The sequence below is a fragment of the Sphingomonas sp. 3P27F8 genome (assembly GCF_005502745.1).
Taxonomy (GTDB): domain Bacteria; phylum Pseudomonadota; class Alphaproteobacteria; order Sphingomonadales; family Sphingomonadaceae; genus Sphingomonas.
The window spans coordinates 113696-170852 of record NZ_SCNL01000006.1; the positions used below are offsets into that span (position 1 = coordinate 113696).

The 57157-nt window shown below is 66.4% G+C and carries 51 protein-coding genes (2 of these 51 cut by a window edge); 20 read left to right on the top strand and 31 right to left on the bottom strand.

Features of this window, described 5'->3' with window-relative positions:
* The 6 genes from rpsG to FFS35_RS09100 form a co-directional block, all read right to left on the bottom strand.
* On the bottom strand, positions 1-113 hold the 5' end (the start) of the coding sequence (gene rpsG, locus FFS35_RS09075; protein ID WP_137786769.1) for a 30S ribosomal protein S7. Its footprint begins 358 nt before the window's first position; the window shows 113 of its 471 coding nt (coding positions 1-113); its start codon is at positions 111-113; its stop codon lies off the left edge, out of view.
* Positions 114-218: 105 nt separating this feature from the next.
* On the bottom strand, positions 219-590 hold the full coding sequence (rpsL, locus tag FFS35_RS09080; protein ID WP_022691828.1) for a 30S ribosomal protein S12: 372 nt from the start codon (positions 588-590) through the stop codon (positions 219-221).
* Positions 591-819: 229 nt separating this feature from the next.
* On the bottom strand, positions 820-2229 hold the full coding sequence (locus tag FFS35_RS09085; protein ID WP_137786770.1) for a hypothetical protein: 1410 nt from the start codon (positions 2227-2229) through the stop codon (positions 820-822).
* Position 2230: 1 nt separating this feature from the next.
* Entirely contained in the window at positions 2231-3631 is a 1401-nt protein-coding gene (gene lpdA / locus FFS35_RS09090; RefSeq protein WP_137786771.1) for a dihydrolipoyl dehydrogenase, read from the bottom strand.
* The gene (locus FFS35_RS09095; protein ID WP_137786772.1) at positions 3632-3829 is read right to left on the bottom strand and encodes a hypothetical protein; all 198 of its coding nucleotides are present in this window, start codon (positions 3827-3829) and stop codon (positions 3632-3634) included.
* Between the two features lie 13 nt (positions 3830-3842).
* On the bottom strand, positions 3843-5120 hold the full coding sequence (locus FFS35_RS09100; RefSeq protein WP_137786773.1) for a pyruvate dehydrogenase complex dihydrolipoamide acetyltransferase: 1278 nt from the start codon (positions 5118-5120) through the stop codon (positions 3843-3845).
* A gap of 105 nt (positions 5121-5225) precedes the next feature.
* Between FFS35_RS09100 and FFS35_RS09105 the strand changes: the two genes are divergently transcribed.
* Positions 5226-5678, top strand: coding sequence for a universal stress protein (locus FFS35_RS09105; protein WP_137786774.1), 453 nt, complete (start codon positions 5226-5228; stop codon positions 5676-5678).
* Between the two features lie 23 nt (positions 5679-5701).
* On the opposite strand, the gene FFS35_RS09110 is transcribed toward FFS35_RS09105, so the two are convergent.
* Positions 5702-6496 (bottom strand): hypothetical protein, encoded by a 795-nt coding sequence (locus FFS35_RS09110; RefSeq protein ID WP_137786775.1) that lies wholly within the window; start codon positions 6494-6496, stop codon positions 5702-5704.
* 145 nt (positions 6497-6641) lie between these two features.
* On the opposite strand from FFS35_RS09110, the gene FFS35_RS09115 reads away from it, so the two are divergent.
* A complete protein-coding gene (locus tag FFS35_RS09115; protein WP_137786776.1) occupies positions 6642-7943 on the top strand; it encodes a M20/M25/M40 family metallo-hydrolase in 1302 nt (433 codons plus the stop codon).
* A gap of 118 nt (positions 7944-8061) precedes the next feature.
* Positions 8062-8394: a hypothetical protein gene (locus FFS35_RS09120; RefSeq protein ID WP_137786777.1), complete on the top strand. Its 333-nt coding sequence runs from the start codon at positions 8062-8064 to the stop codon at positions 8392-8394.
* A 36-nt stretch (positions 8395-8430) separates the two neighbouring features.
* Here FFS35_RS09120 and FFS35_RS09125 read toward each other — a convergent pair whose 3' ends face one another.
* The 4 genes from FFS35_RS09125 to FFS35_RS09140 all read right to left on the bottom strand — a co-directional run bounded on the left by FFS35_RS09125 (position 8431) and on the right by FFS35_RS09140 (position 10802).
* Positions 8431-9144, bottom strand: coding sequence for an RcnB family protein (locus FFS35_RS09125; protein WP_137786778.1), 714 nt, complete (start codon positions 9142-9144; stop codon positions 8431-8433).
* A gap of 104 nt (positions 9145-9248) precedes the next feature.
* On the bottom strand, positions 9249-9734 hold the full coding sequence (locus FFS35_RS09130; protein ID WP_137786779.1) for a GAF domain-containing protein: 486 nt from the start codon (positions 9732-9734) through the stop codon (positions 9249-9251).
* Positions 9735-9760: 26 nt separating this feature from the next.
* Positions 9761-10159 carry an alternative ribosome rescue aminoacyl-tRNA hydrolase ArfB gene (gene arfB, locus FFS35_RS09135; RefSeq protein WP_137786780.1) on the bottom strand — a complete coding sequence of 133 codons (399 nt, stop codon included), beginning with the start codon at positions 10157-10159 and terminating at the stop codon, positions 9761-9763.
* The gene (locus tag FFS35_RS09140; RefSeq protein WP_137786781.1) at positions 10143-10802 is read right to left on the bottom strand and encodes an RNA pseudouridine synthase; all 660 of its coding nucleotides are present in this window, start codon (positions 10800-10802) and stop codon (positions 10143-10145) included. The genes arfB and FFS35_RS09140 overlap by 17 nt, the downstream gene beginning before the upstream one ends.
* A gap of 47 nt (positions 10803-10849) precedes the next feature.
* Here FFS35_RS09140 and FFS35_RS09145 point away from each other — a divergent pair, with 47 nt between their 5' ends.
* Entirely contained in the window at positions 10850-11620 is a 771-nt protein-coding gene (locus tag FFS35_RS09145) for a M15 family metallopeptidase (RefSeq protein ID WP_137786782.1), read from the top strand.
* Here the strand turns inward: FFS35_RS09145 and FFS35_RS09150 are convergent.
* The 3 genes from FFS35_RS09150 to FFS35_RS09160 all read right to left on the bottom strand — a co-directional run bounded on the left by FFS35_RS09150 (position 11605) and on the right by FFS35_RS09160 (position 13794).
* Entirely contained in the window at positions 11605-12393 is a 789-nt protein-coding gene (locus FFS35_RS09150) for a class III extradiol ring-cleavage dioxygenase (protein ID WP_137786783.1), read from the bottom strand. The genes FFS35_RS09145 and FFS35_RS09150 overlap by 16 nt on opposite strands.
* Before the next feature lie 5 nt (positions 12394-12398).
* On the bottom strand, positions 12399-13001 hold the full coding sequence (gene wrbA, locus FFS35_RS09155; RefSeq protein ID WP_137786784.1) for an NAD(P)H:quinone oxidoreductase: 603 nt from the start codon (positions 12999-13001) through the stop codon (positions 12399-12401).
* A gap of 67 nt (positions 13002-13068) precedes the next feature.
* Positions 13069-13794 carry a pirin family protein gene (locus tag FFS35_RS09160; protein WP_249341542.1) on the bottom strand — a complete coding sequence of 242 codons (726 nt, stop codon included), beginning with the start codon at positions 13792-13794 and terminating at the stop codon, positions 13069-13071.
* Positions 13795-13889: 95 nt separating this feature from the next.
* Here FFS35_RS09160 and FFS35_RS09165 point away from each other — a divergent pair, with 95 nt between their 5' ends.
* The 3 genes from FFS35_RS09165 to FFS35_RS09175 all read left to right on the top strand — a co-directional run bounded on the left by FFS35_RS09165 (position 13890) and on the right by FFS35_RS09175 (position 17085).
* Complete coding sequence (locus FFS35_RS09165; RefSeq protein ID WP_137786785.1) at positions 13890-14777, top strand: LysR family transcriptional regulator; 888 nt, start codon at positions 13890-13892, stop codon at positions 14775-14777.
* Positions 14778-15073: 296 nt separating this feature from the next.
* On the top strand, positions 15074-16351 hold the full coding sequence (locus tag FFS35_RS09170; protein WP_249341551.1) for a carbohydrate porin: 1278 nt from the start codon (positions 15074-15076) through the stop codon (positions 16349-16351).
* A 38-nt stretch (positions 16352-16389) separates the two neighbouring features.
* A complete protein-coding gene (locus FFS35_RS09175) occupies positions 16390-17085 on the top strand; it encodes a phosphatase PAP2 family protein (protein ID WP_249341543.1) in 696 nt (231 codons plus the stop codon).
* Here FFS35_RS09175 and FFS35_RS09180 read toward each other — a convergent pair.
* Together FFS35_RS09180 and galE are read right to left on the bottom strand one after the other, a co-directional pair.
* Positions 17065-17892 (bottom strand): CoA ester lyase, encoded by an 828-nt coding sequence (locus tag FFS35_RS09180; protein ID WP_137786787.1) that lies wholly within the window; start codon positions 17890-17892, stop codon positions 17065-17067. The genes FFS35_RS09175 and FFS35_RS09180 overlap by 21 nt on opposite strands.
* On the bottom strand, positions 17889-18887 hold the full coding sequence (gene galE / locus FFS35_RS09185; protein ID WP_137786788.1) for a UDP-glucose 4-epimerase GalE: 999 nt from the start codon (positions 18885-18887) through the stop codon (positions 17889-17891). The genes FFS35_RS09180 and galE overlap by 4 nt, the downstream gene beginning before the upstream one ends.
* A 62-nt stretch (positions 18888-18949) precedes the next feature.
* On the opposite strand from galE, the gene msrA reads away from it, so the two are divergent.
* Complete coding sequence (msrA, locus tag FFS35_RS09190) at positions 18950-19492, top strand: peptide-methionine (S)-S-oxide reductase MsrA (protein ID WP_137786789.1); 543 nt, start codon at positions 18950-18952, stop codon at positions 19490-19492.
* Positions 19493-19508: 16 nt separating this feature from the next.
* Here the strand turns inward: msrA and FFS35_RS09195 are convergent, their stop codons facing one another.
* Together FFS35_RS09195 and FFS35_RS09200 are read right to left on the bottom strand one after the other, a co-directional pair.
* Positions 19509-20057, bottom strand: coding sequence for a GNAT family N-acetyltransferase (locus FFS35_RS09195; protein WP_137786790.1), 549 nt, complete (start codon positions 20055-20057; stop codon positions 19509-19511).
* Positions 20058-20066: 9 nt separating this feature from the next.
* Positions 20067-20984, bottom strand: coding sequence for an L-threonylcarbamoyladenylate synthase (locus FFS35_RS09200; RefSeq protein ID WP_137786791.1), 918 nt, complete (start codon positions 20982-20984; stop codon positions 20067-20069).
* Between the two features lie 35 nt (positions 20985-21019).
* Here FFS35_RS09200 and FFS35_RS09205 point away from each other — a divergent pair, with 35 nt between their 5' ends.
* Entirely contained in the window at positions 21020-22714 is a 1695-nt protein-coding gene (locus FFS35_RS09205; protein WP_137786792.1) for an acyl-CoA dehydrogenase, read from the top strand.
* A 38-nt stretch (positions 22715-22752) separates the two neighbouring features.
* Positions 22753-23511, top strand: a complete 759-nt coding sequence (locus FFS35_RS09210; protein ID WP_249341544.1) for an energy transducer TonB — start codon at positions 22753-22755, stop codon at positions 23509-23511.
* Between the two features lie 122 nt (positions 23512-23633).
* On the opposite strand, the gene FFS35_RS09215 is transcribed toward FFS35_RS09210, so the two are convergent.
* Together FFS35_RS09215 and FFS35_RS09220 are read right to left on the bottom strand one after the other, a co-directional pair.
* Entirely contained in the window at positions 23634-23987 is a 354-nt protein-coding gene (locus FFS35_RS09215; RefSeq protein ID WP_137786793.1) for a GntR family transcriptional regulator, read from the bottom strand.
* Positions 23988-24024: 37 nt separating this feature from the next.
* Entirely contained in the window at positions 24025-24603 is a 579-nt protein-coding gene (locus tag FFS35_RS09220; protein WP_137786794.1) for a nitroreductase, read from the bottom strand.
* Between the two features lie 94 nt (positions 24604-24697).
* Between FFS35_RS09220 and FFS35_RS09225 the strand changes: the two genes are divergently transcribed.
* The 6 genes from FFS35_RS09225 to FFS35_RS09250 all read left to right on the top strand — a co-directional run bounded on the left by FFS35_RS09225 (position 24698) and on the right by FFS35_RS09250 (position 32850).
* Positions 24698-26509 (top strand): peptide MFS transporter, encoded by a 1812-nt coding sequence (locus FFS35_RS09225; RefSeq protein WP_137786795.1) that lies wholly within the window; start codon positions 24698-24700, stop codon positions 26507-26509.
* Between the two features lie 22 nt (positions 26510-26531).
* A complete protein-coding gene (locus tag FFS35_RS09230) occupies positions 26532-27212 on the top strand; it encodes an NnrU family protein (RefSeq protein WP_137786796.1) in 681 nt (226 codons plus the stop codon).
* 84 nt (positions 27213-27296) lie between these two features.
* Positions 27297-28931 carry a long-chain-fatty-acid--CoA ligase gene (locus tag FFS35_RS09235; RefSeq protein ID WP_137786797.1) on the top strand — a complete coding sequence of 545 codons (1635 nt, stop codon included), beginning with the start codon at positions 27297-27299 and terminating at the stop codon, positions 28929-28931.
* 120 nt (positions 28932-29051) lie between these two features.
* Positions 29052-30269 (top strand): dipeptidase, encoded by a 1218-nt coding sequence (locus tag FFS35_RS09240; protein WP_249341552.1) that lies wholly within the window; start codon positions 29052-29054, stop codon positions 30267-30269.
* A gap of 147 nt (positions 30270-30416) precedes the next feature.
* Complete coding sequence (locus FFS35_RS09245; RefSeq protein ID WP_137786799.1) at positions 30417-31361, top strand: polysaccharide deacetylase family protein; 945 nt, start codon at positions 30417-30419, stop codon at positions 31359-31361.
* Between the two features lie 313 nt (positions 31362-31674).
* Complete coding sequence (locus tag FFS35_RS09250) at positions 31675-32850, top strand: acyl-CoA dehydrogenase family protein (RefSeq protein ID WP_137786800.1); 1176 nt, start codon at positions 31675-31677, stop codon at positions 32848-32850.
* Between the two features lie 13 nt (positions 32851-32863).
* Here the strand turns inward: FFS35_RS09250 and FFS35_RS09255 are convergent, their stop codons facing one another.
* Together FFS35_RS09255 and FFS35_RS09260 are read right to left on the bottom strand one after the other, a co-directional pair.
* The gene (locus FFS35_RS09255) at positions 32864-34072 is read right to left on the bottom strand and encodes a DUF1501 domain-containing protein (protein WP_137786801.1); all 1209 of its coding nucleotides are present in this window, start codon (positions 34070-34072) and stop codon (positions 32864-32866) included.
* A gap of 11 nt (positions 34073-34083) precedes the next feature.
* A complete protein-coding gene (locus tag FFS35_RS09260; RefSeq protein WP_137786802.1) occupies positions 34084-35595 on the bottom strand; it encodes a DUF1800 domain-containing protein in 1512 nt (503 codons plus the stop codon).
* A 165-nt stretch (positions 35596-35760) separates the two neighbouring features.
* On the opposite strand from FFS35_RS09260, the gene FFS35_RS09265 reads away from it, so the two are divergent.
* Complete coding sequence (locus FFS35_RS09265; RefSeq protein ID WP_137786803.1) at positions 35761-37566, top strand: DUF885 family protein; 1806 nt, start codon at positions 35761-35763, stop codon at positions 37564-37566.
* Between the two features lie 93 nt (positions 37567-37659).
* Here the strand turns inward: FFS35_RS09265 and FFS35_RS09270 are convergent, their stop codons facing one another.
* From FFS35_RS09270 to FFS35_RS09290, 5 genes are all read right to left on the bottom strand, one after another.
* Positions 37660-39099 carry an efflux transporter outer membrane subunit gene (locus FFS35_RS09270; protein ID WP_137786804.1) on the bottom strand — a complete coding sequence of 480 codons (1440 nt, stop codon included), beginning with the start codon at positions 39097-39099 and terminating at the stop codon, positions 37660-37662.
* Positions 39096-42395: an efflux RND transporter permease subunit gene (locus FFS35_RS09275; RefSeq protein ID WP_137786805.1), complete on the bottom strand. Its 3300-nt coding sequence runs from the start codon at positions 42393-42395 to the stop codon at positions 39096-39098. The genes FFS35_RS09270 and FFS35_RS09275 overlap by 4 nt, the downstream gene beginning before the upstream one ends.
* Positions 42392-45541: an efflux RND transporter permease subunit gene (locus FFS35_RS09280; RefSeq protein WP_137786806.1), complete on the bottom strand. Its 3150-nt coding sequence runs from the start codon at positions 45539-45541 to the stop codon at positions 42392-42394. Before FFS35_RS09280 ends, FFS35_RS09275 begins: the two co-directional genes overlap by 4 nt.
* Positions 45538-46803 carry an efflux RND transporter periplasmic adaptor subunit gene (locus FFS35_RS09285; RefSeq protein ID WP_137786807.1) on the bottom strand — a complete coding sequence of 422 codons (1266 nt, stop codon included), beginning with the start codon at positions 46801-46803 and terminating at the stop codon, positions 45538-45540. Before FFS35_RS09285 ends, FFS35_RS09280 begins: the two co-directional genes overlap by 4 nt.
* Positions 46804-46894: 91 nt before the next feature.
* Positions 46895-47803, bottom strand: a complete 909-nt coding sequence (locus FFS35_RS09290; RefSeq protein WP_137786808.1) for a LysR substrate-binding domain-containing protein — start codon at positions 47801-47803, stop codon at positions 46895-46897.
* A 197-nt stretch (positions 47804-48000) separates the two neighbouring features.
* On the opposite strand from FFS35_RS09290, the gene FFS35_RS09295 reads away from it, so the two are divergent.
* Genes FFS35_RS09295 through FFS35_RS09305 form a run of 3 tightly spaced genes read left to right on the top strand, consistent with a single transcriptional unit; the run spans position 48001 to position 53768 of the window.
* A complete protein-coding gene (locus FFS35_RS09295) occupies positions 48001-51198 on the top strand; it encodes an efflux RND transporter permease subunit (RefSeq protein WP_137786809.1) in 3198 nt (1065 codons plus the stop codon).
* Positions 51191-52372, top strand: coding sequence for an efflux RND transporter periplasmic adaptor subunit (locus tag FFS35_RS09300; RefSeq protein WP_137786810.1), 1182 nt, complete (start codon positions 51191-51193; stop codon positions 52370-52372). Before FFS35_RS09295 ends, FFS35_RS09300 begins: the two co-directional genes overlap by 8 nt.
* Positions 52362-53768, top strand: coding sequence for an efflux transporter outer membrane subunit (locus FFS35_RS09305; RefSeq protein ID WP_137786811.1), 1407 nt, complete (start codon positions 52362-52364; stop codon positions 53766-53768). Before FFS35_RS09300 ends, FFS35_RS09305 begins: the two co-directional genes overlap by 11 nt.
* Positions 53769-53770: 2 nt before the next feature.
* On the opposite strand, the gene FFS35_RS09310 is transcribed toward FFS35_RS09305, so the two are convergent.
* The 4 genes in view from FFS35_RS09310 to FFS35_RS09325 are tightly spaced (each overlapping or abutting the next) and all read right to left on the bottom strand, a layout consistent with a single transcriptional unit that may run on beyond the window.
* Positions 53771-55198 carry a TolC family protein gene (locus FFS35_RS09310; RefSeq protein WP_249341545.1) on the bottom strand — a complete coding sequence of 476 codons (1428 nt, stop codon included), beginning with the start codon at positions 55196-55198 and terminating at the stop codon, positions 53771-53773.
* Positions 55195-56076: an efflux RND transporter periplasmic adaptor subunit gene (locus tag FFS35_RS09315; protein ID WP_137786812.1), complete on the bottom strand. Its 882-nt coding sequence runs from the start codon at positions 56074-56076 to the stop codon at positions 55195-55197. Before FFS35_RS09315 ends, FFS35_RS09310 begins: the two co-directional genes overlap by 4 nt.
* A complete protein-coding gene (locus FFS35_RS09320; RefSeq protein ID WP_137786813.1) occupies positions 56073-56288 on the bottom strand; it encodes a DUF1656 domain-containing protein in 216 nt (71 codons plus the stop codon). Before FFS35_RS09320 ends, FFS35_RS09315 begins: the two co-directional genes overlap by 4 nt.
* Positions 56285-57157, bottom strand: the 3' end of a protein-coding gene (locus FFS35_RS09325) for an FUSC family protein (RefSeq protein ID WP_137786814.1). It continues 1176 nt past the right edge of the window; 873 of the gene's 2049 nt are visible here — the last part of the coding sequence; its start codon lies off the right edge, out of view; it ends in the stop codon at positions 56285-56287. The genes FFS35_RS09320 and FFS35_RS09325 overlap by 4 nt, the downstream gene beginning before the upstream one ends.

A 57157-nucleotide genomic window follows, 5' to 3' on the forward strand; every position in this document is an offset into this window, starting at 1 on the left:
ACGGACTTCTTGCCGTCCAGCATCACCGAATTCATGAACTTCGACAGAACCTCATCACCAAATTTGGGATCAGGCAGGATTTCCCGCTTCTCGGGACGACGACGACGCGCCATTTGGAATTCCTTTTTAGATCAACCGAGCCGTTTCAGGCCCGAAATCCTGGCCACGCATTTCCTGGCGCCAGAATATATCCGCGCGGACGCTCCGCGCCCGCTGGCTTACTTCGGCCGCTTCGCACCGTACTTGGAGCGCGACTGCTTGCGATCCTTGACGCCCTGCGTATCGAGCACGCCGCGCAGCACATGATAGCGCACGCCCGGAAGGTCGCGCACACGGCCGCCGCGAATCAGCACCACCGAGTGCTCCTGCAGGTTGTGCCCCTCGCCCGGAATGTAGCTGATCACTTCGCGCTGGTTGGTCAGGCGGACCTTTGCAACCTTGCGCAATGCCGAGTTCGGCTTCTTCGGGGTCGTGGTGTAAACGCGGGTGCAAACGCCGCGCTTCTGCGGATTCTGTTCCATCGCAGGGACCTTGCTCTTGGCCTTCTGCGGATCGCGGCCCTTGCGGACCAACTGGTTGATCGTCGGCATTGAAGCCTTCACCTTTCAATCGGTTACTTTGCTGGAGCCTTCACAAGCTTACGGAATACGAAAAGGACCATGGGGCGGTCGCGCGCGACCTTCCCGGCCCTTCAAGCATCCAGCAATGTTCAAGCGTGTCTGAAGGGCATAAAACCCCACGAACGGGCGCGCCTATACGCGCGCTGCGCATCCTGGTCAATGCCGGGCAGGGGCCGCAGCTCGGACAAGGGACTCGTTTTCATCCCAGCATCTCGAGATACGTCTGCGGTGGCGGCGGCAAAACCAGCCGCGCCGCGATCGCCGGCACGCAGGCTGTGAGCACCAGGGCCGCACCGAGCCCCAGGCGGCGGCGGTTGAACGCCGGCCAGCCGACGACGACGCCGATCGCCGCCGCTATCATCATCCACAGATGATAGCGCAGGTCGGACGCGATGCTTACCACCGCGAAGCTCGCCTCGCCCGCAAGCGCGGAAACGAACAGCGCCCGCGCAACCTGCGCGGCGCGGGTCTGCGCCCCGGTAAGCGCTAGCAGTCCCGCAAGCGCCAGCGCTGTCCAGGCGAACGGCCATCCCAGCGGCGTTTCCACGAGATAGCCGCCAAGCCGCTGCCAGCCCCGCGCCGTAGCCCCCGGCGACTCGAGTCCGAGATCGTTGCGCTCGCTCGCCACTGTCGGCGCTGCACCCGGCCATCGATACGGCACCAGCCAGCGCTCGGTGGAATTGAGATGCGTCATGCGATGGCCGGCGTAGGCGACCGGATGGGCGAGAATCGCCCTTAGCCAAAGCCCGTTCAGCCGCGCGACCGGCATCCTCGCCAGTTCCGCGATGTCCCTCCCGCACGGCCCGGATTCGGCAAGCGGATCCCAGAAAAACGGCTTCGAACACCCGCGAGCGCGAATATCGGCGACCGCCGGCGGCGCAAGGCCGGTCAGCGCGTCCGGAACGCGAGCGGCGATGGCAGCGATATCGAAGATCGGCTGCGTGCGGGTAACACCGCTATCGCGCGCGCCGAGCAATTGATGATTGACGAGCGGCGAGAGAAGAAGCGTCGCCGCGACCCCGCCGACCACTGCCCCCAGACGCCAGCGCCAGCCGAGCGGCAGCAGCATCGCGACCAGCGGCACGACGGCGAAAGCCGCATTGGCGCGAACCAGCACCGCATAAAGCAACAGTATCGCAGCGGCTGTCCACTCCAGCGCGCGGAGCGTTCGCCCGTCGAGCCGGGCGGCGGCGATGATGCCGGTCGCCGCGAGCAGCGCGCCGGTCATCTGCGCATCTTTCAGCACCACCACCTGCCAGCCGAGAAAGGGCGGGAGGATCGCGATGACGCCGAGCAGCAGCGACGCGCGTAAACGTCCCGCACGCGCCAGCGCCAGCGCCAGCAACGCGAAACCGAGCCAATAACAACCGACCTGTGCGACGAACAGCGGTGCCTGCCCGCCTCCAAGCGGCGCCATCACCTGCCACAGCCGCGCCATCGCCGGTGGATGCCAGTCGTCGAATGTGCCCGACAGCACCTGCCGATATTGCACCAGCGTGTCGTACATCGCGAAGCCGGGAGCGAAGACGACGAGCGTCAGCATCCAGCCCGCAAGCATCCCCCCGCCGACCGCCCGGATCGCGCGGCCGTGAAGGGATCTGTCGGGCATATCAGATATGCAGCGCCCGGCCGTAGGCGGCCAGCACGCTTTCGTGCATCATCTCGGACAAGGTGGGATGCGGGAAAACCGTTTCGGTCAATTCCGCTTCGGTCGTCTCCAGCGTCTTGCCGATCGTATAGCCCTGGATCAGCTCGGTCACCTCGGCGCCGATCATGTGCGCGCCAAGCAGTTCGCCGGTCTTGGCGTCGAACACGGTCTTGATGAAACCCTCGGGCTCGCCCAGCGCGATCGCCTTGCCATTGCCGATGAACGGAAAGTTGCCGACCTTCAGCTCGTATCCCGCTTCCTTCGCCTTCGCCTCGGTCAGGCCGACGCTGGCGATCTGCGGATGGCAATAAGTGCAGGCGGGGATATTGAGCGGGTCCATCGCGTGTGGATGCTTGCCCGCCATCGCCTCGACAGCGATCACGCCCTCGTGACTTGCCTTGTGCGCTAGCCACGGCGGCGCGGTAATATCGCCGATCGCCCATAGCCCGTCGATATTGGTGCGGCACGACGCGTCGGTCTTGAGAAAGCCGCGCTCGTCCATCGCGACGCCCAGTTCCTTCAGCCCGATATTCTCAGTGTTGGGCACGATGCCCACCGCGACGATGACATGGCTGAACTCGGCGACCGATTCCTTACCCGCTTTGTCCTTCAGCGTCGCCTTTACACCATTGGCGCCCGCGTCGATCCTGCTCACGCCTGCGCCAGTCATGATCGTCATACCCTGCTTCTTGAGCGCCTTCTCAAGGAAGCTGGAAACGTCCGCATCCTCGACCGGCACGATCCGGTCGAGCATCTCCACCACGGTCACTTCCGCGCCGAGATCGTTGTAGAAGCTTGCGAACTCGATCCCGATCGCGCCCGATCCGATCACCAGCAGCTTTTTCGGCATATCCGCGGGCGTCATCGCGTGGCGATAGGTCCAGATACGTTTGCCGTCCGCCTTGGCGAAGGGCAGGTCGCGCGCCCGCGCGCCGGTGGCGAGGATGACGTTCTTCGCGGCCAGCTCGGTCTTCTTGCCATCCTTGTCCGTGACGATCAGCCTGCCTTTCCCGGCCAGCTTCCCCTCGCCCATGTGAACGGCGATCTTGTTTTTCTTCATCAGGTGGGTCACGCCCTGATTGAGTTGCCTCGCCACCCCGCGCGAGCGCTTCACCACCGCATCGAGATCGGCGGAAATCTTCTCGGCGACCAGCCCATAGTCCTTCGCATGCCGCATCTGGTGAAACACCTCGGCAGAGCGCAGCAGCGCCTTGGTGGGGATGCAGCCCCAGTTGAGGCAGATGCCGCCGAGCAGTTCCCGCTCTACGATCGCTGTCTTCAGCCCGAGCTGTGCCGCGCGGATCGCCGCGACATAGCCGCCCGGACCGGAGCCGAGGACGACAAGGTCATAAGTATCAGCCATTCATTCTTCTCGCATACCGCCTTCGCGCAACCACGCGCGGCGGATTTCATAAAGGCTCATCGCGATGACGGCGGCCATTGTGGCGAAGCCGACCGGCCAGATCGTCGCCGCGCCCTGTGGATAGGACCACGCGCCCGCCCAGAAGATCAGCGCGGTCAGGCCCAGCGCGGCCAACAGCCAAAGCAATTCCAGGATCATCGCCCGCCTCATTTCAGGCAAGCATCCCGAGCGGGTTCTCGACCAGCGTCTTGAAAGCCTGCATCAGCTCGGCCCCATCGGCGCCATCGATGGCACGATGGTCGAAGCTTCCCGTCGCCGACATCACAGTGGCGATGCCAAGCGCGTCGTCAATCACATAAGGACGTTTCTCGCCTGCGCCGACCGCCAGGATCATGCCCTGCGGCGGATTGATGACCGCCTCGAACTGCTTGATCCCGTACATCCCCATGTTGCTGAGCGAGGCAGTGCCGCCGGTGAACTCCTCCGGCTTCAGCTTCTTTTCCCGCGCGCGCGACGCGAGATCCTTCATCCGTGTCGAGATCGAGGATAGCGATGCGGTGTCGGCCTCGGTGATAACCGGGGTGATGAGCCCTTCCGGTGTCGAGACCGCAACCGAGATGTCCGCGCGGTGAAAGCTTACGAGCTGATCCGGCGTGAACATCACGTTGCACTTCGGCACCTGCACCAGTGCGACCGCCAGCGCCTTTATCATCAGATCGTTGACCGACAGCTTCACGCCGCGCTTTTCAAGGCTGGCGTTCAATTCGCTGCGCAACGCGAGCAGCTTATCGAGGCGGACGTCCACCGTGAGGTAGATGTGCGGCACCTGCTGCTTCGATTCGGTCAGGCGGCGCGCGATCGTCTTGCGCATGTTGCTGAGCTTGGTGGTGTCGTGCGGAATATCCGGCACCTGCGACGGGGCGGCAGAGGGCGGCGCGGCGGCAGCGACACCGGCGGCCGCGGCAGCCACACCAGGCTTCGCATCCTCGACATCCGACTTCACGATCCGGCCGTTCGGGCCGGAACCGGCGACACCCGAAAGATCGACGCCCTTCTGCTGCGCGATCCGTCGCGCCAGCGGACTGGCCTTTACGCGATCGCCATCATCGCGCGGCGGAGCCACCGGCCTGGCAGGCGCTGGCGCTGCCGACGCAGCTTTCGCAGGCTCCGCTTTTGCGCGCCCCGGCTCCTCCTTCCTGGGAGCAGCCGCTTCCTTCTTCGGCGCGGGCTTGGGCGTGGAAACCTCGCCATCGGCCGAAAGCAACATGATAACCTCGCCGACCTTCACGCCGTCCGTTCCCTCGCCGACGACGATCTTCTCGACTGTCCCCTCATCGACCGCCTCGAATTCCATCGTCGCCTTGTCGGTTTCGATCTCGGCCATCAGATCGCCGGCCTTCACCGTGTCGCCCTCCTTCACCAGCCATTTGGCAAGCGTGCCCTCCTCCATCGTCGGTGAGAGCGCGGGCATCTTGATCTCGATCGGCATTCAATTCCCCGGGGAGCGGTGGGCTGTATCGTCCGTCTCTCGCGCCGCACCCTTGCGCGGTCAAGCCCACAGGCAGATAACCGAGCGCATTGGGGGGCATTGCAAATGCGCATTTATCTGACCGTGATCGACGATACGCCGGAGGCGGAGATCGCGTTGCGCTTCGCCGCGCGCCGTGCGGTCAAGACCGGCGGCGGCGTGGAGATCCTGGCGCTGGTGCCGAAGCAGGAGTTCATCGCCTTCGGTGGCGTGCAGGCGACGATCGAGGAGGAAGCGCGGCTTCACGCCGAGGGTCTGGTGGCCAAGGCAGCCGGCACGCTGATCGAGGAATCTGGCCTGCGCCCTTCGATAACCGTTCGGCAAGGCGACGGCCCGAAAATCATCGGCGAGATGATCGCCGCGAATCCCGGCATTGCGGCGCTGGTGCTCGGCGCCGCCAGCAGCGGCGCGCCTGGCCCGCTCGTGGCGCATTTTGCCGGCAACCTCGGGGCTTTGCCTGTCCCGCTGATGATTATCCCAGGCACCCTCGATCGCGAAGCGATCGACCGGCTGAGCTGACCGCCCCGCCGGTCGCGCCCTGTTTACTGCTTGCGGATCAGGAAACTGCCCTTCGATCCGTCACGCGGATCCGTCCACGCGCCTTCCATCGTGGTGCCGTCGGCGTTCAACGTATAAGTCGCCACTTGCACAACCTTGCCCTGCCGCATGTCGGTGAGTTTCAGCACATTGGGGGCGGGTTGCTCTGCCCGCGTCACCGTTTTCCCCGGATCGCCGACATTAGGCACATAATCGCCGCCGATTTTGGCATCGAGCGTTTCGCCGACGCCGGTCACGAGATGCAGCCGGTCGCCATCCAGCTTGATCGTCATGGTGATGGCGTTGTCGCTGATCGCAGTCGCCATATTATCCTGCTTCCACGCCCCGGAAACCGCATGCGCGCCTGATACTGGCGCACCGACGCGGGCCAGCGACGTGGTCATGTCCACCTTGCTGCCGGTGGCATTATTGGTGTTGGTGGCTTTGTTGGTGAGCGTATTGCCATCGGCGGATACTGTCTGCTCATTCTCCGCGATCAGCTTTCCACCCTTCCGGAACTTGTAGCTGACGGTTTTCGGATCGACGACCTTCACCGCGATCTCATCCCAATAGGGCCTGTCCTTTACCGCATGGAAGGCACCGTCGGCCTTCACCGAATAAGGCGGCAGACATGTCTTGCAGTCATAGACGCCGTTGCGCACGGAAAATTCTTCCGGCTTCGCCTCCATCTTGGTGGAGGTTGGATCACCCTTCCAGGTGCCGTCGAACGGGCTGGCGGCGTTGGCGGGGGTTGCAAGCATCATGGCGCTGACGAGCAGCGCGGCGGAAATCCTGTTCATGCAAAGCGGTTCCCTGTGCAAATTGGAGACAAACGCTGACACGCGACCGCTATTTTGTTGCGTTTGCTATACTTTCCTTTCGGGTGAGTCAAAGATGAAACGGTCGGCTCTTGCGTCCGCAAACCTGGCGCGCCACGCTTGCGCGATGCGTTTCCCTTGTCTCCTCGCCGCCCTCGGCATCGTCATCGTCACCCCAGCCTCCGCCCGTGACGCTCCCGCACCCCAGCAGCTGCGCGGCACGGTGGACAAGCTCGTTTCCTTCGGCACGCGTCATTCGCTCTCCTCCTCCAGCGATTCGAAGCGCGGCATCGGCGCGGCGCGCAACTGGGTGGCAGGCGAATTCGCGGCACTGTCGCGTAAATGCGGCGGCTGCATCACGGTAGAGCGGCTGTCGCGCCGGTTCACCGGCCCGCGCGCGCCGGATGGCGTGATGATCGAGGATGTGCTCGGTATCCAGAAAGGCAGCGACCCCAACCGCTATGTCATCGTCGGCGGCCATATCGACAGCCGCGTGTCCGATGTGATGAACGCCACCGCCGACGCCCCCGGCGCGAACGACGATGCCTCTGGCGTGGCGCTGGTGCTGGAGGCCGCGCGCATCCTTTCCAGGGAGAAGTTCGCCGCCAACATTGTCTACGTGGCCTTCTCCGGTGAGGAGCAGGGGCTGTGGGGCGCGACGCTGCTCGCAGAAACCGCCAAGGCGCGGGGCTGGCAGATCGACGCGATGCTCAACAACGATATCGTCGGCAACTCGATCGGGCAGGACGGCGTGAAGGTTGCGGATCACGTCCGCGTATTTTCGGAAGGCATACGGTCGAGTGAAACGCTTGCCGAGCAGATCGAACGTCGCGCGATCGGCGGCGAGGATGACGGTCCAAGCCGCGCGCTGGCCAAGGCGATCCAGCGCATCGCCAGCGACATGCCGGGCGGCTTCGCGGCATTCGTCGATCGACGGCCGGACCGCTTCGGACGCGGCGGCGATCATGAGCCGTTCCTGCGAGAGGGCTACCCCGCCGTGCGCTTCACCGTCGGCGCGGAGAATTGGGACCGGCAGCATCAGGATCTGCGCACCGAAAACGGCCGCGTGTACGGCGATACGGTCGACGGCATGGACTTTGATTATCTCGCGAAGGTTACCGCGATCAATGTCGCGACACTGGCGCAACTGGCAGCGGCGCCCGCCGCACCGGGGGGCGTCACGCTCGCCGGCGCACTCGGTCGCGACACGACGGTCAAATGGTCGCCATCGCCCGGTGCGCGTGGCTACCGCGTCCACTGGCGCCGCGCCGATCAGCAGGACTGGACCAATACCCGGGACCTGACCGGCGCAACATCGATCGTCCTTAAGGATGTACCGGTGGACGACAATTTCGTCGGCGTTTCAGCCATCGGCGCCGATGGTTCAGAAAGCGTGATTACCTTCGGCGGGCGTTCGACAGCGAAATAGAGCGAAATGAAATGCGCCTGCTCCTGTCGATTGTCTGACTCTTCGTTTCAATCCTCGTTCATCAAACGTGCGCCATAGAGCGCAAACGGGAGTGAATGCCTCGACGGAAGGAATTCACATGAAGTCGTTACGTATTGCGATGATCGGCTGCTCGCTGGCAGCCGTAATCGGGCTAAGTCCGGCAGCCTCGGCGGAAACCCGCTGGGCACGGCATCATCCGCGGCAGCACGAAGTGCTGCGTCGCGAACATCACCAGATCGCGCGGATAAATCGCGAGCGGCGCGAGGGTGAAATCACTGGTGCACAGGCGCGCGCCGATCGCTCCGCAGATCGCGCGATCGCGCGTCAGGACTACGCCGATGCGCGCGCCAACGGCGGCTATATCACCAAGGCGCAACAGCGCCAGCTTAACGCCGAAGAGAACGCGCAGAGCCGTACGATCGGCAAGTGACGGAAGCGCGCCGCGTCTGGCTCAGGCGCGGCGCGTCTATCGCCGATGTCGCTTGCGGCGGTGGAGCGGCCGCTTCGCAGGCGTACGGGTATAGGTCACCACCTGGTCTGACACCCCCACCTTTGGGGCGCTCTGTATCGTTACGGTGGTGACGGTTGGGGCGGGGTAGTAATAGCCGTCGGCGTAATAGCCGGGGGTGGGGCCCACGGTGCTCGTCGTGACCACGGTGGCGCCGTTTGGCGCGCGCGTCACGACCGGCGGCGGGAGCGGCTGTGCGGGCGGGGGCATATCGTGACGCCCCCAGTTTACGCCACCGACCGAATCGAAGACGCGGCCGTAAGTGTCGATCAACACCGCATCGTCATAATAGCGCGACCAACGATAGCCGTAAGGCGGCTCCGGCAGGCCACGTCCGGCCCAATCGGCGACATACCAGTCCGGCGCGACCCAATAAGGCGGAAGCTTGCGTCCTCGTACCGGACGGCGATAGGCGGCCCAGCCGCCCGGTGCGCGCGCGCCGCCTGACCAGCGCTCGCCGCCGCCATCGCGCCACCGCGCGCCACCCGGCGCCGGCGCGACGACCGGCGGCGCCACGACGGGCGGCGGCGGCGCGGTGCGCGAGACGGGCGGCGCATCCTGCCATGTCACGCCCGGCGCACCCGTGGGCGCCACGTCCACGCGTTGCGCATTCGCCGGCCCACAGGCCCCAAACAGCGCCAGGGCGGCGGCAGGCGCGATCAGCGTGCGCATGATTATTCTCCCTGTTCTCCGGGATCTGACCGCCCGGCAATCCAATGCGGTCTGTTACCACCGCGCCAGGGGAGTCTCCAGCGCGAGGGCTGTCCCGAAACGGATCAGGCGAGACGCCCGGCGATCAGCGCGACCAGCGCCTCGCATCCGGCGGCATCATCCGCATCGAAGCGCCCCGCGTTCGGACTGTCGAGATCGAGCACCCCGATCAGGCGACCATCTGCCGCCAAGATCGGAATGACCAGTTCGGACGCGCTCGTCGCGTCGCAGGCGATGTGACCGGGAAAGGCATGGACATCGGCGACAAGCTGGGTTCGCCGCGTTTCGGCAGCCGCGCCGCAGACGCCCCTGCCCACCGCGATGCGGATGCACGCGGGCTTGCCCTGAAACGGCCCGAGCACCAGCTCGCCGTCCACCATACGATAGAAACCCGCCCAGTTCAGATCGGGCAGATACTGCCACAGCAGCGCAGCGGCATTGGCCATATTGGCGATGGCATCCGGCTCATCGCTGGTAAGCGCATCAAGTGCTGCGGCGAGTTCGCGATAAAGCTCCGCCTTGGATCCGGCGGCGATGTCGAATTGATACATTCACCCGATCTAGGACGCCTTAGCGATTAGTCCAGCCGCACCTTGCCGCGCGCGGCCTTGATCGTGCCGCGTCCCTTCTTTTCGTCCACCCGTCGAGCCTTGGCGGCGCGGCTCGGCTTGGTCTTGACGCGGCGCGCCTCACGCTCCTCCGCGCGGGCGAGCAATTCCGCGAGCCGCTCGCGCGCGTCCGCGCGGTTCGCCTCCTGCGTACGATAGCGCCGCGCGGTGAGCATCAACACGCCAGCCGCGCTCAGCCGAGAACCGGCAAGCACCTTCAGCCGCCGGAACGTCTCCGGGTGCAATCCGAGCCGATAGACATCGACCCGAAGCTGGCAGGCCGTGGCGACCTTGTTGACATTCTGGCCGCCTGGCCCGGTCGCGGCGAGGAAGCGTTCCTCGAGCGCCTCGTCAGGCACCCGGATCATCGAAACCGACCTTGGCGAAGCGCTCTGGCCAGGGCGCGGTCGCGATCACATCCGCCTTGCCCGCGCGCGGCACGATCAATTCGGCCGCATGGAGCATCATTCCGGCGGGATGCGCCGCGCCATAGGTGGGATCGCCGGTGACGGCATGGCCCAGCCCTTCGAGCGCATGAACACGAATCTGATGGGTCCGCCCGGTCGCCGGGCGAAACTCGATCAGCGCGCGGCCATGCTGCACATCAAGCAGGCGCCACGCGGTGCGGGCACTTTTACCCTTCGGATCGCCGGTCATCCGCCAGCCCTGTTCGCGCGTCGATACCTTGCCAAGCGAGAGATCGATCTCACCCGCCTCCCCCTCCGGTACGCCATCGAGCACCGCGATATAGCGCTTGGCCACCATGCCCGCCTCGAACGCCTGCTGGAGCCGCGCATGCGCCTTGGGATTGCGCGACAGCAGCAGGCAGCCGCTGGTGTCACGATCGAGCCGGTGCACCGCGTGTGGCCATCGGCGAAATCCGAACGTCAGGTTCGCGAGGTGATTCTCCAGGCTGATCGCGCCATCGCGCGGCCGGTCGACCGGCAGGCCGGCGGGCTTGTCGATCACCAACGCCTCGCCGTCGAGGAAGAGCACACGGTCGCCAAGCATGACACGCCCCTTGCCACCAGCCGTGCGCGGAGGCCAGAGAAACACGCATGATTCTGCGCGCACTGCTCCCGATCCTGCTGTTGCTGGCCGCTCCCGTCGCGGCGCAGGTTTGTGGCGGGGCGAGCGCGGACGTTGCGGCCGACGGTCGGGCGCTGGGCCATTTGCCCTATGGCGACGTGGCGGATCGCGATCTCGTCACCGCGACACCGGGGGTGGCGGTAGCCGGTGCGTGCCGGCTGCGGCCCGAGGCGATGGCCGCGCTCCAGCGGCTGCTTGCGGCGGCGGCGGGCGATCCGGCGGTGCAGGGCCAGCTTTACGCATTGTCTTGCCATCGTTCGATCGCATCGCAGGAGGCGACCTTCTGCAAGCCGCGCGCCGAAGCCAATGATGGCGACCGCTCGATATCGGTCGCGCCGCCCGGGCACAGCGAGCATGGCACCGGCTTTGCGCTCGATTTCACGGTGCGGCCGGCAGACGGCTGCCGCGATGCGGAGGCATGCATGGCGGCCAAGCCCGCTTTCCGCTGGTTGCGCGACAATGCGCCACGCTTCGGCTTCGAGCTGTCGTTTCCGCCCGGGAACATCCAGCAGGTGAAGTGGGAACCGTGGCACTGGCGCTGGGTGGGAATTAGCAATACCGAGCCTGGCGCAGCCCGCGCGCGCTTTATCTTCGCACAGGCGCGCCGCCGCTTTCCGGCTGATCCCGCGATCGCCGATCCACCCCCGCCGCCACCGGTAGTGATCGCGCCGCCTCCACCGCCCGCCCCCACGCCGGTCGTGGAAACCATGAGCCGAAAGAAGCGTCAGGCGAAGGAATAGGCGTCCATCGCCAGCACGCCATAGGTATAGCTTTGATGTAGCCGCGTCGCTGTCGCGCCCGCTCCGCCGGCGCCGAGCGCGGCGTGGAGCGGCAACAGGTGATCGGGTGTCGGATGGTTGCGAAGGCCATGCGGTCCGATCGCGATCGCCTCCAAAACCGACGCCGTATCGCCCGCCGCGAGCCGGTCTGCCATCCACTCCGCGAACTCGCTCGCCCACGCGGGCGTGGCCGCGTCGGGCGAACGCCGCGCGGCGAACACCTCGCGCAAATTGTGCGTCAGATTGCCCGAACCGATCACCAGCACGTTTTCCGCGCGGAGCGGCGCGAGCGCCAGGCCGACACGGTAATGCCATTCGGCGCTGTGGGCGCTGCTGATGGAAAGCTGCACGACGGGGATGTCGGCCGCCGGCCAGCCCAGCAGCAGCGGCACCCACGCGCCGTGATCGAAGCCGCGCACCGGATCGGCACGCACCGGTATCCCGGCATGCTCCACCAGCGCCGCCACCCGCGCGGCCAGATCTGGCGCGCCCGGTGCGGGGTAGCGCAGCCGGTAAAGCTCCTCCGGGAATCCACCGAAATCGTGCACTGTCCCCGGACGCGCGGCGGTCGTCACCATCGCGCCGGGCATGTCGTAATGTGCGGAGACGACCAGGATCGCATCCGGGCGTGGAAGCATCCCGCCCAGCCCGCTCAGGAAGTCACGCGCCGCGCATGGCTCCGCCACGATCATCGGCGAACCATGCGAGACGAAGAGAGCAGGCTGGGCGGTCACGCCTTCTATGCCGTCAGCTTGGCGGCGGTTTCCGCGATGCGGCGGCCCTGATAGCGCGCGCCGGAAAGCTCCTCCTCGCCGGGCTGGCGGCTGCCGTCGCCCCCGGCCAGCGTTGTCGCGCCATACGGCGATCCGCCGCGCACCTTGTCGACGCCCATCTGCTCGGAGAAGCCGTAATCGAGGCCCACGATGGTCATGCCCTGATGAAGCAGGTTGGTGATGATCGAGAACAATGTGGTTTCCTGGCCACCATGCTGGCTGGCGGTCGAGGTGAACGCACCGCCGACCTTGCCGACCAGCGCACCGCGCATCCAGACGCCGCCGGTCGTATCCCAGAACGCCGCCATCTGGCTCGACATCCGGCCAAAACGCGTCGGCGCACCCACGACGATGGCGTCGTAATCGGCCAGCGCATCCGGTCCCTCGATCACCGGATGGGCCGTATCAGTCTTGAAATGGGCGGCCTGGACGACTTCCGGCGGCGCGGTTTCGGGCACGCGGCGGATATCCACCTGCGCGCCCGCCGACCGCGCGCCCTCCGCGACCGCATCGGCCATCTGCTCCAGATGGCCATAGGATGAATAATAAAGAACGAGCACCTTGGTCATAGCATTGCTCCGTCGTGGACAAATGGGTGCCGCCCGGCGGGGAACCGGGCGGCCGGGGGAACGGCGATTATTCGGAATCCACCAGCACGAGCTCAGCGTCTTCCTGCGCGCTGATCGTGAAGGTGCGGCCGCCCGAGAGCGCCGCGCCATCGCGCGCCTCAACGGCCTCACCGTCGATCGTGATGCTCCCGGTGGCGGGAACGAGATAAGCGTGGCGGCCCTCGCCCAGATCATAGGCAATAGTCTCGCCCGCCTTCAGCGTCGCGCCCAGCACACGGGCATCCGCACGGATCGGCAGGGCATCCACATCTTCCGCAAACCCGCTGGCCAGCGTGACGAACCGGCCGGAACGATCGCCCTTGGGAAACGGCTTCGCCCCCCAACTCGGGCTGCCGCCTTCGGCGCGCGGCATGATCCAGATCTGGAAGAGCGTGGTCGGCTCATCCTCGAGATTGTACTCGGCGTGGCGAACGCCCGTTCCGGCACTCATCACCTGCACATCGCCGGCCCCGGTGCGGCCGCGATTTCCCATCGAATCCTGATGCGTGATCGCGCCGGTGCGCACGTAGGTGATAATTTCCATATCGCGATGCGGATGGGGCGGAAAACCGTTCTGCGGCGCGATCGTGTCATCGTTCCAGACGCGGATCGCGCCCCATCCCATGCGGGCCGGATCGTAATAGTCCGCGAAGGAAAAATGATGGCGCGCGTCAAGCCAGCCGTGATTGGCGTGGCCCAGGCTGTCGAACCGGCGACGATCGATTTCGCCGGATTTCATGATCGTGTCGGTCATGCAAACCTCCATTGCTTGACCGGGAGATAGGTCGGCGCGATGATCGCGAAAATGGAAACGTTTGAAACGGATTGTTTCCAAATGTGGAGTTTTTGATGCGACTTCCCGATCTCGAAGGCTGGGCGACCTTCGCCACCGTGGCGGATCACGGGTCGTTCAGCGCCGCCGCCATCGCAATCGGCGTGTCCAAGGCGACGGTATCCAAGACAGTCGCGCGGCTTGAGACAGCGCTCGGCCAGTCACTTTTTCACCGCACCTCCCGCCGGTTGACGCTCACCGAGGCCGGCAAGCCGCTCGCCGATCGCGCCCGGCGGATGCTCGCGGAGGCGATCGCAGCGGAAGAGGCCGCGCATGATGCCGCCTCCGCGCCCGAGGGGCGTGTCAGGCTGGCGGCGCCGATGACGTTCGGCGTCACGCATATCGCGCCCTTGATCGCCGAATTCCTTGGCCGGCATCCGGGGATCGAAATCGAGCTGGCGCTTTCCGACGCGCGGGTCGACATCGTGGCGGAGGGGTTTGACGTGGCGCTGCGTATCGCCGACCTGCCTGACAGCTCGCTGCGCGCTCGGCGGCTGTGCACGATCGCCAGCTATATCGTCGCGGCGCCGGTCTATCTGGAACGGCACGGCACGCCGAATCACCCCGGCGAGCTTGGGGAGCACCGTCTGCTCGGCTACACCAACATCACCGGCCCATGGCGCTTTCGCGGCGCTGGCGGCGCGGAAGTGGCGGTGCGCGCCGAAGGACCGCTCGCGGCGAACAGCGGGGAGGCGCTGATGCCGGCGCTGATCGGAGGCCTTGGCATCGCCCGGCTGCCGGATTTCATCCTCGGCGATACGCTCAGGGACGGCCTGCTGGTAGAAATCCTGTCGGACTGGCGGCCTGCCGCGGTCGGCCTGCACCTCATGACCCCACCCAGCGCGTTGCGGCCGGCGCGCGTCGAGGCACTGATCGACTTCCTTTCCGAGCGACTGCGCGACTGAATCGACGCGAAGGCGGCTTGATCTGTCATTTTCCGGGAGTATGAGCCGCGCGACCGGGTCAATCACGACTCGATCACAGGACACTGCAACCCAATGCCCCGTTCAAGCCAGTCAACCGGCGACGGAGACAGTAGAAGCGTCGCTTCGCTGCATCCGATCGCCACTGGCCCGGTGGCGGTTCGCATCGGTCGGCGCATAGCCTGACCGCGCGATCCTCCTTCGGGCGTTCGAAAAACCCGATGGAGGTCGCAATGACCGGAAAGCCGTTTTACGCGGCGGCCACAGGCTGCCTTTTCATGTTTGCGCTTCCTGCTTTCGCGCAGGCGGCGGATCAGCCCGCACAGGACTGGGCGATCCACGGCCAGGCGACCCTTGTCGTGCAGGGCGTCGGCGGATTTGCATCCCCGTATGGGGGCGCGAACAGCCTCGCCCCACGGCAGGTGAAGGAAACCGTCGACGCCACGGCGTTCATCGGCGCGCGCCCCTGGAAGGGCGCGGAGCTGTGGGCGAATCCGGAAATGGACCAGGGCTTCGGGCTTTCGAACACGCTGGGTGTGGCCGGCTTCCCCAGCGCGGAAGCCTATAAGGTCGGACGCGCGAGCCCCTATTTCCGGCTTCAGCGCCTGTTCGTTCGCCAGACGATCGGGCTGGGCGGCGCGCGCGAGAATGTGGCGCCGGGCGCGAATCAGCTCGGCGGGATGCGCGATGTGGATCGCATCGTCATCACCGCAGGCAAGTTCGGCGTGGGCGACGTGTTTGACACCAACGCCTATGCCCACGATCCGCGCGGCGATTTCCTGAATTGGGCGGCGGTCGATGCCGGTACGTTCGATTACGCCGCGGATGCCTGGGGCTATTCGACCGGCATCGCCGCTGAGCTTTATCGCGGGGCATGGGCGCTGCGGATCGGGGGGTTCAATCTTTCGAAGGTGCCCAACGGCGAGACGCTGGAACGCGATTTCAGCCAGTATCAGATCGATGCCGAAATCGAGCATCGCCACGCCATCGCGGGCCATCCGGGCGCCGTGCGCGTGACATTATTCCGCAATCGCGGACGTTTCAGCCGCTTCGACGATGCGCTCGCGCTCGCCCAGGCGACTGGCAATCCGCTCGATCCGGCGCTGACGAGGCGGCCGATGACGCGGATCGGGGTGCATTTCAATCTGGAGCAGGAGCTCACCAGCGATCTCGGCCTGTTCGCGCGCGCCGGCATCGCGGACGGGGCGATCGAGCCCTACGATTTCACCGATATCGATCGGAGCGCGCAGATCGGCGCGGTGCTGCGCGGATCGCGCTGGCGGCGCAAGGATGACCGGATAGGGCTGGCGCTGATCGCGAACGGCATTTCGGCGGCGCATCGTCGTTATCTCGATGCCGGCGGGATCGGCGTGCTGATCGGCGACGGGCGTCTGCCGCATGCCGGGGCGGAGCAGATCGCGGAACTGTTCTACGCCGCCCGGATCACGCCGGCGCTGGAGGCGACGATCGACGCGCAGCATATCGCCAATCCCGGCTACAATCGCGACCGCGGGCCCGCGAATGTGCTGGCGCTCCGGCTTCATGCGGCGTTCTGACTTGCCACCAACCGACAACTCGGTCGTTAAGTGTGCCGATGCGTGACGATCCCCTGCTAGCCGAAGAGCAGCCGGTGCCCCCCGGCGTTGCCAATCCCAGCCCGCTGATGCTCGGCGGCGGGCTGATCGCGGGCGCGATCGTCCTTGCGCTGGTGATCGGGACGCTGATTGCGCGCCATCCGTTCGGCTTCGATCGCGCGATTATCGTCACGGTGCATGAGGCGGGGCCGGCATGGCTGCGTCATGCGATGATCGACGTGACCGCGCTGGGCGGCGGCACCGTGCTGACGCTGGTGGTGGCGGCGACGGCGGGACTGCTGCTGGTGCGTCGCTTGTGGCTCACCGCCGCGCTGGTGGTGGTGGCGACGACGCTAGGCTCGATCGCGGTCGACGTGCTCAAGTCAATCTTCGGTCGCGTCCGCCCCGAGATCGTGGATCACGTCGTCGCGGCGAGCGGCTACAGCTTTCCAAGCGGCCACGCGGCGAACAGTGCGATCGTGTATCTCACCATTGCGACACTGGTGACGCAGGTGACACGCGGCCACGCCACCCGGCGTTATATCGCCGTGGTCGCGGGCCTGCTTGTCGCGACCATCGGGCTGAGCCGCATTTACCTTGGCGTCCACTGGCCGTCGGATGTGCTGGCCGGGTGGAGCTTCGGCACGCTCTGGGCGCTGGGCTGGTGGTCGATCGGCGCGAAGGCGCGGATGAGCTTAATCCACCAGCGCCAGTAACCGCTGCGCCGCTTTCAGGTGCGGCGCGTCGATCATCCTGCCGTCGAGCTGAAGCACCCCGGCTCCCGGATTTGCCGCGAAAGCGTTCACCACCGCGCGAGCATGCGCAATCTCATCGGCGCTCGGCGTGAATGCCGTGTTGATAACTGCGATCTGGCTCGGGTGGATCGCCATCATGCCGGTAAATCCATCGCGACGCGCGCGCGCGGCATAAGCGGCCAGCCCGTCGAGATCGCGGAAATCGGGATAGACCGTCTCGATCGCCGGAACGCCGGCCGCATGGGCGCCGAACAGGGTGAGCGCACGCACCACCTTATATGGGTCGGTATAGCTGCCGTCCGCTTCCCGGCTGCTGGCCGCGCCGATCGCCGCGGGCAGATCCTCCGCCCCCCAGGTGAGCCCGGCGAGCCGCGCGCCAGCGTAGCTGCCGAGCGTGAAGACGGCCCGCGGCGTTTCGCTCGCGATCGGCAAGATCGCATAATCGCCCGGCAGCCGCGCGGTCAGATCGTCGATCGACGTGCTTCCCTCCGCCTTGGGAAGCGTGATCCCCGCCAGCGGCAGCCCGGCAACAGCGGCAAGGTCATCCGCTGCCAACGCCGAATCGAGCGGGTTGATGCGCACGAACAACGCCGGCCCGCCCGGCTTGCGCCCGACGAACGCGCGAACGGCATCGCGGGCAATCGCCTTGTTGGCGAGCGACACGGAATCCTCCAGATCGAGGATCAGCGCATCCGCGCCAAGCCCCAGTGCCTTTTCCATGCGTTCCGGCCGGTCCCCCGGCACGAATAACAGCGACCGCAATCTCATTTGCCCAATTCCGCCAGTTTCCGTTCCCATGCCAAGGCATCGCGAACGATCCCGTCGAGATCGTCGCGCCTGGGACGCCACGGCAGCGCCGCCAGGATCGCGCGATTGTCGGCCACCAGCTCGGCGGGATCGCCCGCGCGTCGCTCCTCGAAGCGGCGTTCGATCGACACATTCGTCACGCGATCGACCGCATCGAGCACCTCGAGCACCGAAAAGCCCCGGCCGTAGCCGCAGTTCAGCGTGTGGCTCTCGCCCGGCCTGTCCACGAGCAGGCGCAGGGCCGCAACATGGGCGTCCGCCAGATCGGAAACGTGGATATAATCCCGCACGCCCGTGCCGTCACGGGTCCGGAAATCCGTGCCGAACACCCCGACATGCCCGCGCTTGCCCGTCGCCGCCTCCACCGCGATCTTGATAAGATGCGTCGCGCCAACCGTCGATTGCCCGCTGCGCTGCTGCGGGTCCGCGCCGGCGACGTTGAAATAGCGCAGCGCGCAGTAATTGACCGGATGCGCCGCCGCCACGTCGCGCAGCATCGCCTCCGTCATCAGCTTCGACATGCCATAGGGGTTGATCGGCACGGTCGGATCGCCTTCCGCCACGGGCACCTTCTCCGGCGTGCCGTAGGTCGCCGCCGTGGAGGAAAAGATGAAATGCGGCACGCCCTCCGCCACCGCGCTTTCGATCAGGCTGCGAGAAGCCGCGGTGTTGTTGCGGTAATATTTGAGCGGATCGCTCACCGACTCGGGCACCACCACCGATCCGGCGAAGTGCATGATCGCACGAACGCGATGATCGCGGATCACGTCGCGCACGCGGGCATCCTCCACCGCCATCTCGACCAGCGAAGCGCGCGCATCGACGGCCCAGGCAAAGCCGGTGACGAGATTGTCGATCACCACCACCTCATATCCCGCATCCAGCAGCGCGAGCACGGCATGGCTCCCGATATAGCCCGCGCCGCCCGTCACCATCACCTTGCCGTCGAAAGTCATGTGCTGCTCCTTTGCGCGCGCGTTAGCGGCTTACTACATTGGCCGCAAAGGAGACCTCATCCATGACCGAATATGCAACACTCGCCGGCGGCTGCTTCTGGTGCACGGAGGCCGTGTTCAAGGACGTGATCGGCGTGGAATCGGTGGAGAGCGGCTATATCGGCGGCACTGTTCCAAATCCCACGTACAAGCAGGTGTGCGGCGGCGAGACCGGGCATGCCGAGGCGATCCGCGTGGGATTCGATCCGGCGCAACTCCGCTATGGCGACCTGCTCGACATCTTTTTCGCGACCCACGATCCGACCCAGCTCAACCGGCAGGGCAATGACGTGGGAACGCAATATCGCTCCGCCATCTTTCCGGCGAACAACTTGCAGGAGGAACAGGCCAACGAAGCGATCGCGCGCGCGCAGGCCGATCATGCCAAGCCGATCGTGACGACGATCGAATATGCGGACGAATGGTGGCCGGCCGAGGGCTATCACCAGGACTATTGGGAGGGCGAAGGCCAGCGCAATCCCTATTGCCTCGCGGTGATCCCGCCGAAGCTTCAGAAACTGCGCAAGAGCTTCGCGGCGCGGACCAGGGCGGCGGCTGACGCCTGAGCCGCCAGCGGGCCGGTCAGCGCGTGGCGGCCGGCCCCAGCTCCTTGCGCATCCTCACCATTGGCACCGGCGCGCCACCGCGATCGTCGCTGATCGCCTCGATCGGGCGATAGCCGGCGGCCAGATATAATGGCTGTCCGCTCATCGTGGCCATAAGCTCCACCGCCTGGAAACCCGCCTCTGCCGCCGCGCGCTCGCAACGGGCGAGGATGAGCCGTCCGACGCCGCGTCGGGCGAAACCGGGATGGGTATACATCGCCCGCACCCGCGCTGCGTCGCGCGCCGGATCAAGCAGGCGCGGTTCGCGCAGCGATCCGCTGTGATCTCCGCCATACAGCGTGGCGCGCCGGCTCCACCCGCCGCAGCCGGCAAGCACACCCGCCTCTTCCACGATAAAATAGGTTCGGTCGGCGACGAGCTGCGTATCCAGTCCCATCACCGCCCGGCTCGCGACGATCTGCTCGCTGGAAAGGAAAGCGCGCTGCAACGTGTCGATCGCGTTCGCCATCAGGGCGCGCACCGCGGGCAGATCCTCCTCGAGGGCGAGGCGCAGGGCGAAGCTCATCCCGGTCGCTCAGCGATGCGCGGCGCGGCGCAGACGGTCGTTGATCGCGGCGCCGATCCCGGCCTCCGGCACGGGCGCCACCGCGATCCGGGCGCGGCCGCTCGCATCGGCGCGATGCAGCGCATCGAATAGCCGCGCCGCCGCCTCCACCGGATCGCCGGAGGCCGACAAGGTATCGTCCCCCGCCACCTCGCCGAAGCCGATCAGCCACTCGCCGGCCTCAGCCAAGGTCGCGTTGAGCCGCAGCGGCTTGGCCGGGGCATAATGGGTCGCCATCTGGCCCGGGGCGATGACCTTCCCGCCCGCGTCGGCCAGCGGCAAGCCCAAGTCCTCGCCGCTGATCGGGCCGGGGCGGAGAATGCGCTGGCCCATCACGATTGTCGATTCCACTCCGGCGGCACAAGCCCCATCATCGAGGATCAAAGGCACCCGATCGCCAAGGCTGGCCGCCACATGCGCCGCGCGGGTCGGGCTGATCGCATTGCTTGCGTTGGCGGAAGGTGCGGCGAGCGGCTTGCCCGTCGCCTCGAGCAGCGACCGGATCGCGCGATGCGCCGGGACACGCAGCGCAATCGTGCCGAGCCCGGCGGTAACGAGCGAGGCGATCCCGGCATCCGCGCGCGATGGCAGCACCAATGTCAGTGGCCCTGGCCACCAGCGCACCGCGAGCGCGCGCGCGGCATCGTCGAAAACCGCGATCCGCTCCGCTGCCGCAAGATCGAGAACGTGCACGATCAGCGGATTGAAGCTTGGCCGCCCCTTCGCGGCATAAATGCGCGCCACGCCCGCCGGGTTCGTCGCGTCGGCGGCGAGACCGTAAACCGTTTCGGTCGGCACGCCGACGACCCCGCCCCGCGCGATTTCGGCCGCAGCTTCCGCGATCGCCGCGGAACCGTAAGGTCTGACGCCGGGGTGTTGAGCAACCATAGGGATTGGCTATAGCGGCGCGCGAGGAGATAGAAATGCCCTTCACCGCGCCTACCGCCGAACAACGCTTCACCCTCGACCACATCGTCCGCCTCGATGAGCTGGCCTCGGCCGACAAATTCGCCGCCGCCTCGAACGATGTGATCGACGCGGTGCTTGAGGGGATCGGCCAGTTTGCCGCCGGCGAATGGGCGCCGCTCGCCCGTGCAGGCGATACGGTGGGTGCGAAATGGACGCCGGAAGGCGTGGTGATGCCGGCGGGCTATCCCGAAGCGTATCGCGCCTTCGTGGACGGTGGCTGGGGCACGATCGGCGCGCCGGAGGAGTTTGGCGGTCAGGGCCTGCCCTTCGCGATCCAGACAGCGGTGCTGGAAACGCTGGGGACCGCGAACATGGGCTTCGCGCTTTGCCCGATCCTGACGGTCGGTGCGATCGAGGCGCTGACGCATCACGGCTCCCCGGAGCAGCAGGCCGCCTATCTCCCGCGCCTGACGACCGGCGAGTGGACCGGAACGATGAACCTTACCGAGCCGCAGGCTGGCAGCGATGTCGGCGCGCTCAGGACGATGGCTACTCCTCGCGAAGACGGCGGGTGGTCGATCAAAGGGACGAAGATCTACATCTCCTTCGGCGATCACGACATGGCGGACAATATCGTCCATCTCGTGCTCGCCCGCACGCCGGGTGCGCCGGAGGGGACGCGCGGCATATCGCTGTTCCTCGTGCCGAAATACCGGCTCGATGCCGATGGCAACCCGGGCGCGTTCAATGACGTCCGCGTCGTCTCGATCGAGCACAAGATGGGGCTGCATGCCTCGCCCACCTGCGTGCTCTCCTTCGGCGATCACGACGATTGCATCGGTCATCTGATCGGGCCGGTGAACGGCGGGATGCGAGCGATGTTCACGATGATGAACAACGCCCGCCTCAACGTCGGCCTGCAAGGCGTGCAGGTGGCTGAAGGCGCGACGCAAAAGGCGGCCGACTATGCCCGCGAGCGGATCCAGGGCGTGCGCAACGGCCAGCCCACCGCGATCATCGAATTTCCCGACGTGCGCCGGATGCTGATGCGGATGAAGGCGCAGACGCTCGCTGCGCGCGCGCTCGTCTATTACGCCGCAGGTCAGGTCGATCGTGCCGGGCTGGGCGATACGGCGGCGAAGGACCGGCTGGAACTCGTCACTCCGCTCGCAAAAGCGCACGCCACCGACATCGGCAATGAAGTGGCCAGCCTGGGCGTGCAGATCCACGGCGGCATGGGCTTCATCGAGGAAACCGGCGCCGCGCAATATTTCCGCGAGGCGCGCATCACCCCGATCTACGAGGGAACGAACGGCATCCAGGCCGCCGATCTGGTCGGGCGAAAGCTGGCCTTGTCGAACGGCGGCGCCTTCGCCAGCCTCATTGCCGACATTCGCGCGGAGGCGGAAGATGCCCGCCTCATCGCGCTGGTCAATGCCTGCGAGGCGATCGGTCGGCGGCTTCAGACCGCCGATGCCGACGATCGGCTGGCGGCAAGCTACCCCTTCCTCACCATGCTGTCGATTGCGACATCGGGGTGGCTGGTCGAGCGGCTGGCCCGCAAAAGCGCGGATGATGCGCCGGGCCGAACGCGCCGCGCTATCGCCGATTTCTACGTCGCGCAGATCGTACCTGAAGCAACCGGTCTGATCGCGGCCGCCGAAGCGGACGCACGCGCGCTGTACGCGCTGGACGCGACCGCTTTCTGAATAACGCGTCGTTCAGCCGATCCGTGCGTTATGGCGCGGTGAACTGGACGATCGCCGCGCCGGAAAACCGCTCCCGCCTCGTCGCCGCTTTGGCGGCGGCGAGCGTGCAGCTATTGCTGATCTGGCTGCTGGTGACGGGCCTGACGGTGCATATCCCGCGCGTGATCGAGCGGAGCATGGCCGTCTTCGGCGTATTGCCTGAACCACCACCGCCGCCGCCTGAACGCGTCCCCCCGCCGCCACGCCATCACAGCGCCGCAAAGGGCAGCCCTTCGCCGCCGAATCTGCGCTCCCAGGCCACGCCCGTCGCCGCGCCGACCCCGGTGATCCAGATCCCCGTTCCGCCGGTGATGGTAACCGCGCCAAAGCCTTTTGTCGGCGCGCAGGCGACTACTGGCGCCAGCGACGTCGCCGGTCCCGGCACGGGCGCAGGCGGCCAAGGCAACGGCTATGGCGGCGGCGGCGATGGCGACGGCGGCACTGGCCCACGCTGGCGGAGCGGTCGGCTAAAGGATTCCGATTATCCTCCCGATGCGGGTCGCGCCGGCGTCAATGGCACGGTCGCGGTGCGTTATCTGGTCGACGCCACCGGCCATGTCACCGAATGCGATGTCACCCGCACGAGCGGCAGCCGCGCGCTGGACGATACCACCTGTGCCCTGATCCAGAAGCGCTTCCGCTTCTCCCCCGCGCGCGATGGACGCGGAAAGCCGGTGCCGGCGTGGATTGTCGAAAATCATAGCTGGGTGATCGAACGCGATCCGACGCCGCCGGATGAGGAGGAGCGAAAACCGTGAATTCCTCGTCCGGCGGAAAATCGATCGGATCGGCTCGCCGGGACTGAGCGGCAAGCCCTATCGTCTGGTCCCTCGTGGGAGAGGTAGCGACCGGCCGCCGGTCGCCACGCCTGACGGAACGCCTATGCCCGCTCCGCCATCAGATCGCCAATGTCGAGCCCCAGCAGCTCGATATGCTCCCTGATACGAGGCCAGTGGTTCTGCACGAACGAATCCCGCTCAGCGACGCGCAGGCGCTCCCCCGCGCCCGGCAGGACGAACATCCCCACCCCGCGCCGCACCTCGACATAGCCACCGTCCTGAAAGCTCTGATAGGCCTTTGCGACCGTCAGCGGGTTCGCGCCGTGCTCGGCAGCGAGTGCGCGGACTGAGGGAAGCTGGTCGCCCGCACGGAAATCTCCGCGCAGGATACTGGCAGCGATCGTCGCGCGCAGGCGAATATAGACCGGGCTGTCCTCGTTGCTTAACGCTGTCATGCTGCCTTAATACAGCAAGTGAGGCAAAAAGCGAGTCCTAACCCCGCCAGTGGCTGATGACGGCGGCGGGATCGGGGCGCGGCCGCTCTTCCAGCGGCTTGCCCGGCGTACCGATGAAGACGAACCCCGCGATCCGCTCCGGCGCGGTGCCGAAAGCATCGCGCACCTGATCGGAGAAAGCCGCCCAGCCGGTCAGCCAGCCAGCGGCAAAGCCCATGGCGTGCGCGGCGTGAAGCAGGTTCATGCATGCCGCCCCGGCCGAAAGTTCCTGCTCCCAAAGCGGGATGGCGCTCTCCATGCGCGGCGACGAGAGTATCACCACCAGCGCGGGCGCCTGCGCGGCGAACTGCTCCAGCGCATCGATCTCGATCCGTTTCGCCTCGGGCCGCTCGGCGCGATACGCATCGGTGATGACACGCGCGAGCGCAGCGCGCTGGTCCGCCGCGACGATGACGAAGCGCCATGGCGCGAGCTTGCCGTGATCGGGCGTACGCGCGGCGATGACGCACATCTCCTCAAGCTGCGCGCGATCAGGGCCGGGCGCGACGAGAGCACGCGGCTTCCCGGATCGGCGGGTCGCGAGCAGTGAAAGCGGCGTGGAGCGATCGTTGAACATCACCATCGCCTCTAACCACCTCACGCGGATATTTACAGTGCGCGCTTTCCCGCTAGTTTCCGCTGCAACGAAATTTCCAGGGAAGTTAGCGCAAATGGTGGACACCCCGACGGCGGATACGCCGCGCGAGCCGGACATCTCTCATGTCAATCCGGCTGCGGAGGGAACATGGTTCGGCCATCCGAAGCCTTTGTTCTGGCTGTTCGGCACCGAAATGTGGGAGCGTTTCGGCTATTATGGGATGCGGGCGCTGCTGACGCTCTACCTCACCAAGCATTTCGTGCTTGGCGATCGCGCCTCCACGGGCCTCTACGGCGGATATACCGCTCTGGTCTATCTCACCCCACTGGTCGGCGGGCTGCTGGCCGATCAGTATCTCGGCTCGAAGCGCGCGGTGCGCTTCGGCGCGCTGATGATGGCCGTGGGCTATTTCACCCTCGCCTTCGGCGGATCGCCCGCCAAACCGTATCAGATCATCGACGGCCAACGTTACGAGGTGGTCGTGGAGAATTTCCGCGACGCACCGTCCAGCGCTCCTAACGAGTCGCGCCACCTTATCTACGGTGGGCAGAAGCTGACGATGCACGGCAACGATGATGGCAGCCTGTCGCTCAACGCGGCGGATGGCCATGAGGTGCGCCGCGTTCCAGCCGGCAGCTTCACCGAAGCGGCTGACCGGAGCCCGATGGTGATGGTCGTCCTGCTGCTCGCGCTGTCGCTGGTGTCGGTCGGCAACGGCTTCTTCAAACCCAATATATCGACGATGGTCGGCGAGCTCTACACAAAGGGCGATCGCCGCCGCGACGCGGGCTTCACCATCTTCTACATGGGGATCAACACCGGATCGATCCTCGGCCAGTTCCTGTGCGCCGCGTTCGCCGATACGATCGGCTGGCCCGCCGGGCTCGGCCTCGCCGGAGTCGCGATGGTGATTTCGTTCCTCATGATTACCTTCCATGGCGGCCGGCTTGACGCTTATGGCAATCCGCCGAAGCGCGAAGGGCCCGATCGCGCCATCCTGATCTACGCCCTCGCGATCCTCGCGGTGCCGATGTTCTATTTCCTGTTCCAGAATCTGATGACTACCGAGGCGGCCGCGCCCGGCGCTGGCTTCATCGGCTATCTCGCCACGCTGCCGCTGATGGGAAAGTTGCTGTTCGGCACTTTCCTCGTCTCGGTGCCGGCGATCCTCATCTGGTCGTTCGCGAAGGGCAGCCGGAAGGAGGGTGAGATGATGCTCGCCGCGATGGTGCTGATCGTCTTCAACGTGGTGTTCTGGACGCTGTTTGAACAGGCCGGATCGAGCCTCACGCTGTTCGCCGACCGCAACACCGACCGCAGTGTGTTCGGCCTGTTCACGCTTTCGGCCCCGCAGACGCAGAACTTCAACCCCGTCTCGATCGTGCTGCTCGCGCCGGTGATGAGCGCCCTGTGGGGCTGGCTGTCGCGGCGCGGGCGCGAGCCTTCGATCCCGATCAAGTTCGCGATCGCGCTCATGGGCGTCGGCGGCGGTTTTCTGTTCCTCGTATGGGGCGCATCCTTCGCGGGGCCGGATTTCAAGGTCGGCCTGTGGTGGCTCGGCGGGCTTTATGTGATCCATTCGCTCGCCGAACTGTGCATCTCGCCGGTCGGCCTCAGCATGATTACCAAATTGTCGATCGCGCGTGTCGTGGGGTTGATGATGGGCGTGTGGTTCCTTTCGATCTCGGTGGCGCAATATGTCGCGGGCGTGGTGGCGCAGTTCGCCAGCGTGGAAACCGTTGGCGGCCAGGTCACCAACCTCAAGGTCAGCCTGGACACCTACACGCACACGTTCACCACGATCGCACTGATCGCGATCGGACTTGGCATTCTGCTGTTCCTGCTTTCGTGGCCGCTCAAGAAGTGGATGCACGGCGTGCAATAGGCTTCAACAACAGGAGGGATTGATGGACAATGTAGCGGTGGCTGCGGCCGCCTTCGTGGGAAGTCATTTCCTTCTGTCGCACCCGTTGCGCGCCCCGATCGCCGCGCGGATCGGTGAGCGTGGCTTTCTCGGCATCTACAGCGTTGTCGCCTTCGCGACATTGATCTGGCTGGCACTCGCCTATCGCACGGCGCCGACCGGGCCATTGCTGTGGCCGGCGAGCGATGCGATCTGGGTGATCGCGAGCCTGGTGATGCTCGCCGCGAGCGTATTGCTGATGGGCTCGCTGATCCGCAATCCGGCAATGCCCGAGGCAAAGACCGACACCGTGCCAGTCGCGCGCGGCGTATTCGCGATCACGCGCCACCCGATGATGTGGGCATTCGCGTTATGGGGCGTGGTTCACATCCTGGTTTATCCGGAGCGCTCGAACATCATCGTCGCGGTCGCGATCATCACGCTGGCACTTGTCGGTGCCGCGATGCAGGATCGCAAGAAGGAGGCGCTGCAGCCCGAGTTCTGGCGCGAATGGGAACGGCGCACGAGCTATTGGCCGTTTGCCGCCATCGCCTCCGGCCGGGCGAAGCTGGGTGGCCTCGGCACACACGCACTCATCGGTGGCCTTGTCGTCTGGCTTTTTGCGACCTGGGCGCATATTCCGCTTTCGGGATGGCGCGCCGGCATCTGGCACTGGATAAGCTGACACCGGCGGGCATAGCGATTGCGCATGGAAAGCTGGGTTTTTCCATGGTGGTCGCGAAATGATAAACGGGGAGAGAGGGTGTAGATGCTTGGTCTGATGCAGCACGGCGCGCTTACGGTAGATAAGTTCCTCGGTCACGCTGCAGCCTGGCATAGCGCGCGCGAAGTCATATCGCGCGACGCCGCCGGGATCGTGTCCCGCAGCAACTATGGCGAGATCCATGCCCTGGCGAAGCGCGTGTCGAGCGGGCTCGCCCGCGCCGGCATCCGCCCCGGCGATCGCGTCGCGACGATGGGCTGGAACTCCGCCCGCCACTTCGCGGTATGGTATGGCGCGGCGAACATGGGCGCGGTGCTGCACACGCTGAATCCGCGGCTTTTCCTCGAACAGATCGCCTATATCGCCAGTCACGCCGGCGACCGCATTCTTTTCGCCGATCCCGCCTGTGCCGAGCTGGTCGGCCAGTTGCTGCCGCAGGCGCCGACGATCGAGCATGTCATCTTCCTGTGCGGCGCCGCGGCGCTGCCGAAGACCGATTATGCCGCCACCGCGTTTGAGGATTGGGTGGCGGGCGAACCGGCCGAATTCACCTGGGGCGGATTTGACGAGAAGGCGGCCTGCGGGCTTTGCTACACATCGGGCACCACGGGCAATCCGAAGGGCGTGCTCTATAGCCATCGCTCAAACTATCTTCATGCGCTGATGACGCTGCAAACCGATGGGCTGGCGCTGTCCGCGCGTGATTCGGTGCTGATGGTGGTGCCTATGTATCACGCCAACGCGTGGGGCATGGTCTATTCGGCGCCCGCCGCCGGGGCGAAGCTCGTGCTGCCCGGGGCGAGGATGGACGGCGAATCGCTTGTCGATCTGATCGAGCAGGAAGGCGTCACCTTTTCCTCCGCCGTTCCCACGATCTGGCAGGGCGTGCTGCATTATTTGAAAGCCAGCGGCCGCGGGCTGGGGGGCCTGAAGCGTGTCGTGATCGGCGGTTCGGCGGTGCCGGAATCGCTGGTTCGCGGTTTCCGCGACGGCTATGGCGTCGAGGTGATCCAGGGCTGGGGCATGACCGAAACCTCTCCGCTGGCCACCATTTCCACCCCTTCGGCAGCGGTCGCGGCGATGCCGGCTGACGAGCAGGTTCAATATACGATCAAGCAGGGCCGGCTGATGCCCGGACTTGAGCTGAAACTCACCGATGACGAGGGCAATCGCCTGCCTTATGACGGCAGGACGCCGGGCCGCCTGATGATCAAGGGTCCGACGATCGTATCGGGGTATTTCGGTGGCGACGGCGGCGATGTGCTGGACGAGGAAGGCTTTTTCGATACGGGCGACGTCTCGACGATCGACGCGCAGGGCTACATGCAGATCACCGATCGTGCGAAGGACGTGGTGAAATCCGGCGGCGAATGGATCAGCTCGATCGAGATCGAGAATATCGCCACGGGCCACCCCGCCGTCGCGATCGCCGCGGTCATCGGCGTTGCGCATCCGAAATGGGATGAGCGCCCGATCCTGCTGTGCCAGCTCAAGCCGGGCGCCAGCGCGGCGCGCGACGATCTCACCGCTTTCCTCCACGGCAAGATCGCCAGCTGGTGGATGCCCGACGACGTGCTGTTCGTTGACGAGATCCCGCTCGGCGCGACGGGCAAGATCGACAAGAAGCTCCTTCGCCAGCAGATGACCGGCTATACGCTGCCGTTCGAAATCGAGCGATGAGGCGATCGTCTCGGCACCTTGCTCGATAATCGTGAAGTTGCGCCGGCGTCAAAGCGGCCTATCGCCTCCACGATCAGGAACAGGAGCAGATGCCCCATGGGACGTATGATGAAGCGTGGAATGCTGGCCGCTGCCATCTGCCTCGGTGTTCTGCCACCTGCGGCGTGGGCGCAGGATTATTCCGCCCGGGTTACGCGGATTCTGCGCACGACGCCGCTGATCGACGGGCACAACGACTGGCCGGAAGCGCTCGCGGATCGGGAGGGCGAGAAGCGCTGGACCATGGATTTGCGCGATCTTTCGCGGGTCGGGGGCGAGCCTTACGACACCGATATCGTTCGCTTGCGCAAGGGAATGATCGGCGGACAGTTCTGGTCGGTCTATGTCTCCGCCGATCTGCCGGGCAAGGAGCAGGTGGAAAAGACGCTGGAGCAGATCGATCTCGTCAGGTCGATCGTCGCTCGTTACCCGGAGACGTTCGCGCTGGCGCGCACCGCCGCCGACGTGCGCCGTGCCCATGCTTCGGGCAGGATCGCTTCCATGATGGGGGTGGAGGGCGGCGGCCAGATCGACGGCAATCTGTCGATCTTGCGCGCTTATGCCACGCTCGGCGCGGGCTACCTCACGCTCACGCACGCGCGCACGATCGAATGGGCGGATTCGGCCACCGACGATCCGAAGCATAACGGCCTGACCCCGTTCGGCCGGCAGGTGGTGCACGAGCTCAATCGGCTGGGGATGCTGGTGGATCTGTCGCACGTCAGCGAGGCGACGATGCGCGACGCGCTCGCGGAGACAAAGGCGCCGGTGATCTTTTCCCATTCCGGCGCGCGCGCGATCAACGATCATCCCCGCAACGTATCCGACGACGTTCTCCGGCTGGTCGCCGCGAACGGTGGCGTGGTCATGGTCGATTTCGCACCGGGCTATGTTTCGGACAGGAACCGCCGGTGGGCGGCAGATGCGGCTGCCGAGAAGATCCGGCTCAACTCTCCACCCTATCGTGGCCTTTATATCGGCCAGCCGGACAAGGCCGCAGCCGCCTATGCAGCGTGGCTGAAAGAGCATCCAGAACCGATTGTCACCCTGAAAGAGGTCGCCGATCATATCGATCATGTCGCCAGGATCGCGGGCAAGGCGAGCGTCGGTATCGGATCGGATTTCGACGGAGTTGGCCATCCGCTGCCGGATGGCCTTGGCGACGTGTCGGCCTATCCGGCGCTGCTTGCCGAGATGTTGCGCCGCGGATGGTCCGATGCGGAGGTCGCAGGGCTGGCCGGCGAAAATGTGCTGCGCGTAATGGAGCGTACGGAGCAGGTCGCCAAGTCGATGCAATAGCGTCCGTCGCCCGCAACAGATTGGCGATCGCTCGCGCCGGGCCGGAACGCAATCCTTCTGGAGACATTCCCGCCTCTCGCGATATGCTGCGCGCGACAAAAGGGGGCTGATTTGGCGAGACGGCGTGGGTGGAAGCAAGTTGCGCGGATGATCGCGGTTGTCGCGATGGCCAGTGCCGGGCCGGCGGCCGCACGCGACGGCATGGTCGCGTTGACGTTCGACGATCTGCCGGCGCTCACGATCCTGCCCGATCAGGCCTATGTCGACGATCTTAACGCAAACCTGCTGGCTAAGCTGAAACGCCACCATTTTCCCGCGACCGGCTTCGTCAACGAAAGCAAGATCAGCGATCTGACGCCCGACCATCAGATCGAAAACCTCAGGCACTGGCTCGATGCCGGAATGTCGCTCGGCAACCACACCTATTCGCATGGCTCGCCCAATACGCTCGGCGCGGACGGCTATATCGCGGATATAGCGCACGGCGAGCAGGTGACGCGCCCGATGCTGAAAGCGCGAGGACAGAAGCTTCGCTGGTTTCGCCATCCCTATCTCGAAACGGGCTTTCCGGCGGCAGTGCGCAACCGGATCGACGCGTGGCTCGGCACGCACGGCTACCGGATCGCGCCCGTAACCATCGATGCCGAGGATTGGGAATTCGCCGAGCCTTATGACGATGCGATCGCCCGGCGCGATGTCGCGAAACAGGAGCAGATCCGCAAAGCCTATCTCGATTATACCGCGATCCGCATCCGCTGGTCACAGGCCAGCGCACGTGTGTTGTTCGGGCGCGATATCGCGCATGTCATGCTGCTGCACTGCACGCGCCTGAACGCGGACACGCTGGACGAACTTGCCGGTCTGCTTCGCCAGGCGCATCTGCGCCCGGTCACGCTGGATCGGGCGATGCGCGATCCTGCCTATCGCACCCGCGACACCTATGCCGAGAAGGACGGCATCACCTGGCTCGAACGCTGGGCGCTGACGATGCACAAGACGCTGCCCGAAGCGGGCGACGAGGATCCTCCCGCGCAAATCCAGGCGGAATATGATCGCGTCGACAACGATCGGGTTTCGCATCCCGATCAGTGATTGCCCGTGCCATGCCACGTCGGGCGTTGCCGTCCGCGCACGTTCACCATCGCCCCGGGGCAACGAGCGCTACTGCGCCGAAGCGGGACGATCCTGACGGACAGGCGTGATGGCGTCCGCAACATGATTGCGCGCGATCCGGTGCTCGCCCGTTCCGCCCTGACAACGCCCCGCCCCATGCGGGCGGGTTCGTCATCTGGCGCCGGGCGGGCGTATGTGCGGACCGACGCACACTGGCGCGTTGCCACGACCGCGCCTCGCCCCTAGAGCCGGCGACAAATCCGGCATCAACGCCGCACAGGGAGGGGATGGCATGGGCATCGGCATCGAAAAGGCGCTGGAGATCGCCGACCGCGTGGAAGCGTTCGTGCGCGACGTCGTCGTTCCCTATGAGCGCGACACGCGCCGCGACCATCATGACGCGCCGACCGACGAGCTGGTCATGGAAATGCGCGAGAAGGCGCGCGCGGCGGGCGTGCTGACGCCGCACATCCTGCCGGACGGCAGCCATCTCTCGCAGCGCGAAACGGCGATCGTGCTGGAGCGCACCGGCCTTTCCCCGCTCGGCCCGCTCGCCTGCAACACCGGGGCGCCCGACGAGGGCAATATGTATCTGCTCGGCAAGGTCGGCAGCCCGGAGATCAAGGAGCGCTTCCTGACTCCGCTGGTCGAGGGTCGCGCACGGTCCGCCTTCTTCATGACCGAACCGGCGGCGGAGGGCGGCGCAGGTTCCGACCCGTCGATGATGCAGACCACGTGCCGGCCGGACGGCAACCATTGGGTCATCAACGGGCGCAAGGCTTTCATCACCGGGGCGCATGGCGCGAAGGTCGGTATCGTCATGGCGAAGGCCGAGGAGGGAGCCTGCATGTTCCTCGTCGATCTGCCGGACCCGGCGATCAGAATCGAGCGCGTACCGAACACGATCGACAGCTCGATGCCGGGCGGCCATGCGACGATCCTGATCGACAATCTTCGCGTGCCGGCGGACCAGATGCTTGGCCATGCGGGCGACGGCTTCAAATACGCACAGATCCGCCTTTCGCCCGCGCGGCTGTCGCACTGCATGCGCTGGTATGGCGCCTGCGTGCGCGCCAACGAGATCGCGACCGACTATGCGAACCGTCGGCACGCGTTCGGCAAGCCGCTGATCGATCACGAGGGCGTCGGCTTCATGCTCGCGGACAACATGATCGACCTGAAACAGGCCGAGCTGATGATAGACTGGTGTGCCGGCGTGCTGGACACCGGCGCGCTCGGCACGGCGGAAAGCTCGATCGCCAAGGTCGCGGTGTCGGAGGCGCTGATGCGGATCGCGGATCGCTGCGTACAGGTCATGGGCGGCAGCGGCGTCACCAGCGACACGATCGTCGAGCAGGTGTTCCGCGAGGTTCGCGCATTCCGCATCTATGACGGCCCCACCGAGGTTCACAAATGGAGCCTCGCGAAAAAGGTGAAGCGGGACTGGAAGGCGGCGCAGGCGAGCTGAGCGCCGCGCCGCTTCAGATCAGTTGCAGATCGCGCGGCTTGGCCCCGGGGAACAGGCCTGCCAGCCGGTCCGCGCCAAGCCCGTATTGCCGCGCGACCAGCCCGCCGATCAGCGCGCGATAGTCGTTCAGCACCGGCAGGTCGCGCCCCTGGTTGAGCGTCGCCTGAGACAGCGCGACCTGTTCGCCCGCCAGCCTGCCGCCGGATACGCCGCCACCGAGCACCCAATAGATGCTGCCGTGGCCGTGATCGGTGCCGCGATTGCCGTTCTCGCGGAAGGTGCGGCCGAATTCTGACACCACCACCACCGTGGTGCTGCGCCATTTCTCCGGGCCGATCGCCTGCGCGAACGCGGCCAGCCCGCGCCCCAGCTCGCCGATACGATCGGCGAGATAGCCGGTCGCGCCGCCCTGGTTGACGTGCGTATCCCATCCGCCGACATCGACGAAGGCAAGGTTGAACTGATCGCGCATCAGCGTGCCGATGCGGCTCGCGGACAGCGCGAAACCCTTGGCGCTTACCGCGCCGCGGCTCGCCGCCTTCATCTCGTCATCCAGCGTGCGATAGACTGTATCGCGCACCTCGAACCCTTCCGCCACCGATCGCGACAAGGCCGGCTGCTGCGCGTACATCCCCTCGATCAGCTTCGCCTGGCGCTGGTCGATCGGCTTGCCGACATTGGCGAGTGCCAGGTTCGGCACCGGCGACGCGCCGCCCCGGAAGCACAGCGGCAGTTGATCGGTGAAGGCGATCGGCTTGTCCCCGCGCCCCAATATCGCCGCCAGCCGCGCCATGAAGCCGGAGCCATAATCGCGATGGCCGCCGATCGGCTGGCCCAGTTCGATCGTATCCTGCGTCTCGAAATGGCTGCGGCTCATGTCGTCGGTGCCGGCGAAGGGAACGAACGCGATCTGGCGCTGCTGCCACAGCGGCAGGATGCTGTCCTTCAGCGCGGGATGCAGGCTCCAGCTCGCATCGAGCGGCAACGGTGCTTTGGGATCGTTGGGATCGGGCTTGCCGAGCGCGATCGTCGGGCGCGCCTCGCGATAGAAATCGCTCCCGCTCGGCACGACGATATTGGTCGCGTCATAGGCGCCGCGCAGGAAGACGACGAGCAGCCTGCTCCCGGCCTGCGGCGCGGCGAAGGCGCGGCCCGCCACCACAAGCGGCGCGAACGCGGCGGCGCCGACCAGAAGGTCGCGGCGGTGAAGATGCGGCATCATGGCAAGCTCCGTTATCGGTGCATGAATTCGGGGGAGGACAGGAACAGCGCGTTCCACTCCTGCGGCGATCCGGCCTGCGACAGCGCGGCGCGCGTCGGCGCGGCCAGCATATCCTGCAAACCGTTGAAATAGAGCGCGTTCTGCAATTGCGGAAACGCGGGCAGTTCCGCATTGGCATCCGGCGCGCGAAACAGGCCATACGCGCCGCCGCCGACCTGCTTGGCGATATCGAACCGCGTCGCCATCTGGCCCGGGCCGGACCACGCCGCCGACTTCATGTCATAGCCGTCCGGCGTCTCGTGGTTGTAGAGCCCCTGCCCCATGCGATTGAGCCAGTTGTTGATCGGCTGCGCGTTCAGGATCACGCGATCGCCATAAGTCAGCCGCACCGCCGACAGCGCGAAATGCATCGGATCCTTGAACGTTTTGCCGAGCGAGGCGGCGAATTCCGGCGCGCGGATCATCGTGCGCATCACCTGGGCGATATCGCCGTGCGAGCGCTGGAACGTCTGCGCCATGCGGTCGATCACCCCCGGCGGCGGCGCATCGCCCATGAAATAGGTCGCGATCTGCGTTGAGACATGGCGCGCGGTGGCTGGCGCGGCGGCGATCAGATCGAGCGCCTGCTCGACCTCGTCGAATCCCGATCCGCGAATCGTGTGGCCAAGGAAGTGCTTCTCGCCGAAATCATGGCGTGCCGGATTGAACTCGAACAGGCCGGCGCGGAGATAGAGCGGCTGGAGCTGTGGGCGCAGCCGGGGCGCATCGTGATTCACATTCACCCCCACCCCGGTGAGGATCCGCGCCAGTTCCTGCACGTCCTGCTGGGTATAGCCGGAGCCGACCCCGAGCGTGTGAAGCTCCATGATCTCGCGCGCGTAATTCTCGTTGATCTTGCCGGCGGCGTTCTGGTCGTTATCCAGATAGCGCAGCATTGCCGGGTGCCGCAGCGTCGCTTCCAGCAGATCGCGGAAGCGGCCAAGCGCGTGTTCGCGGATCGTATCCTCGTAATCGCCGATCATCGCGCGGATGTCGCGCTTCTGCGCATGGACGTTGAAATGGTTGAACCAGAACCACGTCATCTGCTCGCGCACCTGATCGGGCGCGTAGAGATCGCGAAGGATCGAGCGTGTGCGCGCCTCGTTGGCAAGGTCGCCCATGCTTTTCTGATAGGCTTCCTTGGCGGCCTTGCTCTGATCCGGGTTGGTGAGCGCATTGGCATCGCGCTGCATCGCCTGCTGCTCGACGACGATCTGCGCGACCGGCATGCGGCTGATCCGCATCTGCGCGAGCTGCGCGGCGGCCTGCGGCGGGAGCGCGGCGGGGGGCATGGCGAGTTGCGCATCCAGCCAGCGATCACTGCCCGGCCCGTCCGCGGCGCTGAGATCGGCGGCCGTCGCGCCCCACGTCAGCCGGTTCGCCCAGGCGATCCGGGCAGCGGGCGCAGGCGCTGCCGCAGCCGGCATCGCCGATCCCAGCAAGGCCGCCATCATGGTCAGCCGCGTCGCGCCCCGTTGTATCATCCTGCCTGCCATCCCAGCCGCGCCTCCGTATCGACGATCGACCACGGCATGGGCCTGCGTGGCTGAACCTATACTGTCGCTCGCATGAACAAACCGTCATGTGTCAGTAATTTACGCCCACGCGCGGGATTGACGCCCCGCCCCCGCCGGGTGTTAGCTGCCGCGATGTTCACCGATCGTCGCCATTTCCTCGCCGGCACCGCAGCCTCGGGTCTGCTCGCCGCCGCCCCGCTCCGCGCCGCGCCCGCCTCCACGCCGCTCACGGCGCTGTTCGATCAGCTCGTGCAGGAGCAGCTTCGCCGCAGCCCGGAAAGCGCGACGCAGCTCGGGCTGGACACCGGGGCGAACGCCGATCTGCGCGCGAAGCTTTCCGATCAGTCAGCGGCCGGCATCGCGCAGGCGCGCGCGCTTGCGAAGGCGCAACTGAAGCGGCTCGAGGCGATCGACCGCACCGCGCTCGGCCCGGAGCAACGGATCGATCTCGACTGTATCCTTTACACGCGGCGCTCGGCAGTGGCGGTGCAGGCGTTCGATTTCGGCGGCTCGTCCTACGGCCCCAGCCCCTATGTCGTATCGCAACTTTCGGGCGTGTATCAATCGGTGCCCGATTTCCTCGATACCAAGCACAAGATCGAAAGCGCGGGCGATGCCGACGCCTATCTCCAGCGGCTCCAGGCATTCGGCCGCGAGATCGACAACCAGACGGAACGGATGCGCCACGATACCGGCATCGGAGTCGTCCCGCCCGATTTCATCCTGGATCTGGCGATCGGGCAGATGGGCAAGACAGCCGTGCCGGCGAAGGACGCGCTGGTCGTACAGTCGATCGCGCGCCGCGCCGCCGCCAGGGGGCTGGGCGACAGCTACGCCGGGAACGCCACGCGTATCTATGACGCCAGCGTGCTCCCGGCGCTGAACCGGCAGCTCGCCGTGCTGCGCGATCTGCGCACGCGCGCGACGCACGACGCCGGCGTGTGGAAACTGCCGCAGGGCTCCGCCTTCTACCCTGTGGCGCTGAAGGCGACGACGACGGCGAGCATGTCGCCGGAGGAAGTGCACAAGTTCGGGCTGGATCAGGCCGCGATGATCTCCGCGCGGCTTGACGCGGAACTGAAGAAGCAGGGCTATACCAGGGGCGGTGTCGGCGAGCGGGTCGCCGCGCTCTATCGCAATGCGGATCAGCTTTACCCCGATACAGATGCGGGCAAGAAGGATGCGATCGCTTATTGCAACGATCGGCTCGCCGCGATCAGGGCGCGTTTGCCCGAGGTGTTCGAGCGTATCCCGCCCTACAGCTTCGAGGTGCGCCGTGTGCCGGTGCAGACCGAGGCCGGTGCGGCGGCCGCATTCAGCCAGTCGCCCGCGATCGACGGATCGCGCCCCGGCCTCGTCTATTTCAACCTCAAGGATTCGGCGGACTGGCCGAAGTTCTGCCTCGCGACGACCGTTTATCATGAGGGGCTGCCGGGGCATCAGCTCGAAGGCGTGCTCGCGCTGTCGAACAAGGATCTGCCGCTGATCCGCAAGATCAACGGCTTCTCCGGATATGGCGAGGGCTGGGCACTGTATTCGGAGCAGCTTGCCGACGAAATCGGCATGTATGATGACGATCCGCTCGGGCGCATCGGCTATCTCAAGTTCATGCTGTTCCGCGCCAATCGCTGCGTGGTGGATACCGGCATCCATCACCTGCGCTGGTCGCGCGAACAGGGCATTCAGCGGTTCGTGGAGCAGGAGGGCGAGACGCAGGGCTTCGCGGCGCGCGAGGTGGAGCGTTATTGCGTCAACCCCGGCCAGGCGGCGAGCTACAAGATCGGCCATTCGGTGTTCACCGACGTGCGCGAACGGGCGAAGGCGAAAGCCGGCGCGCGGTTCGATCTCAAGGGGTATCACAGCGCGGTGCTGCGATACGGTCGGGTGCCGCTGGATGTGTTGCGCCAGATCGGGGACGGCTGGATCGCGACGCTCTGACAAGGTTTGACTGATCCGCTTCCGCCGTGCGGCGGGAGTGGGCATGGGGCGGCTGCCCTCGACGGCCGGTCCCGGTTGCCGCTTCACCGCCTGTCAGCAGGCCGCCGGCCTGTCCGATGTGCAGCCGTTCCAGTTGCCGCCGATAGCCTGCACCAATGCGATCGCGGACGTCTGCTGATTGACGACCGCCTGAATCTGCGTTTGCTGCGCGCTCAGCGCGGTCGTCTGCGCGACGATCACCTGCCCGTAATCCACGATGCCGCCGAGATACTGGTTGGTGATCGTCCGCTCCGCCTTCACCGCCGCCGTGGCGGCCTCGGCGCGGCTGCGCGTCACGTCGGCGAGCACGCGCACGCCCGCGAGATTGTCTTCCACCTGCTGGAAGGCGGTAAGCGCCGTCTGGCGGTAGGTCGCGACCGCCTGATCATATTGCGCGCGTGCCTGAAGCACCTGTCCACGCCGCGCACCGAAATCGAGCAGCGTCATCAATCCGTTCAGCCCGAACGACCACAGGCTGGTGGCTGCCGAGAACAGCTGGTTCACGGCGCTCCCGCTCGTCCCCGCATTGCCCGTCAGCGTGACGGTCGGGAAATAGGCGCTGCGCTGGATGCCGATATTGGCATTGGCCGCCGCCACCCGGCGCTCCGCCGCCGCCACGTCCGGCCGCCGCTGTAGCAGGGTCGAGGGCACGACGCCCGGCACGGCGGGCACGACGGGTTGCCATGCGACGGCGGGGATCGAGAAGGTGGATGGATTTTCTCCGACCAGCACGGCGATCGCATGTTCGAGCACCGCGCGCTGCTGATCCAGCGTCTGGCGCGAGGCGAGCGCATTGCTGAGCGTCGTCTGCGCCTGATAAACGTTCGAGCTGGCGACGGTGCCGGCCTTGTACTGATTCGTCGTGATGGTCAGCGCGCGCCGATAATCCTTGATCGTCGCGTCGAGCAGCACCCGCTGCGCGTCGATCCCGCGCAGATCGACATAGTTGGTCGCCACCTCCCCCTGTGCCGACAAGGTGGCGTTGGCGAGATCACCTGCGGTGGCCTGCGCCGTCGCCTTCGCCTGCGATACGGCGTTGCCAAGCCTGCCCCACAGATCCGGCTCCCAGCTTCCCCCGATGCTCAGCGAAAAGCGCGAGCCGGAAGTGGTGACGGTGCCGCCCGTACCGAGATTGGATGCGGTGCCGCCGGAAAAGGCGCCCGAATGCTGCCCGCTGGCGGAGCCGGTGATCGTCGGGAACAAGGCCGAACGCTGCACCAGCACCAGCGCGCGCGCCGCCTCATAAGCCGCGCGGGAGGCGGCGACATTCTGATTGGTGACTTCCACCTTGCGCTCCAGCGCGTCGAGCGCCGGATCGTTGAACAAATTCCACCACGCGCCGCGCGGGGCGGCGTCGCCGGGATTCGCGGCCGCCCAGCCCGGCGCTTCCTTGAACGATGACGGGATCGCGACCGTCGTGGGCGGACGATAGGCCGGAGCGAGATTGCACCCCGCGAGGAGCAGGGCCGGAACGACAGGCAGGACGCGCTTCATGCGGGGGCTCCGGGAGCAAGCGGAATGTCGCCGTGACGCGCCAGTGCGCGCTCCTGCGCGCCGTTGCGGCGCCGGAAGCGATCGAGGGCCAGATAGACGACAGGGGTGGTCAACAGGGTGATGAGCTGGCTGGCGACCAGCCCGCCGAAGATCGCGATGCCGAGCGGGCGGCGCAGCTCCGCGCCATCGCCGAATCCGATCGCCAGCGGCAGCGCGCCCAGCGCCGCCGCCAGCGTCGTCATCAGGATCGGGCGAAACCGCAGAAGCGAGGCCTCGCGCACCGCCGCCAGCGGCGCCAGGCCCCGGCCGCGCTCCGCTTCCAGCGCAAAATCGATAATCATGATCGCATTCTTTTTCACGATGCCGATCAGCAGGATGATGCCGATCAGCGCTATCACGTCGAACTGCCCGCCGGTCACGATCAGCGCGATCATCGCGCCCACCCCGGCGGACGGCAGCGTGGAAAGCGCCGTCAACGGATGGATCGCGCTTTCATAGAGGATTCCGAGCACGATGTAGATCGCGAGCAGCGCGGCGACGATCAGCAGCGGCATCGATCCGGTCGATTGCGCGAACACCTTGGCGGTGCCGCCGAACTCGCCATGCACGGTTGCTGGCAATGCGAGCCCCCCCTGAACCTGCGCGATCAGTTGCGACGCCTGTCCGAGCGACACGCCGGGCGGAAGGTTGAACGAAACGGTTGCGGATGGCTCGCCATCTGAATGGCTGACGGCCGCGTTGGTGGAGCCGGTCGACCAGGTCGCGATGGCCGATAGCGGCGCCATCGTGCGTGCCGCCGTGCTCACCGCGCTGCCGCCAGCCACCGCAGATCCCCCCGCCCCGGTGCCACCGGCGCCGGGCGTGGTGGCGGTCGTGCTCGCGGTCGCCGTCGTGGCACTCGTGTTATTGGCGGCAGCGCTGGTGCCATCAGCGGCGGTGGGCGCCTGCGCGACCGGCGTTGCCGGAGCCGCAGCGTTCACCGGGGGGGTGAGCGGCAGATAGATATTGGCCAGCGACGCGGGCGATCCGTTGAACTGGCGCGCCGCCTCCATCACGACATGATACTGGTTCAGCCCGGAGTAGATATTCGCCACCTGTCGCTGGCCGAACGCGTCGTAAAGCGTCGCATCGATCGCCTGCATCGTCACGCCGAGCCGGGCGGCCGCGTCGCGATCCACCTCGACAAAGGCGTTGGCGCCCGCATCCTGCTGATCGATATCCACGTCGGTGATGAGATCAGGGTGCTTCTTCAGCGCATCGACCAGCTTCTGCCCGGCCGCCTTGAGCACATCGGGGTCGTCGGCCTTCAGCGTATATTGATAGGTGCTGTTGGTCTGTCGCCCGCCGACCATCAGATCCTGCACCGGATTGAGGAACAGGCTCACCCCGCTCACCCGCGCCAGCTTCGGGCGGAGCCGCGCGATCACGTCCTGCACCGGGGGGCGCTGGTCGCGCGGCTTGAGCGTTGCGAACATGAAGCCGCCGCCCGCGCGCGATCCGCCCGTGAAGGCCACCACCGTCGCCACCGCCGGATCGCTTTTCACGATCCGGGTGATACGCGTCAGCTTGTCCTGCATGTCGGTGAACGAGATGCTTTGATCGGCGCGCAGCCCGCCCATCAGGCCGCCGGTATCCTGTTGCGGAAAGAACCCCTTCGGCGCGACGGCGATGAGATAGACGTTGAGCGCCACCGTGCCCGCCAGCAGCAGCAGCACCGCCCCGCGATTGGCGAGCGCCCAGTCGAGCGAGCGTTCGTAGCGCGCCTGTGCCCAGTCGAAGCCATGCCGCGCCCAGCGCATCACCCGGGCCTCGCTCTCCTCGTTACGCAGCACGCGCGAGGCGAGCATCGGCGTAGTGGTGAGCGACACCACGAGGCTTATCATCACCGCGATCGACATGGTGAGCGCGAATTCGCGAAACAGCCGCCCGACCAGCCCGCCCATGAAGATCAGCGGAACGAACACGGCGATCAGGCTGAGCGAGATCGACAGCACCGTGAAGCCCACCTCGCGCGCGCCAGTGAGCGCGGCGTCGAACGGCTTCATCCCCGCCTCGATATGGCGGCTGATATTTTCCACAACCACGATCGCATCGTCCACGACGAAGCCGGTCGCGACCGTCAGCGCCATCAGCGAGAGATTGTCGAGCGTGAAACCGGCGAGATACATCACGCCGATCGTGCCGAGCAGCGAGGCGATCACTGCCGCCGCCGGGATCAGCGTCGCGCGCCAGCTTCGCAGAAACAGGCTGACCACCAGCACCACCAGCAGCGTCGCGATCAGCAGGGTCACCTCCACCTCGCGCAGCGAGGCCCGGATCGTGAGCGTGCGGTCGCTGGCCACATCGAGGTGGATATCCGATGGCACGGCGGCGCGCAGCGCGGGAAGCTGCGCCTTCAGCGCATCCACCACCTGCACGATATTGGCGCCCGGCTGCCGGCTGATGATGACCGGCACCGCGCGCTTGCCGTTGAACAGGCCCATCGTGCGGATATCTTCCGGCCCGTCCTCGACGCTGGCGATATCGGAGAGGCGCACCGCCGCGCCGTTGCGCCATGCGATCACCGTGCCGCGATAATCCGCCGCGTGCAGGCCCGGCTGGTTGGAATAGACCTGCCAGCTCATGCCGCGCGCATCGAGCACGCCGCGCGGGCGGTTCGCGCTTTCGGATTGCAGCGCGGTGCGCACATCCTCCAGCGCGATGCCATATTGCGACAGCGCGAGCGGGTTCACCTCGATACGCACGGACGGCAGCGCCGCACCGCCCAGCTCGACATTGCCAACGCCCTGCACCTGAAGCAGCTTCTGCTGCACCACCGTGGAAACCGCGTCGTAGATTTCGGACGGGCTACGCGTGGGCGATGTCAGGGCGAGGATCAGGATCGGCGCTTCCGCCGGGTTCGCCTTGCGATAGCTGGGATTGGTCTTGAGCGTGGCGGGAAGATCCGCGCGCGAGGCGTTGATCGCCGCCTGCACGTCGCGCGCCGCCCCGTCGATATCGCGCGAAAGATCGAATTGCAGCGTGATCGACGACGATCCGACGCCTGAACGCGATGTCATCTCCGAAACCCCGGCGATCGTGCCGAGATGCCGTTCGAGCGGCGCGGCGACGCTGGAGGCCATCGTCGAGGGGCTCGCGCCGGGCAGGCTCGCCTGCACCTGGATCGTCGGCAGATCCACCGCCGGCAGCGGTGCCACCGGCAACATGAAGAAAGCGCCGATTCCCGCCAGCATGATGCCGATGGTGAGGAGGATCGTTCCCACCGGCCGCCGGATGAAAGGCGCGGAAATGTTCACGCGGGCAATGTCTCGCGGGATGGACGGCGGCGAATGCGCCAGCCGCGCTCGCGCCATTCCTCCAGCCCCAGGAAGATCACAGGGGTGGTGAACAGCGTGAGCACCTGGCTGAAGATCAGCCCGCCCGCGATCGCGATGCCGAGCGGCTGACGCAGCTCATGCCCCATGCCCCCGCCGAAGATCAGCGGGATCGCCGCAAACAGCGCCGCGAACGTCGTCATCATGATCGGGCGGAAACGCAACAGCGCCGCCTGCCGGATCGCGTGCTGCGCATCGGCGCCATGCTCGCGCATCGCGTCCAGCGCGAAATCGATCATCATGATCGCATTCTTCTTCACGATGCCGATCAGCAGCACGATGCCGATGATCCCGATCACGCCAAGCCCCGATCCCGTCAGCCACAGAAACAGCAACGCACCGATGCCTGCCGAGGGCAGGGTGGAAAGGATGGTGATCGGGTGGACGAAGCTCTCATAGAGCACGCCCAGCACGATATAGACCACCACGATCGCCGCCAGGATCAGCCACAGCTCGTTCGAGAGGGAGGATTTGAACGCGCTCGCAGCGCCGGTGAAGTTGGTGGAAAGCGCACTCGGCAGGTTGATCTGCTGCTCGGCGTTTTCGATCGCCGTGACCGCGCTGCCCAGCGACACGCCGGGGGCCAGATCGAAGCCGATCGTCGCTGCCGGGAACTGCGCCTCGCGCGCTACCACCAGCGGCGCTGCGGCGGTGCGGATCGTCGCGACGGCGGACAGCGGAACGCTGGTCCCGCCCGACAGCGGGATCCGCAGATCGCCCAGCGCCTGCGGATCGGTCACGCTGCCCGGCTGCGCCTCCAGGATGACGCGGTTCTGGCTGGACTGCGTGTAGATCGTCGAAACGATGCGCTGGCCGAATGCGTCGTACAGCGCGTTGTCGATCGCGAGCGCGCTCAGCCCCAGCCGCCCGGCGGTATCGCGGTTGATGTCCACCACCACCGCGCTGCCGTTCGCCAGCACGTTAGAGGTGACGTTGCGCAGATGGCGGTCGTTCTTGAGCGCGGCGGCGAGCTTCGCGCCCCATTCGTCCACCTGCGCCTCGTCCGCGCCCTGAAGCGAGAAACGATAGGCATTGACGCCGGTGGAGGTGTCGATCGTCAGATCCTGCACCGGGCGAAAGTAGGTGCGCACCCCCGCCACTCCCCCCGCCGCCTTTTCCAGCGAGGAGATCACATCGCCCAGATTTCCGCGATCCCCTTGCGCCTTGAGGTTCACCACCATCCGCCCCTGCGACAGCGTGCTGTTCTGCCCGTCCACCCCGACCGCCGAACTGAGGCTCTCGACCGCCGGATCGGCGAGCAGCGCGCGCGCCACCTGCTGCTGGAGACCGGCCATCCGCGCGTAGCCGATATCCTGCGCCGCACTCGTCGTAACCGCGATCTGGCCGGTATCCTGCTCGGGAAACAGGTTTTTCGGGATGACGTAGAACAGGATCGCGGTGATGACGAGCGTGCCCGCGAACACGAGCATCGTCAGCGTGCCGCGCAGCATCACCCAGTCGAGCGCGCTCGCATAGCGGTTCGCCAGCCGGTCGAACCAGTCGCGGGTCACCTGCGAGACGCGATATTGCCGCTCCTCATGCTCCGGCTTCAGCCAGCGCGCGGAAAGCATCGGCACCAGCGTGAGCGCCACCACCGCCGAAAGGAGGATAGTCACCGCCAGCGTCACCGCGAATTCGCGGAACAGGCGGCCGACCACATCGCCCATGAACAACAGCGGGATCAGCACCGCGATCAGGCTGACGGTAAGCGAGATGATCGTGAAGCCGATCTCGCTCGCGCCCTTCAGCGCCGCCTCGAACGGACGCATCCCTTCCTCGATATGGCGCGCGATATTCTCCAGCACCACGATCGCGTCATCGACGACGAAGCCCGATGCGATCGTCAGCGACATCAAGGTGAGGTTGTTGATCGAAAAGCCGAGGAAATACATCGCCGCGAACGCGCCGACCAGCGACAGCGGCACGGAGATGCTGGCGATCACCGTCGCGCGCAGCGATCCCAGGAACAGGAAGATCACCAGCGTCACCAGCAGCACCGCAAGCACCAGTTCCAGCTTCACGTCCGCCACGGAAGAGCGGATGCCGGTGGTGCGATCGGTGAGCACCGTCACATGAACGTCGGCGGGAAGCTGGGCCTCCAGATCGGGGAGCGCGGCCTGGATCGCATCGACCGTGCCGATCACGTTCGCGCCCGGCTGGCGCTGAACGTCGATCACCACCGCGGGCTTGCCGTTCATCCACGCGCCGAGCCGCACGTTCTCGGTCGCCTGCACGACCTTGGCGACATCGGACAGGCGCACCGGCGCGCCATTGGCGAAAGCGATGACGAGGCTGCTGTAGCTCGCCGCATCGGCAAGCTGATCGTTGGCATCGATCGTCCAGCTCTTGGTCGGCCCGTCGAAACTGCCCTTCGCCGCGTTCGCGTTGGCATTGCCGATCGCGGTGCGGATCGTTTCCAGCGACAGCCCGCGCGCGGCGAGCGCGGCGACATTCGCCTGGATGCGCACCGCCGGGCGCTGGCCGCCGGACATGGAAACGAGGCCGACACCGGAAACCTGCGCGATCTTGTTCGAGAACTGCCGCTCGACGATCCCCTGCACTTCGCCCAGCGGGCGCGTGGCAGACGTGACGCCGAGCGACAGGATCGGCGCGTCTGCCGGATTGACCTTGGCATAGATCGGCGGCGCGGGCAGATCGGCGGGCAGCAGCGTGTTCGCCGCATTGATCGCCGCCTGCACCTCCTGCTCCGCGATATCGAGCGACAGGTCGAGCCGGAATTGCAGCGTGATGACCGACGCGCCGGAGGAGGATGTGGACGTCATCCGCGTCAGCCCCGGCATCTGGCCGAACTGCCGCTCCAGCGGAGAGGTGACGGTCAGCGCCATCACGTCCGGGCTGGCGCCGGGATAGAGGGTGGAGACCTGTATCGTGGGGTAGTCGACCTCGGGCAACGCGGAGAGCGGTAGCGAGCGATAGGCGACGAGCCCCGCAAGCAGGATGGCCACCATCAGCAGCGTCGTCGCGACCGGACGCATGATGAACGCGCGCGATGGCCCGCCGGGGGCCTCCCGCGGCGCAGGCGCGGCGGACGCGGCCCTATCGGTCATCCGGCCTGGTTGCCCTGGCCGCGATGCTGCCGCCCCTGCCCCGCGCCCGAGCCGCCACGCCTGCCGCCCGCGCCGGGGCCGCCCTTGTCGCCGGGCAGGCGCACGGCCGAGCCGTCCTCAAGCCCGTCCGCCCCCTCTGTCACCACCGTCGCGCCCGCCTGCAACCCGGATAGGATCGCGACCTTGCCATTGCTGCTGGCGCCGATCTTCACCGGCACCAGCTTCACCGTGCGGTCCTTCTGCAGCACGAACACGAAGTCGCCGGGCGCGCCGTGCCGCACCGCGCCGACCGGCACCGTGACGACGTCGCGCAGCGTGTTCACCAGCATCGATATGTTGACGAACTGGTTTGGGAACAGCGCGTTGCCGCCATTGTCGAAGCGCGCCTTCGCCTTCACCGTGCCCGTGGTGGTGTCCACCTGATTGTCGAACGTCAGGAAACGGCCGCTGGCGAGACTGTGATTGTCGTTCTGGTCGCGCGCGTCGACCGGCAGGCCGGCGCCGCTGCCGGCGGCGTGTCCGATCGTCGAGAGCTGTGTCTGCGGGAGCGAGAACCCGACGTCGATCGGATCGAGCTGCGTCACCACGACGATGCCGTTGGTGTCCGACGGCGTCAGGTAATTGCCGATATCGACCTGGCGGATGCCGGCGCGGCCGGTGATCGGGGATTTGACGGAGGTATAGTTGAGGTTGAGCTCCGCGGTGCCGATCGCGGCGCGATCAGCGGCGACAGTGCCGGTCAGCTGGCGAACGGTGGCCCGCTGGGTATCGACCTGCTGGGCGGCGATCGAATCCTGCTTCAACAGCGTCTCGTATCGATTGAGATCGACCTGCGCGCCGGCAAGCTGCGCCTGATCGCGCGCCAGGTTGGCCTTCGCCTGCGCCAGCGCCAGCTGGTATGGGCGCGCATCGATCTGCGCCAGCACCTGCCCCTGACGCACCATCTGCCCGTCCTTGAAGAACAGCTTGAACAAGGTGCCGGCGAGCTGGGCGCGCACCGTCGCGGTGACGATCGGCTGCACGGTGCCGAGGGCGGTGACGCTGACCGGGATGTCCGTCAGCGTCGCCTTGCCGACCGATACCGCCGCCGCCGGGCGCCCGCCGCTGCGGTTGCCGCCGCTCTTGGCGATGCGATTCGCGCCGAACGCGATCAGCGCGAGGACCGCGACGATCACGGCGACGATCAGCCACGTCCGGCGACGCGGCGGCTGTTCATAGGCCTGCGTTTGAGACGCGGGGAGCGGATCGTGTTCGTCGACCATGCGCGTCCTTCGTTCCTGTTCTTCGGCGGCGGCTGTTGGCTGTCGCACAACACCGGATATGCCGCCTTTGTGCCTTCGCCTTTCGTGATCCTTACGTTTGCCCGTCCGCGTCAAGCCGTAATTCGTCGATCACGTCGCGAAATGCCTGGCCGGTCGGCGATAGCGACGCGCCATGGATCAGCCACAGCCGGCTGGCGATCGGCGCCATCAGCCGGCGATAAACCACATTCTCCAGATGCAGCCGCTCCAGCGACCGTGCGAGGATCGTCGCGCCGAAGCCCGCCGCCACCAGCCCGAGCAGGGTGGCGAAGCTGCTCGCCTCATGCGCGATATCCGGCTCGAACCCCGCCTCGTGGCACAGGCGGAAGAAATGCTCGTTGAAGCCGGCGCCCAGCGGGGAGGCATAGAGCACGAGAGGCACGCCCGCGAGGTCCGCGATCGTGGGATCTTCCGCGCGATCTGCCAGCGGATGACCGGCGCGCATCGCCACCACCATATCCTCGTTGACGATGCAGCGCGCGTCGGTGCCGGGCGGCAACACGGGAGGTTCCGCACTACGCACCAGCACGATATCCAGCCCGCCGCGTCGCAATTCCTCGATCTGCTCGTCACGGCCGAGTTCGCGCAGCGTCAGCTCGACATCGGGATGCGTCTCGCGGAAGCGGTACAGCGCAGAGGCGACGAGCGGGGTAAACGGCCCGGAGGATGTGAAACCGACCTGCAGCCGTCCAAGCTCGCCGCGGCGTGCAAGCCGCGCCGTCTCGATCGCGTGATCGGCCTGCGCCAGCGTCTGCCGCGCCTCCGGCAGGAACAGTTCGCCCGCCTCGGTCAGCCGAACCCGCCGGCTGGTGCGATCGAACAGGCGCACGCCCAGCTCATCCTCCAGCGCGCGGATCTGCTGGCTGAGCGGGGGCTGGGAGATGCCGAGCCGCTGCGCCGCCCGCCCGAAATGCATCTCCTCCGCCACGCACAGGAAATATCGCAGGTGGCGCAGGTCCATCGATCAAGTCTCACAACGTATCAATCGAGCCATATTATATATTAGACGCGACCCAACCAAGAGCGCATTGGCGCGCCTCGGTGAACGAACGCTGCTGTCCGACCGGGCGGGCAGGCGCGGCGTTCGCCGTTTTTCGGGGAGAGGCGTTTTATCCGCCGGTCGGCGTCAGGCCGATACGGCGCATGCGAGAGTTTTGAATGATCGGCATCGTCAGGATCGCGCTCACCCGGCCGCTGACCTTCATCGTGATGGCCATATTGATCGCGATCGTCGGCACGATGGCGGCATTTCGCACGCCGGTGGACATTTTCCCGAATATCAGGGTGCCGGTGATCGCGGTGGCGTGGACGTATTCCGGCCTTGCGCCGGAGGATATGTCGAACCGCATCATCACCTCCTACGAACGCACGCTGACGACCACGGTCAACGATATCGAGCACATCGAAAGCCAGTCGCTTCAGGGCATCGGCGTGGTGAAAATCTATTTCCAGCCCGGCGCCGATATCCGCACCGCGACCGCGCAGGTAACGTCGATCTCCCAATCGGTGCTGAGACAGCTTCCACCGGGCACCACGCCGCCGCTGATCCTGAACTACAGCGCCTCCACCGTGCCGATCCTGCAACTCGCCCTGTCGGGCAAGGGGCTGTCCGAGCAGCAATTGTTCGATATGGGGCAGAACCAGATCCGCCCCCAGCTCGTCACCGTCCCCGGCCTGGCGATGCCCTATCCTTCCGGCGGCAAGCAGCGGCAGGTGCAGATCGATCTCGATCCGCTGGCGCTGCAATCGAAAGGGCTGTCTGCGCAGGACGTCGCCAACGCGGTCGCGGCGCAGAACCAGATCAACCCGGCAGGCTTCGTCAAGATCGGGCCGACGCAATATAGCGTGCGGCTCAACAACGCGCCCAGCTCCATCGACGCGCTGAACGACCTGCCGGTGAAGGTCGTCAACGGCGCCACGATCTATATGCGGGACGTGGCCCACGTCCGCGACGGCAACGGCCCGCAGACCAATATCGTGCACGTCGAGGGCAAGCGTTCGGTGCTGCTCACGATCCTGAAGAACGGCACCACCTCGACGCTGGCGATCGTCGAGGGGACGAAGCAGGCGCTGCCGCGTATCGCCGCGACGTTGCCCGATACGCTGAAGATCCTGCCGATCGGCGATCAGTCGATCTTCGTGAAGGGCGCGGTGAAGGGCGTCGTGCAGGAAGGCGCGATCGCGGCCGGCCTGACCAGCCTGATGATCCTGCTGTTCCTCGGATCGTGGCGATCGACGATCATCATCGCGATCTCGATCCCGCTCGCGATCCTGGCCGCGATCGCGGCGCTGGCGGCGTTTGGTCAGACGCTGAACGTGATGACGCTTGGCGGGCTGGCGCTGGCGGTCGGCATTCTCGTGGACGACGCCACGGTGACGATCGAAAGCATCGAATGGCATCTCGAACAGGGCAAGGGCGTCACGGAGGCGATCATGGACGGCGCGGCGCAGATCGTCACGCCGGCGTTCGTTTCGCTGCTATGCATCTGTATCGTGTTCGTGCCGATGTTCTTCCTGCCGGGCGTCGCGGGTTTCCTGTTCGTGCCGATGGCGCTGTCCGTCGTCTTTTCGATGATCGCCTCGTTCATCCTTTCCCGCACGCTCGTGCCGACGATGGCGATGTTCCTTCTGAAGCCGCACCGGATGGGCGAGGACGCGCATCTCGCCGGCAACGCGCGCTCGCGCAATCCGCTGGTGCGTTTCCAGCGCGGGTTCGAGCATCAATTCTCTCGCGCGCGCGCCGCTTATGGCGGGATGCTCGGACGGGCGCTGGGCGCGCGCAAGCCGTTCCTGATCGGCTTTCTCGCGATAGTGCTGGTGTCGTTCGGGCTGTTCCCGTGGCTGGGCAGCAATTTCTTCCCCAGTGTCGATTCGGGGCAGATCGCGATGCATGTGCGCATGCCGATGGGCATGCGGATCGAGGATACCGCCGCCGGTTTCGATCGCATCGGCCGCGCGATGCGAGAGGTGATCCCGGCGGACGAACTCGGCTCGATCGCGGACAATATCGGCCTGCCGGTCAGTTCGCTCAACACCGTCTATAACAACAGCGGCACGATCGGCCCTCAGGACGGCGATATCCTCGTCACGCTGAAGGACGGGCATCGGCCGACCGATGCGATCGTCGCCACGCTGCGGCGGGAGCTGCCGCGCCGGTTCCCCGGCGTCACCTTTTCGTTCCTGCCCGCCGACATCACCAGCCAGATCCTGAATTTCGGCGCGCCCGCGCCGATCGACGTGCAGGTTTCGGGCAAGGATCTGGCCGCCAACCGCGCCTATGCGGCGAAGCTGCTCGCGAAGATGGCGACGATTCCCGGGCTGGCGGATGCGCGCATCCAGCAGCCGGGTCGCTCGCCCCAGCTCGACGTGGACGTCGATCGCTCGCGCATCGGCCAATATGGGCTGAACGAACGTGACGTCACCAACAGTCTTTCCGCCTCGCTCGCGGGCACGGCTCAGTCTGCGCCGGTGTTCTTCGTCGATCCGAAATCGGGCGTTTCCTATCCGGTAATCGCGCAGGCGCCCGAATATCTGGTCGGGTCGATGAGCGATCTTGGCAACGTGCCCATCTCGGGCGCCGCCGGCAGCGCCGTGCAGCAATTGGGCGGGCTGGCGGATATCCGTCGGTCGAATACGCTGCCGGTCGTGTCGCATTACAATATCCAGCCGGTCGTCGATATCTACGCCTCGATCCAGGGGCGCGATCTCGGCGCGATCTCTGGCGACGTGCAGCGTGCGATCAAGTCGCTGGAGAAGGAGCTGCCGAAAGGCGCGCTGGTCACGGTGCGCGGGCAATATGCGACGATGAACACCGCTTTCTCTGGCCTCGGCTTCGGGCTCGCCGGGGCGATCGTGCTGATCTATCTGCTGATCGTGGTGAACTTCCAGAGCTGGCTCGATCCGTTCGTCATCATCACCGCGCTTCCCGCGGCACTCGCCGGGATCGTGTGGATGCTGTTCACCACCGGCACCACGCTGTCGGTGCCGGCATTGACGGGCGCGATCATGTGCATGGGGGTTGCGACGGCCAATTCGATCCTCGTCATCAGCTTTGCGCGCGAGCGGCTGGATGCGCTGGGCGATGCGACGCAGGCGGCGCTGGAGGCGGGGATGGTCCGCTTCCGCCCGGTGCTGATGACGGCGCTCGCCATGATTATCGGCATGGGGCCGATGGCGCTCGGCCTCGGCGACGGCGGGGAGCAGAACGCCCCGCTCGGCCGCGCCGTGATCGGCGGTTTGCTCTTTGCCACGATCGCCACGCTGTTCTTCGTACCCACCGTCTTCGCGCTCGCGCATCGAAAGCGCGCGGGCGCGACCCGGCAACCCACCGTCGAGATGCACCCCGCCCATGGCTGATATGTCCGATACGCCCCCGCCGCCCGCCGCCGGCCCCAGCCCGCGCACCCTGAAGCGCGTCGGCATCGTCGCCGCTATTACCGCAGTAGCAATAGCCGCCACCGGCATCGCCAGCCGGATAAGCGCTACGGGGGACCTGAAGCAGGTTTCGAGCAACGCGGCTATTCCCACGGTCGCGATCGTTCGCCCGGCGCGCGGCGGGGAGGGGGCGGCGCTGGTGCTGCCGGGCAACGTGCAGGCGCTCAACAGCGCGGCGATCTATGCGCGGACCAACGGCTACGTCCGCCGCTGGCTGGCAGATATCGGGGATCACGTGCACGCCGGCCAGCCGCTAGCGATCCTCGACGCCCCGGAGGTCGACCAGCAACTCGCCCAGGCGAGTGCGGATTATCAGACCGCCCTCGCCAACCAGAAGCTCGCCGCCACTACGGCGCAACGGTGGAATACGATGCTGGCGAAAGACGCGGTATCGCGGCAGGAGACAGACGAGAAGGCGGGCGATCTCGCCGCCAAGTCAGCACTCGCCAATGCCGCGCTCGCCAACGTCCGCCGGTTGCGCGCATTACAAGGCTTCACCCGCCTGTATGCGCCGTTCAACGGCGTAGTGACGAGCCGTGCCGCACAGATCGGGCAGCTCGTCGTCGCGGGCAACGCCGCATCGCAGGCGCTGTTCACTGTATCGGACGCCAGCCGCGTGCGTGTATTCGTGCGGGTGCCGCAGGGTGCGTCGGCGGCAGTCCATCCAGGAATGACGGCGACCCTTTCACTGCCCGAATACCCCCGCCGCAGCTTCCCCGCGACGATGACCCGCAGCGCGCAGGCGGTGGACGCGCAATCTGGCGCTGTGCTGGTGGAACTTCAGGCGCCTAACCCAGACGGCGCGCTCAAGCCGGGCGCGTTCGCGCAGGTTTCGTTCAGCACCGGCCCCGGCAGTGGCAACACGCTGAGCCTGCCAGGCAGCACGATCATCTATGGCAATGATGGGCCGACGGTCGCCACGGTGGATGCGCGCGGGCGCGTGACGGTGAAGCCCGTCACCATCGCACGCGACGAGGGCAAGACGGTGACGATCGCACAGGGCGTGGCCGCCTCCGATCGCGTGGTTGATACGCCGCCGGATGCGATCCGCACCGGGGATCACGTGCGTGTGCAGGGCGCCGGCCATGCCGTGTAAGCAGTTGCACGCCAAGGCGCCGCTGCTGCTGCTGTCGCTGGCCGGTTGCTCGATGGCTCCGGCCTATCGCCCGCCGGCGATCGCTACGCCCGCCGCCTATAAGGAAGTGCCGGGCTGGGCCGCGGCAAACCCGCAGGATATCGCGCCACGCGGCGACTGGTGGATCGCGTTCAACGATCCCGTGCTCAACGATCTGGAAACGCGCGCCATCCAGGCCGCGCCCTCGCTGGCGGCGGCGCTGGCACGATACGACGCGGCCCGCGCAGCGGCGCGAGTCAGCACCGCCGATCTGTTCCCCACGATCGGTGCCGAAGGGCAGGCAGGACGGCAGCGGCTTTCGGCAAACCGCCCGCTCGGCAACAGCACCGCGCAAACCTACGACAACTATGTCGTCGGCGCGTCCCTCGATTACGAGATCGACCTGTGGGGGCGCGTACGCAACAACGTGAAGGCAGCGCGCGCCGATGCACAGGCCAGCGCGGGCGATCTCGCATCGGCGCGGCTCAGCCTGCAAGCATCGGTCGCGGATGCCTATGCGCGGCTGCGCGGGCTCGATACCGAAGCCGATCTGCTGCGCCGCTCGGTCGACGCGTTCACACGCGCTTATGACCTGACCGCGACACGCCACGACGGCGGCATCGCCTCGGGCGTAGACGTTAACCGCGCCCGCACGGTGCTGGCCAACGCGCGGGCGCAGATTTCGGCGGTCGCCAACCAGCGCGCGGCGACGGAGCATGAGATCGCCGCGCTGATCGGCGTTGTCGCTTCCGACTTTGCGATTACGCCGCATATCCAGCAGCCGGGCGCCTTCGCCGTCCCGGCCGCAGCGCCATCGACGCTGCTCGAAAGGCGGCCCGACATCGCGGCGGCCGAGCGGCGGATGTATGGTGCGAACGCCCGAATCGGTGTGGCGCGCGCGGCCTGGTTTCCGTCGCTCTCGCTCGGACTTTCCGGCGGATGGCAGACAATCGGACCGTCGCTGCTTTCCACGCCCAGCACCTTCTGGGGGCTTGGGCCGCTGTCGGCGGTGGCGACTTTGTTCGACGGGGGCCGCCGAAGCGCGCAAATCAAGCTCTCGCGCGCGCAATATGACGAAGCCGCGGCGAATTATCGGGATACCGTGCTTGCCGCGTTCCGCCAGGTGGAGGATGCGCTCGCCGCGACCCGCCACCTGGCGACCCAGGCGGTGGAGCAGCGCGACGCCGCTAACGCAGCGCAGCGCACCAGCGATCTGGCACTGACCCGCTATCACGACGGCGCCGCCGACTATCTGGAGGTCGTCACCGCGCAGACCGAAGCGCTCGATTCCGAGCGGGCGCTGATCGCGGTCGAAACCAGCCGGATGCGCGCCAGCATCGCGTTGGTGAAGGCGCTGGGCGGCGCGCCGGTCGCCTGACGTTACGATTCTCGCGGTTTCGCTGCCGGAGCCGCTTCGTCGCCCCACCCACCGCCAAGCGAGAGGAACAGTTGCGCTTGCGCATCAGCCAGCGATGCCTGTGCCGCTGCCAGCGTAACCTCGGCGTTGGCTAGCGTCGCCTGCGCGCTCAGCAGGCTGAGAAAATCGCCGCGGCCGAAGCGGAACAGCTTGTTCGCCTGCGCGGTCGCGACCGCGGCGCTGTCACGCGCACGGCGGAGCGCAGCGACCTGATCGCGCCCGCGCGCAAAGGCGGATAGCGCCGTCTCAACGTCGCGCAGCGCGCCCAGCACCGTGCCATCGAACATGGCCAGCGCCGCATCGGCATTGGCGCCGGCCTGCGCGATCTGCGCACGGGCGATCCGGCGGTTCGGAAAGCTCCAGCTTAACAGGGGGCCGAGGCTGAAATTGAGGTCCTGATGCTCGCCCAGCGCGCTCAACGGGCCGGTATAACCGATCGAACCGCCGATGCTGATCTGTGGATAGAGCGCCGCGGTGGCAACGCCGACCCTCGCGGTGGCAGCGGCCAGCCGTCGCTCGGCCGCGCGTATATCCGGCCGGCGGCGCAGCAACGCCGCTCCGTCGCCGACGGGGAGCGGCCCGACGATCGCGGGGAGCACGGCGCAACGTTCGACAGTTCGGGAATAGTCGGCAGGTGGCTTTCCGGTTAGCGCGGCGAGTTGATAGAGCGCGGCCTGCCGCGCGGCGACCAACGCCGGGACGAGCGCTTCGCTCTGCTCCATCGCTGCGCGGGCACGCGTCGTATCGAAGGCGGTGCCGCGGCCGCCCTTTTGCAACCGTTGCGTCGCGCCAAACGTCTGCCGCTGGATGCCGATCACGCGCGTCGCCGCCGCGATGCGCATATTCGCGGCGCAGACGGCAAGATAGGCGCGCGTCGCAGTGGCCGCGACCGTTACGCGGACCTGATCGCGCACCGCCGCGACCGCCTCCGCATCGGCGCGCGACGCTTCGATCGTGCGGCGGATGCGGCCTGCCAGATCCAGTGGCAATGCGCCTCCGATCGTCGCGCTGTAGGTCGCCTCTCCCGTCGGGGGCAGTTCGGTCGCGTAGGGCCGTGCCAGCGCCACGCCCGCATCGATCGACGTTTGCACGGTGCGCCCGGCAAGCGCCTGATCGACCACGGCGGTCGCGGCGCGCAGGTTCGCGTCGGCGAGGCGCAGATCGGTGTTGGCCGCGAGCGCGTCCGTCACCACGATATCGAGCGCGGGATCGCGATAGAGCCGCCACCAGCGATCGGGCAGCGGTGCATCTGCGAACGCCGGATCGTGTGCGGCGTCGAATTTGCCCTGTGCCGCGGGCGCGTCGACGACCGCACGATCCGGCCGGTGATAGTCCGGCCCCGCGACGCAGCCAGTCAACAATGCCGCAATCGCAAGTGCGCGTCGTTTCACGTCTTCGGCTCCGTATGCGGCACGATCGTGACAGTCGCCGAGCGACCCGAGACGAGACGCAAATCGGCGGGCACCTTGTCCAGCCTGATCCGAACCGGAATGCGCTGCGCCAGTCGCACCCAGTTGAAGGTCGGATTCACATTGGGCAGCAGGTTGCCGGTGTTGGTGAGTTCGCTGTCGCTGATCCCGGCGGAAATACTCTCGACATGGCCCCATACCATGCGATCGTCGCCCATCAGCTTGATGTGCGCCTTGTCACCGACGCGGATGCTGCCGAGTTTGGTCTCTTCGAAATAGGCCTCGACACGCAGGCTTTCACGATCGATCAGCGCCATTGCCTGCTGGCCCGCCGCGACGAAATCGCCGCGGTGCAGATCAAGATTGGTCACCGTACCCGCGACGGACGCCTTGATGTTGGTGCGGGCAAGATTGAGGCGCGCGCCATCTGCCTGCGCCTCGGCCTGGGCGAGCGCGGCCTGCGCGGTCGCGACATGTGCGACATTCTGCTCATGCACCTCCGTCGCGACGAGATTGCCGAGCGCTAGATCGCGATTCACCTCGCGCCGCGCCTGCCCAAGCGTCGCGCGCGCGGACTGGATCGCGGCATTAGCCTGTTCAAGCGCCAACGCATAACGCGGACGATCGACGACGAACAGCAGGTCACCGGGATTGACCTGCTGATTGTCTCGCACACGTACTTCGGTGACGAGTCCGCCGACATCAGGCGTGACGCGCACCACATCGGCACGCACCCGCCCGTCGCGGGTCCAGGGATCTACCTCGTACCGCCGCCACAACCACAACGCGATCAATGTCGCGATCGCCACCAGTACGAGCGTCGCGGCGAGACGACCTAAGGGGGCGAAGTAGCGGTTCATGGCAGCGGTGCATCCGGTACGAAGAGAATAACGAGCAGGCCTAGCACGATGACGTAAAGCGCCACGTCAACGAGCGGGCGATAGGCGATCAAACGATACGCGCCGATCAACCCGAGCAAACGCGTCAGCACCGCAGTTAACACCAGCGCCGCGATCGCCAGCAGAAGCAGGCCCGGCATATAGACGCCGGCGATGCTGATCTCGCCGCTCATGCCGCCGCCATCGCGCAATATGCCGGGGCAGCCGGAAACAGATTGCGTCGCAAGCCGGTCAGCGCGAGCACGGCGCGGCGTCGCACATCACCGTCTTCGGCATGGGAGAACACCTGCATCGCCTGATCGATTCCCTCCAGCAGCGCAGGATCATCGCGGGGTGGCTGATCGAGCCGCCGTTCGGCATAGTGACGCGCAACGCCGCGCAGCACCGGCGTGATCAACGCCGCCGACGCGCCACCCGCATCGATCCGCAGATCGCGAAGCTGGCCGACCGTAACACCAACGCGCAGATCCTGCAGCGCATCGAGCATCGGGCGGCCGGAATCCTCTCCGATCGCTGCTAGCCGGGGCGCGAGCAGGCCAATCCGGTCGAGCATCTTGCTCACCCATCCGGTGACGTCGGGGCGGCCCGGCAGGTCGCTGCGCCGTGCAAGATCCCGCCAGCCGGCAACGATGATGCGCGCTGCGCTGCGCTCCGCGCCGACGACCTGAAACAGCCCCACGGTCACTGCGGCGAACCCCGTCCCGATGATCTGCGCCAGAGATCCGTTGGCAAAGGCGGCGAAATCGGCGGCGTAATGGTCGTTCAAGCCAACGATATTGATGAAGCCAAGTATAACCCCGGTGGTGACGAGCGATGCTTTCGGCATCGTCTGAAAGGTCCCTACCAGCAACAGCACCGGCGCCAGCACGGCCACCAGCGTGACGAAATCCGTGACCCGGGGCAGCACCGCGAAGGCATAGATCGCAGCCAGCCCGACGCCAATGATCGTGCCCCACAGGAACGATAGGATCATCGGGCGCGGATCGTCGCTCGCGCCGAACAGCGCACAGGCGACGCCAGATATCAGTACCGCGCCGGCGCC

Coding starts and splice junctions, on each gene's coding strand:
- FFS35_RS09100 (WP_137786773.1), bottom strand. CDS start 5,120: ATGCCGATCGAGATCAAGATGCCCGCGCTCTCACCGACGATGGAGGAG.
- FFS35_RS09300 (WP_137786810.1), top strand. CDS start 51,191: ATGGCTGATATGTCCGATACGCCCCCGCCGCCCGCCGCCGGCCCCAGC.
- wrbA (WP_137786784.1), bottom strand. CDS start 13,001: ATGACCAAGGTGCTCGTTCTTTATTATTCATCCTATGGCCATCTGGAG.
- FFS35_RS09295 (WP_137786809.1), top strand. CDS start 48,001: ATGATCGGCATCGTCAGGATCGCGCTCACCCGGCCGCTGACCTTCATC.
- FFS35_RS09315 (WP_137786812.1), bottom strand. CDS start 56,076: ATGAACCGCTACTTCGCCCCCTTAGGTCGTCTCGCCGCGACGCTCGTA.
- arfB (WP_137786780.1), bottom strand. CDS start 10,159: ATGATCCGGGTGCCTGACGAGGCGCTCGAGGAACGCTTCCTCGCCGCG.
- FFS35_RS09250 (WP_137786800.1), top strand. CDS start 31,675: ATGGGCATCGGCATCGAAAAGGCGCTGGAGATCGCCGACCGCGTGGAA.
- FFS35_RS09160 (WP_249341542.1), bottom strand. CDS start 13,794: ATGACCGACACGATCATGAAATCCGGCGAAATCGATCGTCGCCGGTTC.
- lpdA (WP_137786771.1), bottom strand. CDS start 3,631: ATGGCTGATACTTATGACCTTGTCGTCCTCGGCTCCGGTCCGGGCGGC.
- FFS35_RS09215 (WP_137786793.1), bottom strand. CDS start 23,987: ATGACAGCGTTAAGCAACGAGGACAGCCCGGTCTATATTCGCCTGCGC.
- FFS35_RS09225 (WP_137786795.1), top strand. CDS start 24,698: ATGGTGGACACCCCGACGGCGGATACGCCGCGCGAGCCGGACATCTCT.
- FFS35_RS09125 (WP_137786778.1), bottom strand. CDS start 9,144: ATGCGCACGCTGATCGCGCCTGCCGCCGCCCTGGCGCTGTTTGGGGCC.
- FFS35_RS09235 (WP_137786797.1), top strand. CDS start 27,297: ATGCTTGGTCTGATGCAGCACGGCGCGCTTACGGTAGATAAGTTCCTC.
- FFS35_RS09130 (WP_137786779.1), bottom strand. CDS start 9,734: ATGTATCAATTCGACATCGCCGCCGGATCCAAGGCGGAGCTTTATCGC.
- FFS35_RS09170 (WP_249341551.1), top strand. CDS start 15,074: ATGTTTGCGCTTCCTGCTTTCGCGCAGGCGGCGGATCAGCCCGCACAG.
- rpsL (WP_022691828.1), bottom strand. CDS start 590: ATGCCGACGATCAACCAGTTGGTCCGCAAGGGCCGCGATCCGCAGAAG.
- FFS35_RS09230 (WP_137786796.1), top strand. CDS start 26,532: ATGGACAATGTAGCGGTGGCTGCGGCCGCCTTCGTGGGAAGTCATTTC.
- FFS35_RS09220 (WP_137786794.1), bottom strand. CDS start 24,603: ATGTTCAACGATCGCTCCACGCCGCTTTCACTGCTCGCGACCCGCCGA.
- FFS35_RS09245 (WP_137786799.1), top strand. CDS start 30,417: ATGATCGCGGTTGTCGCGATGGCCAGTGCCGGGCCGGCGGCCGCACGC.
- FFS35_RS09200 (WP_137786791.1), bottom strand. CDS start 20,984: ATGGTTGCTCAACACCCCGGCGTCAGACCTTACGGTTCCGCGGCGATC.
- FFS35_RS09085 (WP_137786770.1), bottom strand. CDS start 2,229: ATGCCCGACAGATCCCTTCACGGCCGCGCGATCCGGGCGGTCGGCGGG.
- FFS35_RS09095 (WP_137786772.1), bottom strand. CDS start 3,829: ATGATCCTGGAATTGCTTTGGCTGTTGGCCGCGCTGGGCCTGACCGCG.
- FFS35_RS09265 (WP_137786803.1), top strand. CDS start 35,761: ATGTTCACCGATCGTCGCCATTTCCTCGCCGGCACCGCAGCCTCGGGT.
- FFS35_RS09140 (WP_137786781.1), bottom strand. CDS start 10,802: ATGCTTGGCGACCGTGTGCTCTTCCTCGACGGCGAGGCGTTGGTGATC.
- FFS35_RS09110 (WP_137786775.1), bottom strand. CDS start 6,496: ATGAACAGGATTTCCGCCGCGCTGCTCGTCAGCGCCATGATGCTTGCA.
- FFS35_RS09290 (WP_137786808.1), bottom strand. CDS start 47,803: ATGGACCTGCGCCACCTGCGATATTTCCTGTGCGTGGCGGAGGAGATG.
- FFS35_RS09255 (WP_137786801.1), bottom strand. CDS start 34,072: ATGATGCCGCATCTTCACCGCCGCGACCTTCTGGTCGGCGCCGCCGCG.
- FFS35_RS09105 (WP_137786774.1), top strand. CDS start 5,226: ATGCGCATTTATCTGACCGTGATCGACGATACGCCGGAGGCGGAGATC.
- FFS35_RS09305 (WP_137786811.1), top strand. CDS start 52,362: ATGCCGTGTAAGCAGTTGCACGCCAAGGCGCCGCTGCTGCTGCTGTCG.
- FFS35_RS09320 (WP_137786813.1), bottom strand. CDS start 56,288: ATGAGCGGCGAGATCAGCATCGCCGGCGTCTATATGCCGGGCCTGCTT.
- msrA (WP_137786789.1), top strand. CDS start 18,950: ATGACCGAATATGCAACACTCGCCGGCGGCTGCTTCTGGTGCACGGAG.
- FFS35_RS09205 (WP_137786792.1), top strand. CDS start 21,020: ATGCCCTTCACCGCGCCTACCGCCGAACAACGCTTCACCCTCGACCAC.
- FFS35_RS09270 (WP_137786804.1), bottom strand. CDS start 39,099: ATGAAGCGCGTCCTGCCTGTCGTTCCGGCCCTGCTCCTCGCGGGGTGC.
- FFS35_RS09195 (WP_137786790.1), bottom strand. CDS start 20,057: ATGAGCTTCGCCCTGCGCCTCGCCCTCGAGGAGGATCTGCCCGCGGTG.
- FFS35_RS09280 (WP_137786806.1), bottom strand. CDS start 45,541: ATGACCGATAGGGCCGCGTCCGCCGCGCCTGCGCCGCGGGAGGCCCCC.
- FFS35_RS09260 (WP_137786802.1), bottom strand. CDS start 35,595: ATGATACAACGGGGCGCGACGCGGCTGACCATGATGGCGGCCTTGCTG.
- FFS35_RS09180 (WP_137786787.1), bottom strand. CDS start 17,892: ATGAGATTGCGGTCGCTGTTATTCGTGCCGGGGGACCGGCCGGAACGC.
- FFS35_RS09120 (WP_137786777.1), top strand. CDS start 8,062: ATGAAGTCGTTACGTATTGCGATGATCGGCTGCTCGCTGGCAGCCGTA.
- galE (WP_137786788.1), bottom strand. CDS start 18,887: ATGACTTTCGACGGCAAGGTGATGGTGACGGGCGGCGCGGGCTATATC.
- FFS35_RS09285 (WP_137786807.1), bottom strand. CDS start 46,803: ATGGTCGACGAACACGATCCGCTCCCCGCGTCTCAAACGCAGGCCTAT.
- FFS35_RS09175 (WP_249341543.1), top strand. CDS start 16,390: ATGCGTGACGATCCCCTGCTAGCCGAAGAGCAGCCGGTGCCCCCCGGC.
- FFS35_RS09115 (WP_137786776.1), top strand. CDS start 6,642: ATGCGTTTCCCTTGTCTCCTCGCCGCCCTCGGCATCGTCATCGTCACC.
- FFS35_RS09240 (WP_249341552.1), top strand. CDS start 29,052: ATGCTGGCCGCTGCCATCTGCCTCGGTGTTCTGCCACCTGCGGCGTGG.
- FFS35_RS09165 (WP_137786785.1), top strand. CDS start 13,890: ATGCGACTTCCCGATCTCGAAGGCTGGGCGACCTTCGCCACCGTGGCG.
- FFS35_RS09145 (WP_137786782.1), top strand. CDS start 10,850: ATGATTCTGCGCGCACTGCTCCCGATCCTGCTGTTGCTGGCCGCTCCC.